Below are 57671 nucleotides of genomic sequence, written 5' to 3'. Positions count from 1 at the left end.
TTTTTGCATATTTGTTTATTATTTCTTTCGAGTCTGTTTCGATTTGATCTTTTATTATAAATATTTTTCCTGCATCGGGAATTTTCGAAATATCTATATTGCATCCTATCCATCCGGCTCGTCTTGCTGTATTTGATAGAGGCTTTCTTTTTAAAATAATAGATGGAGTAAAAAAATGATTTGGTATCAAAATAAAATTTGATACCTCGTAGTCCTTATAAGTCAGAAAAAGAAAGTTCGGATTTCTATAAGATGTAATTCTTTCAATCATTGTTTTATAGGCTCCGTCCGTGATGATATTCGGTAATTTTCCGGAAATGCTTTCTTTACTTTTTAACTCAAAATCCGATTTACAGTTTTTACAGAAGAAATCTCCTGCCGGATAGTTATTTGGATATGCCTCGATTTTAAGTTTACCGCAAATCGGGCAACTAAAATTTCTTAGTACCCAATCCTCTGTTAGCACCCTTACCATCTGAGATTTACTGTGGTATTTTTTAATTAAAGAAATATCAAATCGGTATATCATAATTATCCCAAATAATTTTCTACCAATCAACTAATCTTAAATTTAATCCTTATCAAAAATATCCTTTACGGTTTCTTTTTCTGTCTTTGCTTTTGCTTCTTTGTAGTCGCCGCTTTTAATAATAAATAAAATAGCACCTAAGTCAAAACCTATGTCGCAAAGGAAAAAGGGTTTATTGTCGGTGTATCTGAATCCTGTCCTTGCACTTAAAAGCTTTGATTTTAAAGGATATTTTCTTCCGGCAAAGGGATATATTTCTTTTGTGATTGCAAACTCCAAGCCTGCATTTATTTGAAACCTTGAGATTATGACAGGATCGACAGCATGAATATTCGTAAAAAGATTTAGTTCAAAGGTGTCGGATATAAAATTTAAGGTATTAAAGCTTAATTCTGCATTTATAAAAGACATAATAAAAAGTCCATGTTTAAAAAACGCCGATCTTTGGTCGGCAGCACCGTTGATGGTTTCTATTTCTTTATTGCCGCCTTTTATATTCATATAAAAAGGACTTAAAGATAAATTAAACCCCGAATCCAAGTCTTTAAAATAAAACTTAAAAGCAGAAATATTTATGTCCCATGCGGCCTTAGGTTTTTGTGCTTGGAAGATACCTCCAAGTTTTACATCTCCCAAGGACCAATAAGAATTAAGGTCAAATCCGTAAGCGGAGAGGGCTAGGCTTAAAAATAAAACAAAGCTTATTTTTTTTATATAATTTTTAAATAGAATCATTTTTCTTCCTTAAGACTAAATTATTTTAGATTGAAAAAAGTTAGTGCTAAACACAAGAAATAGTTAATAATATAAAGACAATACTCTAAAAACTGCAAGATGTCAAGACTGCTATAAAAATGTCGAAGTATAAGGTAGAAATATTAAAAATACCATGTTATACTCTTGACTTATACCTGTTAATCAGGTATAAAAAATTGTAGATTATCATTGATGGAGGTTGTTATGTCAAAGTTAATTCCTACACCTACAATAGGCGAAATTTTAAACGAAGAATTTTTAAAACCGCTCGATATAAGTGCTTATAGGCTTGCTAAGGATATAGCTGTTCCTGTATCACGTATTCAAGATATTTTAAAAAATAAACGAAAAATTACTGCCGACACCTCTTTACGGTTTGCAAAGTACTTTAATGTTTCAGATGATTTTTTTATTAACATACAAACGGAAATAGATATAAGGAATGAAAAGATTAAGCTGGAACAAACAATAAAAAATATTAAGCCTATCCCTATATTTGTCAATTAAAAAGGTTTATAGAGCTGCAATGAATGGGAAATGTCGTAGATAAATCCGTTGCTTTGACAATACGCCTTTATGTCTTTTTCAATTTTTTTACTTGGGCCGTATTCCAGTAAATAGACGGTAAATCCATAGGTTTTACATTGATCCAAATAGGCAAAAAAATACTCTCTGTCTTCTATAGGTTTTACTCCAAATGTGTTATCCTTAAAATTTATTTCGGTAAATACGCTTTCCTGATTGATTCCGTTTACGATTCCTTTAAGAGCATTTTGCTTTATTGCTTGACTTATAAAAGTATCTCCGCCGTTTATTATAATAGGTTTATTTTCTTTATGTATTTCATATAAAAGAGTCATAAGTCCCCGATATATTTCGGGTGTTTGATAATGATAATAAACATCGGCATTATCAAGAAAAAAACCGTCTATACCTTTTTGAGATAATAGCCGTGCTTTGTCCTTTATTCTTTTTTGCCATCTTTTGTCCGCAACATTTATCCATTTTTCTTCATCCCAATTTTCATAGTCGCTTAAAGCTATATATTTAAATGCTTCATAATCATCGCGGAATGTTTCGATAGAGCCGATGTTTAAATAAGAAAATATATTAACATTTCCGTTTTTGTGAAGCTGTGCTATATCTTCTTTAGAAAAAAATTCAGCATCAATTACCAGTGTTTTTATTCCTTTAAGATTTACCGCTTTGTCGGGGGCCATACCTATCAATACTTTGTACTCTTTGTTGTTTTCTGCCGCCATGCCTTTTATTACAATAATCGTAAAAAAAATCAAAACCATGTAAAGATATTTTATGTTTTTCATAAACTGCTTTTTATCAAAATGAGAATATGGGATTATATCTCTTATTTATTTGCTGTGTATACTACGGCATAATCTTCTGCACGGCTTTCCGTAAAGGTATAATCCGAATAGGCTGAAACGGATTTGAATCCTGCCTGCTTAAATAAGGCTAAAAGCATTTGCTTCTTCAGAGGATGTAATACCGTAAAATCCGAACCGACGGTACTGCGCTGCTTATCGGTAAATTCTATAGTAAACCTGATATCCCCATCAGGTAAAAAATCATAGTGCCTCTTAAAAATAAAATCTTTCGTTTCTTTATCTTTAAAGTCCATTTTTTTCTCGGCAAGGATGCGGTCATAATTGAGAACTTCAACAATAAAGATGCCGTGTTCCTCTAATGACCGATACACGGAACTAAAAAAACGGCGGAGAATATCTTCATCACGCAAATGCGGAAGCGTATTACCGAAACACAACACACCCTTAAATTTACTGAACTGCATAATATCGGCGATATCTGCATGATAGAACATAAGCTCACCTGTTTTGCGGATACACGAAGCTTTCTTTTCTGCAATTCCAATCATCTTTGCATTTAAGTCGAGTCCGCATATATTATATCCCTTTTGATATAAACCCATTGCAAGTTCACCGGTTGCACAGCCTGCATCGCACAATCTGCCCGGCAACGGACAAAGGTGTTGTATAAATTCAAGTTTTTCCGTTTCAAGCGGAAAAAGTTCGCTGTAATGTTCTGCAATTAAATCGTATACATTCATAGTTTTTCCTTATAAAGTAATCAGCATTGGTAATAGTTTTTTTGTAAAATATCTAGGCTTTAGTATATGGTTAAGTGCTATGGTTATCAAGGGGTAAAAATTTTTCCTATTGACAAAGTTTTTTCTTTAAATATACTGGTAACATAGTTATCAAGGCAGAAAATATGAATACCGGAACTTACGCACAAACACACGAAATGATTCTCAAAAATGGTAAAGAACTTTTTTTGAAAGAAGGCTTTGAAAGAGCCAATTTGCGGGAAATATGCAGGCTTTCAGGTGTTACTACAGGCGGATTTTACCGGCATTTTAAGGATAAGACCGACCTTTTTTCCGCGTTGGTGGAACCTGCAATTCAGGGATTGCAAGCACAGTATTCCGCCTCCGAAAAACTGTGCTTCAGCGTGCTTGAAGAAGGCGGCATAGATGAAATATGGAAAGTATCGGCTGAAGCACTTGAAGATTTTGTTTCTTATATTTTTGATAATCTTGAATCATTTAAGCTGATTCTCTGCTGTGCCTCAGGTACAAAATATGCCGAATTTACCGATTGGATGGTGGAGCGGGAAATGAAAGATATGTATAAAACCTACGAACTGCTTGAAAAAAAAAGCATTATCGTCCGACGCCTTCCGCCGAAAGAACTGCACATGCTGACCCATGCTTATTTTTCCTGCATTTTTGAAACCGTACTGCATAATTTCAAAAAAAAAGACGCTTTGAACTCAATGAAAACCCTTGCCGATTTTTTTTCTGCCGGCTGGAGGAAGGTTTTCGTATTGGGAGATGGGGAGAAATAGGGTTAGAAAGATTATTTATCATTATAATGATTTTTACACTGAATAATTTTTATTATTTCATCTTCAATTTTATAAACAAGACGATGCTTTTCATCTATTGCTCGCGACCAATAACCGCTCAGATTTCCTTTTAAGGGTTCAGGGTGACCAATTCCATCGTTGCCGTTTCGTTCAATATCTGAAAACAATTGATTTATTTTTTTGAGAATCTTTTTATCATGGATTACCCAATAAGTGTAATCTTCCCACGCATCATCGGAAAAATCTTTATGCAATGTTATACCTCAACAAGTTCACGAATTGAATGTTGCCCGGTTTCCATTTGAGTTTTAGAATGTTCCAAAGCTTTTATATTTTTTTCCGAATAAAAAGAATTATCTTGAACAATTTCAAATGGAATTTTACGCTGTATTAAAGTTTGTTTTAAAAATATACGTATCGCAGTTGTCGTATCCATTCCTATTGATTCAAAAAAAGCATCTGCATCCTGTTTTAGAGTTTTATCTACACGTGTCTGTAAAACTGCTGTTTTCATATTTACCTCTTATTATTAATATACTACAAAAGCAATAAAAAAGCAATACTTTTGCATAAATACTCTTTATCCCCTTGACTTTTTTCATATTTTAGATAACAATGTTAGCATATAGTGTTATCAATTCTTAATTAAGAATTATGAATTACAAATTAATTTTTAGGAGAATTACAATGAACCAAGATATGAAAACACAGTTATTGACAAAAAGTCCGAGGGAGCTGCTTTTTAAGCTGGCAATTCCCGGGATAATCGGAATGGTCGTTATCGGGCTGTATCCGTTTATGGACGGGGTGTTTGCAGGAAGAATTATCGGCGATTATGCAATGTCCGCAATCAGTATTTCTATGTCGCTGACGCTGATAAACGGAGCAGTGTCGGCCTTACTCGGTGTCGGAAGCGCTTCAATTCTGTCGCGGGCAATCGGCAAGGGTGATACGGAAACGGTAGATAAAATCTTCGGCAATGTTTGTTATTGGGTGCTGCTTTTCTCGCTAGTGATTACGGCAGCAGGTGTGCTTTCAGCTCCGTACTTTTTGGAAATGGTGGGAGCAAAAGGAGCGATTAAAGATTTAGGCGTGCGGTATTTGCGGATTGTATTTTTAGGTTCGGTGTTTGTAAACTTTGCTCAAGCCGGAAACATGACCATGCGAGGCGAGGGTGCTCTGAAACAATCCATGTTCATTATGGGAGCGGGGGCATTGCTCAATATCGTGCTGGATCCGGTTTTTATGCTCTTGATGGGAGAGTACGCAATTGAGGGAGCGGCGATTGCTACGGTGCTATCGCAAATGGTGCAGGCGGTTTTAACTCTGCGGTATTTTGCGAAAAAAAGTCCCTTTGTCAAAATACATAAAATTAAAAAGTATAAAGAAATTTACCGTGAAATGTTCGGCATCGGAAGCTCTGCTATGCTTATGCAGCTTTTGTTTGCAGTGCAGCAAACGGTTTTGTTCAAACAGGCGTTTACCTTCGGCGGCGATAACTGGGGGATTTTAATGTCCGCTACAATGCGGCTATACATGTTTTCGTTTATTCCGCTCTGGGGTATGAGTCAGGGCTTACAGCCGGTTATCGGTGCAAACTACGGAGCCAAGCAATACGGAAGAGTGCGGGAAACGATGAAGCTTTTTATGTACGGCGCAACGCTTCTTGCGGCTCTCTCGTGGGTTCCGGCAATGCTTTTTTCCGAAAGCCTTTTGTCAATCTTCAATGTACGCCCGGAAATAATTGCAGCAGGTCTTATCAATTTCAAACTGTTTTATTCTACATTTATTTTATACGGAATTATGATTATGACGCTTACCTTTTTCCAATCTATCGGAGACGCTAAAAAATCCGGAGCGATTGTCCTTTTGCGTCAGCTCATCCTCTTTGTTCCTGCCATGCTGATTTTGCCTCATCTGTTCGGAAGCCTCGCCGTATGGTGGGCGGAACCTGCCGTTGATTTTACAATGATACTTATCAGCTTTATCATGCAGCAGAGAGTGTTGAGGAGGTTGTGATTGGAAATTGGTAATAGGGGAATGTTTAATGAAGAATTTGGGTGGTCTCCGGTTCCGATCTTTTTCCACTTATCGTTAAAAAAAAGTCATTACAATAAGAGATTGCCTAGTTGGAAAAAAGTTAGTAAATGGGTATAATGTAATTCATAATGATAAACCAAAATAAAATGTATCGAAATATACAATACAAATTGTTATTATTTCATAATATGTAAACATAGAACATTAAGGAGGAGCATTAATGATTGCTTCATTTTATTATGATAGAGTCAGCCGAGTTGAAAAAGAAATTGCTGATTTACAAAAAAAGATTGCAGATGAAACAAAAAAAGAGCTAGATAAAAATAAAAATATATCAAATATTGAAAGATCAATAACTAAAAGTTCATCATTATCGACAATACAAAGTAAGCGACGACAAATACAAAATTATCAACATGATATATTAAACATAAAGTCAAAAATTGCCGATTTTCAAAAAAAAATTGCAGATAAGACAATTGAATTGAGAAAACGAAAATAAGAAGTACAAAAAGCTGAAGAGGCGGATATAAAGAAAAATCAAAGGGAGCAACTTGTATTTCAACAAAAATTAGAAAAAGACATTAAAGCTCAAAAAGATAAATTAGATATATTAATTAGTCAGAATTATTCTAATATGGATAAGCCGATCTTGCCTTCTTATGCTGAATCTAAAGAATATGACTTTTTTATATCACATGCCTCTGAAGATAAAGATGGCATTGTTAGAGAACTGGCACTCGCTTTACAGAGTGAAGGGCTAAAAGTCTGGTACGATGAATTTATATTAAAAATTGGTGATAGTCTAAGAAAAAGTATTGATAAAGGGCTCATAAATTCTCTGTATGGGATTGTAATAATTTCTCCTAATTTTATTAAGAAAAATTGGACTGAATATGAATTAAATGGAATGATAACAAAAGAAATGAATGGGCATAAAGTTATATTACCTATCTGGCACAAAGTAACAAAAAATGAAGTTATCAATTATAGTCCAGCACTAGCAGATAAACTTGCTCTAAATACATCAATCCATACTGTTGAAGAAATTGTTACATCTTTAAAAGACTTACTTAATGATACGGTAAAATATACATAGAGAGTTTATAGTATATAATAAGAAGTTCTCTCATACCCACAACCAACCTCACTCGTTTTAAAAAATATCTAGAATCCCTTATTGACAAAAAACTAAAAACCCTTATAATATAACTAAGCTATATTTGACAGGTGCTTTTAATGGGAAACGGAGATTTTGACCTTACGCATAAGAAAATTCTGGAATGCGGGAAAAAGATTTTCAAAGAGAAGGGCTTTGAAAAAGCCAATCTGCGGGAAATCTGTGCGCAGGCGGGTGTTACGACCGGAGCCTTTTACGGTCATTTTAAAGACAAAGAAGCTCTTTTTTCCGAATTGGTGCGGCCGGTTATTACCGATATAGAGTACCATTATAGCTTGCTCAAACAACAAAGTTTTACAATGTATAAAAAAGAAACGGCTATCACAAAACAAACAATCGAAGCAATCCTCGATTTAAAACTAAAGGGAGCCGTCGATATGGTGTCCTATTTTTTTGATAACAAAGATATTTTCGAGCTCTTGGCGTTTTGTTCATACGGAACAAAACATGAGCATATTTTAGATGAAATAATAGAAAAAGAAGATGAAAATCACCTGAAAATCTTGGAGATGATTCACGGGAAAAAGAAGGCTGCCCAAGTAATCACCAAAAAAGGCATTCACTTACTGAACCATGCCTACCTGTATGCACTATCGGAAGTTGCCGTTCATTGCGAAACAAAAGAAGAAGCCGAACACAATGCCTATTTAATTGCGGACTTCTTTAATGAAGGCTGGAAAAAAATGCGCACGGTTTAATTGTAATTATGAATGAGGAAAGTGAATCTATTTTTTTTAAATTCAAATATAACAATGTTATAATTGAAAATATTGGAGGTTTTTTATGAAGTTAAAAGACATTGTACGGATAGCCGTGTTGACGGTTATCGGGTTTGTAATCGGAATGGCAATTTCGATGCTGACGGGAACACTGGGAGCCATAGCCTTATACGCTTCTGCAGGATTTGCCGCTTTTGCAGTCGGCCCTGTTTTTGTGATAACGGCTAAAAAAGTAAAACACCGCTGGACGGCATTTTTATTTTGGCTTATCTACGGATTGTTATATACCCTTATGGGCTATTGGATAATGATACCGATTTGTTTGGTTTCGGCAGTGCTTGCCGAGCTCATCATCGGCGATTATTCAAGCAATGTAAAAGTTTCAATCGCTTTTTCGGCTGCAATGTTTGTCGTTGCAATGCACCCGATTATATTTGTCAAAGTATTAGGTGCGGAAGGAATTACGAAGTTCGCTCCGTCTATTTCAAGTGAACAAGCTCAGTGGATGATTCGGTTTTATACGGTAAAAGCCATCGCAATAGCGGTAGCCTGCAACATCGTCTTGGAATCTTTGGCAGGCTTATTCGGTACCTATATCAACAAAAAGTTCTTTGAAAAGAGCAGTAAAAAGAGCGTATTATAATGAAGCCGGCAAGAAACACTCAAGGATGGTCAATGAATCCGATAACGCTTTTTATACTCATACTGCTCACATCATTCTTGGTGTTTCTTGTCAATCAAACCATGTATTATGTGCTGCTCGGTATGAGCTTTCTTTTTTTGTTCTTATTTTCGTACACGGAAGGCGTAAAAAGGGCCTTGGCCTACATCGGCCTATTTTTGCTGATAAAGCTCTTGGCATATATCGATTTAGGAATGACAACCGGCGCATTGATAGGATTGATTGCTTTATTTTTAAGGCTCTATCCTATCTTTAACATCGGAAAGATATTGATTTTAACCAGTCCCTTAAAAATTATGAGCGCATTGCGTGCGGTAAAAGCGCCGCAATCTCTTTCGATAGGACTGGTTACCGCCTTACGCTTTTTGGACGAAATGACGGCACGGTTAAACGAAATAAAAAACGGTATGAAGGTGCGGGGTTTGCGTTTGAGCCTGTTACATCCTATCCGTTCGTTTGAACTCTATCTTATTCCCCTTATTTATAAATGTCTTCATGTAAGTGAAACGCTGACCTCTTCGATAATCGCAAAGGGGATTGAGTACGAAGGAAAAAAGACGAGTTATAGACCGGTGCACTTCGGCTGGTATGATACGGTGGGTTTATTAGCAGCTGTTTTTTTACTATGGATATCCGTATGGGCATAGTAGAAGCAAGAATAAAAAACTTCACCTATGAAAATGATGAAAGTCCCACGCTCCATGCCATTGATTTGAGCATTGAAGAAGGCGAGCTCGTTGTGCTTACGGGTTTTTCCGGCTGCGGGAAGACTACCTTAACGCGGATATTAAACGGCTTAATTCCCTATCATTACGGCGGAATACTCGACGGTGAGGTGCGCATTTTAGGGAAGAACATCTTGGATTATAAAAAGGGCGAATTGGCAAAGTACATCGGCAATGTGTTTCAAAATCCGAGTGATCAGTTTTTTGCTACCATTGCAGAGGAAGAGGTTGCCTTTGCCGGAGAAAATCTCGGTATGGATTTTCAAACCCTGTGCGAAAAAACCGATGCTGCTTTTCAAACGATGCAGATAGAATCGCTTAAAGGTGCAAAACTTTCAGAGCTTTCCGGCGGGCAAAAACAAAAGGTCGCCATCGCTTCCACACTCATCTATGACACAAAGCTGCTTTTTTTCGATGAGCCTTCTTCCAATCTCGACTATGAAGGTATTGTGCAATTTCAAGCGATCATACGGGATTTAAAGGCGATGGGAAAAACGATTATCATTGCCGAGCACCGTTTATTTTTCTTAAATGAATTGTACGATAAGCTCATCTACATGAAGGACGGCACTATCGAAAAAATTTTTTTGAAGGGTGAATTGACAACAGAGGATTGCAGGCGGTACGGACTGAGGGCAATACGGTATGACAGTCTTGTCTGCGAAAACCCTTCGGTGCCGAAACAAGCGGTTACGCATATCGAGGACTTGAGCATTTCTATCGGCAGGCGGGAACTTATCAAAAATCTTTCATTTGATGTACACGCAGGAGAGATTACCGCCGTTATCGGAAAAAAACGGTATAGGAAAGACTACGCTCGGTAAGGCCTTAGGCGGGCTTTTGTCTTGCAAGGGGCAGATCGGTTACGGGAAGCGGCGGCGGCAGCGCTTAAAGACAGCGTATTACATGATGCAGGATGTTGACTATCAGATTTTTTTCGATACGGTAGAAAACGAGCTTATCCCTTCTTCAAAACGGAAGAATGAATCCTATTTGCAACAAGCGGCTGAGTACCTGCACATAATTGACCTTTGGGAAAAGAGGCTTGACCATCCGCAGGAACTTTCAGGCGGACAAAAGCAGCGGCTCGCTCTTGCAACGGCTTTTTTTTAAGCGGCAGGCGTATCATCATCTTAGATGAACCGACCAGCGGTCTCGACTACAAGCGCATGGACGAAATCGCAAAGCTCATCTTACACTGCGCTCAAGAAGTTCCCGTGCTCATCATCACCCACGACTTGGAACTCTTATTCAAAGTCTGCAACACCGCCCTCCTGCTCGGTGAAAACGCATACAAGAAAATTCCGGTAAACGGAAATGAAAGAGAAATTATTGGGTTTATGGGGAAACTTTCAATATAACTCAAATTCGACTCTTCTCTAATTCAAGCGGAAAAAGTTCGCTGTAATGTTCTGCAATTAAATCATATACATTCATAGTTGTTCCTTATGATACCCCTGAAAAACTTAAGAATACTACAAAAGCAATAAAGAAGCAATACTTTTAATAAGAGATTGAGGCATATTTTGAATAATATACTTGAAATTGAATTACAAGATACCGAGTTGGAATTCACTTATATTGATCATGATAGAGAAATTGTAAAAGCTATTGTAATAACCTAAAAATATACATTTTAATAATAAAGATACTTGACTAAAATTTAAAAAAATGATAATTTAATTATTAAAGATAATTAGATTATCAAATTAAAAATATACGGAGAAGAAGACCGGTGTCATATTGTTCGGACATAACTAAAAACAGAATTTTGGAATGCGCTAAAGAAGAGTTTTTACGGAATGGTTTTGAAAAAGCACAGGTGGGGGAGATTGCGAAAACGGCGAATGTAACCACAGGTGCAATATACCGTCACTTTAAGAATAAGGAAGAACTGTTTTTTACACTTATTGAAGATGTATATGAGTACACATTAGATATCGTAACGGATGTTGAAATTAGAAGTACTGATAAAGCGTCTATGCCGCTATCGGAAGAAACTGACAATGTTGTTATTGAAGCATTATTTTCTGAAACCATGAGGTTTGTAGATTATATGTATGAGCATTTTGATGAGTTTAAGCTGCTTCTTGCCTGCAGTAAAGGTTCACGGGTAGAAAATTTTGCGGAAGAAATTGCAGATAGATATACGCATAAAAATATGAAGCTCATTCAAGCCACAGCCGGCAAAAAATCTTCTGCAACCAAAATTAAAGAACTTGAGGTACATATCATTACGAAAGGTTATATAACGTCATTATGTGAATGTATCATTCACGCTATTCCATACGATGATGTGAGCAGGTACATCAAGAGCATTGTTACTTTTCAATATTATGGTTGGGGCGGCTTATTAAATGAATTGAGGATATATCATGAATAATAAACAAAGCAATGTGGTTTCATCTCTATTGAGATATGCGGGAAATAAAAAAGCCGATTTATATAAATCAATTTTTTGGGCAATTATAGGAGAACTGTTCGGAATGGTTCCATTTATTGCTATAGCAAAACTGATAGAAAAAATCTATTTATATGAAGCAACGTTTAAGACCGTTATATACATAACGTTAATAGCCTTATTAGGACAAATATTGAAAGGTACTTTTACATTATATTCAACGGTTATTTCACATAAGGCAACCTATCATATTTTAAAAAACATAAGAAGTAACATTGCGGAAAAAATGTTATCGGTACCTATGGGAGTAATGATTGACACACCAATAGGCACATTTAAAAACATAATGGTCGATACAGTATCAAAACTTGAAGATTCTATGGCTCACTTTATGCCGGAAATAACATCTAGTGTGATATCCCCTGGTCTTGGATTATAGAATGGGCTTTGCTTCCTTGCTTACCATTCCCTTAGGTATGCTCGGATATATCGGCATGATGAAAGATTATCAGATAAGAAGTAAGACATATGCAAAAGCGCAAAATGATATGAATAGCACCTTGGTTGAATATGTAAACGGAATAGAAGTTATCAAAGCATTTAATCAAAGTACTGCTTCTTATGAAAAATTCAGTAATGCAATAGATTTTTTTCACAACAGTACCTTGAGTTGGTGGAAGCAAAGTTGGTTTTGGTCTGCGTTTATTCAGGCAGTTACGCCTTCAACCCTGCTCGGTACTTTACCGGTCGGAGCCTATTTATATATGAACGGGCAAATAACTTTGTCAAATTTTATCGTTTGCATTATTTTACCTACATTTTTTTTGATTTTGATTTTTTCAGTTTTATAGCGCATTTTATAAAAGTAGGAAAGTATTCCGAGCAATTCAATATGGTAAAGGCAAGTTTAGGCATGATAGAATTGTTTTTGTTAAAAGATGAGCTTATAAGACCGAAAGAAAAAGTAACATTTGATAATACGTTATACCGTTTTGAAAATGTTTCCTTTGCGTATGATACGGAATTGGTAGTAAAAAATATCAGCTTTGAACTAAAACCGAATACGGTAACGGCTCTGGTAGGCTGCTCCGGATCCGGTAAATCAACTATTGCTAAATTAATGGCCGGTTTTTGGGATCCTACAAAAGGGCATATCTTTTACGGCGGCAAAAAAATATCAGAAATACCATTTGAGCAGCTTACCGGTGAAATAAGCTATGTGGCCCAAGATACTTTTTTATTTAATACAAGCATAAAAGAAAACATCAAAATAGGAAAGCCCAATGCAAGCGATGAAGAAATTATTGAGGCGGCAAAAGCAGCCTCTTGCCATAATTTTATTATGGAATTGAAAGACGGCTATGATACAAAAGTCGGAGACGGAGGAGGAGAGCTTTCTGGCGGAGAGCGCCAGCGCATTACTATTGCACGCGCAATATTAAAACAATCTAAGGTCATCATTTTAGATGAAGCGACCGCTTTTGCCGATCCGGAAAATGAATATTTAATTCAAACCGCAATCAATAATCTTATAAAAGGTAAAACGCTTATTGTTGTGGCTCATCGACTTTCAACAATTACACATGCCGATACTATTTTAGTTATGAAAAACGGAGAGATTGTTGAAAGCGGTATTCATGATGAGCTTTTAAATCAACACGGTGTATATACCTCATTATGGAATAAATATGTCGGCGGAGTAGATGAAGATAAGGAAGAACAATAAATGTTTAACATTGTAAGAAGAATATTAGAAATATCAGGCGAATACCGTTCAAATGTAATTCGAGGTCTTATTTTCGGCGCATTTAAATCTTTTTTTGCTTCGTTTATGCTGTTTTCGGTTTTATTTATCCTGATAAACCTTGAAAAATTAAATATGCTCATTATTTTGCAGGCTGTTTTAATTGTAGGAATAAGTATATTGGGGAGGTTTATCTTTCAATATTTGTGTGATAGAAACCTAAGTGCATCAGGCTATGAGATTTTTAGAGACAAAAGAATTGAAATAGGAGAAAAATTAAAAAAAGCACCGATGGGGTATTTTTCGGAAAAAAATTTAGGAACAATTCAAACCATCTTAACGACGACTATTTCCGATCTAGAGGCAATGGCTATGCTTGCAGTGAACTTTATTGTAGGCGGATTTTTTCATGCGTTCAGTATGACAGTTATGCTCTTGATATTTTGTTATCCGGTAGGACTGATATCTTTGACGGCGATTATTTTAGGGATTGCAGTATTAGGGTTGATTGCAAAACAAGCAGAAACCCATTCATCGGTTATGCAGGAGGCACAAGAGCAGTTAGTTACTCATGCTATCGAATACATCAGAGGCATTTCTGTGCTTCGTTCGTTTAAAAAAGGAAAAGAAGGTAAAGATAAGATTGAAGAAGCTTTTTCTAAAAAGTGTAACGTTGATATAGCCGTTACGGAAGCTACCGCATTGGTTATGAAGCTGTATGAGATGATTTATAAAGTTGCAAGCTGCGTGTTAGTATTTGTTGCAGTGATCTTGTATTTACATCATAGTATTCCGCTTTCGTATACACTTATGTTTATTGTATCCGCATTTTTGATATTTATGGAATTGGAGTTAATAAACAACGGGGCATTTTTAAGCAAAATGTTAGCAACACAATTGGATCGATTGGAATATATTTCCGACATTCCTTCTTTAGATGAAAATGGAAAGGATATAACTATAAACTCCTATGATATAGAGTTTAAAAACGTTGACTTCGGCTATAGCGAAAGAACAATCTTAAAAGATGTCAATTTAAAAGTAAACTCAAAAAGCAGCTTAGCGATTGTAGGCGCTTCCGGTTCGGGTAAAACAACATTGTGTAATTTAATAGCGCGGTTTTGGGATGTACAAAAAGGCGAAGTGCTGATCGGCGGAAGGAATGTAAAAGACTTTACTTCCGACAGTTTATTAAAAAACATCAGTATGGTTTTCCAAAAAGTTTATTTGTTTAACGATACGATTGAAAACAATATAAAATTCGGAAATCCGAATGCTTCTCATGAAGAGGTTATAGCAGCGTGCAAAAGAGCCTGTTGTCATGATTTTATTATGAACTTTCCGGATGGATACCGCACCCTTATCGGCGAGGGCGGTTCTACCTTATCAGGAGGAGAAAAACAAAGAATATCCATTGCACGGGCAATTCTTAAAGATGCTCCGATTATTATTCTTGATGAAGCAACTTCGAGCGTTGATCCTGAAAATGAACATTTATTAATCAGTGCGATACGGGAGTTAACAAAAAATAAGACGCTTATAAGTATTGCTCATAGATTATTTACCGTTAGAGAAGCTGATCATATTATCGTTATAGATAAAGGCAGAGTTGTGCAGCAGGGAAGTCATAAAGAGTTGATTAAGCAAGAAGGAATTTACAAGCATTTTATCGAAATACGCGAAAAATCCATCGGCTGGCATATATAGGATAATTGAATGGCAGATAGTATTGTTGATTTTGATGATGTAAGTTTTAGCTATGGAACACAAACAGAAGGTTCTTTAAAGCATATCAATCTTAAAATAGAAGAAGGAGAATGTATTGTCCTTACAGGACAATCCGGCTGCGGAAAAACAACTATTATGAGGTTGATAAACGGTTTAATACCTCATTTTTTTGAAGGCAGTTTGACAGGATGTGTGAAAATTCTTGGTAAAGACACAAAAACTACTTCTGTAGGAGAGCTCGGCAGAAACATTGCTTCCATATTTCAAAATCCGAGGAGTCAATTTTTTACAACAAACACCACGGCAGAAGCGGCATTTGCTTGTGAAAATTACGGAATAGAGAGATCAGAAATGATAAAGGGCATCAACAATGCGTTTTATGATTTTGACGCTGAATGCCTTATGAATAGAGATATGTTTTCTTTGTCAAGCGGAGAAAAACAAAAGATTGCTATTATTGCTGCAAAAACTTTAAATCCTAACATATATGTTTTTGATGAGCCATCTGCCAACTTGGATATTCATGCAATTATGCAGTTACAAGAAATGATACGGAAGCTGAAAGAAGCAGGACATACGGTTATTGTTTCGGAACATCGCTTATTTTATTTGAAAAACTTATGTGATAGATGTTTTATCATGAGTAACGGAAATATCGTTAAAGAATTATGTAAAAGTGATATTGAAAATATCAATACAGCCGATTTGACAAACTATAAACTGAGAACATTTAATATAGAAGAAATCGAGTTGAATAGGGAAAATAAAACAGGATATGAGAGAAGCAGCAACATAAAATTTGAAATTAAAAAAGTATCTTTTTCATATAAACATTCTAAGAAGCTTTTAGACAATATCAATATAACAGCTTATGCAGGGGAGACCATTGCGATTATCGGACAAAACGGTGAAGGTAAAACTACTTTAGGGAAAATTATTGCGGGCTTATTAAAATCCGCTCATGGCCGATTTTTCCTTGACGGCAAACAGGTAAAACAAAAAGAATTATATAAAAGTGTTTATTTTGTCATGCAGGAATCTGATTATCAATTATATTCAGATTCTGTTTTATCCGAGCTATATGTAAGTTCCGGATTATCCAGCAAAAGGAATACGCAAAAAATCGAATGTATAATGAAATTATTACATATCTTTGCATATAAAGAAAAGCATCCATGGGCACTATCAGGGGGGCAGAAGCAACGGGTAACTATTGCGGCAGCGATGGCCTCAAATAAATCTATTCTTATTTTTGATGAGCCGACTTCCGGGCTTGATTACGAAAATATGAAAGCAGTTTCAAAAGCAATAAACATTCTGAGCCGACAAGGAACCATAAACTTTGTTATTTCCCATGATTTGGAATTTCTTAGCCGAGTTGCAACAAGAGCCGTTTTTATGGCAAACGGTACAATCGGCGGAAGTATCAGTTTAAAAAATAATCGAGACTTTAGAACCGTAAAAGATTTTTTGTTACGGAATGGAGTTGCAAAGTAATGTTTAAGCGATGTAAACGATATGCAATAAAATATGATCCAAGGATTAAATTATTGCAAGTTTTATTAGTAAGTATTTTTGTTTTTACATTACCGGGTAAAAAATATGAGATATTGCTTTTTTTATCGGTCTTTATATTCGCAATAATGAGCGGTATACATAAAACTGCTGTTAAATTTCTGTTTGTATACAGCGGGCTTTTTATAGCAGCCGAGATAAGTCCTTTATTTATCGCAACAACAATACATTATTTTCTTTTATGTTTTGTTACAATACTACTTGCTGCAACAAACTTGATGAGAACTGCTGAAATATCGGAAATATTGGCTACCTTACAAAACATGAAAATTCCATACTATATCAATATTCCTTTAGCGGTTATCCTGCGTTTTTTTCCTACGATAAAACAAGACATTGTTTGCATTAAACAAGGAATAAAGACTAGAGGAATAGATGTTTCTCTATTGGGTGTATTAAAGCATCCATGTAAAATGTACGAAATGATGTTGATACCGCTCTTAATGAGAATGTTATCTACTGCAACGGAATTAGCCGCTTCCGTTGAAACACGAGGATTAGGTGTTTCAGGTAAAAAAACAAGCTATAGAGAAGTTCGTTTCGGGATGCTTGATATATTGCTATTGATAATAATGCTCGTTTTTTATACAGCTGTTGTTGTTATGAAAATAAAAAATATTGAATTTTAAGGAGAACTTAACTTATGGAAGGAAAAAGAAATTTTCAAATTAAAGATTTGATTATTACGGCATTGATGGTTCTATGCTCACAGATTTTGTACAGAATACTGTCTTTTCTATTTATGTCGCCATACACAATGCTTTTAACAATGCCTATCTGGGCAATCATCGGAGCAATTGCTTATTTCTTAGTACCTGCTAAAACAAAAAATCCATGGATGATATTATTGTTTTGTATACTTACAAGTATTATAGGCTTTTATCCGCCATATATAATCAGCTGCATCATTGGCGGTGTTCTTGCAATGCTCATCGCAAGAATAAAAGGAATTGAAAATTATAAAGGCTTGACAATCGGATATATACTATTTTGTGTTCTTTCAAGTTTTGGAGGAATGTATGTGCCGTTTTTATTTTATGCAGAGCAAACACTTAATGCATATAAAGAAATGTTTGGAGCCGAGTATTTGGAAACGTTAACTAAACTTGTTTCACCTACAATAACCGTAATAATGCTTATTATAACGGCGCTATGCGGATGTATTGGAGCGCTTATCTCGAAAAAGCTTCTTAAAAAACATTTTGAAAAAGCAGGTATGATTTAAGAAAGGGTGTATATCCTCTTTCAAAAACCCATTTTTAATGCTATAATCTTATCCATAAAATGAAACTGGATTTATATATAGACAAAGACGGACAAAAGCTAAGATGCGGATATACGACGGGGAGCTGTGCGGCGGCGGCGGCTAAGGCAGCGGCCTTGATTTTAGGCGGTGAAACTATGACCTCGGTTAAAATCGATACGCCTGCAGGACTTGTCCTTGACCTTCCGGTAGAGCATTGCCGCTCCTATAAAGACAAAGACGGGACAGCTATTGGAGAGGCCGCCGTTCAAAAAGATGCGGGGGACGACCCGGACAGCACCGACGGCATCTATATCCATGCTCGGGTATCTTATAGAAACGATGGGAAGGTTCTCATTGACGGTGGAGAGGGTATAGGAAGAATTACCAAAAAAGGTCTTTTCGGAGAAGTAGGGGAGGCTGCCATTAATCCCGTACCCCGTCAAATGATAGAAAAAGAAGTTTTAAAGGTTTCAAAAAGAGGCTTCAATGTAGAAATTTTCAGTCCTCAAGGAGCCGAAATCGGCAAAAAAACCTTTAATAAAAATATCGGTGTTGAAGGCGGCATCTCTATTATAGGCACAAAGGGCATAGTCTATCCTATGAGCGAGGATGCCATCAAAAAAACCATCTATCTTGAAATAGACGGAATATTACAAAATTCAGGAAAAAAAGAAATACTTTTGGTGCCGGGAAACTATGGGGAAGGCCTTAAAGAAAAACTAAAAACTATAATAGACCTTCCCACTGTAAAAATTTCAAACTATATAGGAGATAGTTTAAGCTATGCCTATTCTAAAGGCTTTAAAACTATGACCTTACTAGGACACATAGGTAAATTCGCTAAACTTTCCATAGGTATTTTTAATACTCACAACCGCACCGCCGATACGCGCATGGAAGCCTTTGTCTACTACCTTGCCATGCATGGGGCAGACAAAAAAACAATCGAAACGGTCAATGCTTTTTTAACGGCTGAAGAAGCCTTCAACTATCTTGTTGAAAACAAGATGGAAATGATTCTCAAAGCCATGGAAAGAGGAGCCGAAGAAAGAATCAAAAAATACCTCAAGGATGACAGCCTTTCTATAAGGGTTTTAATCTATTCGATGAAGCATGGCCTTATCAGCTGAATTTAAATCTGCATCTTTTTGGTATTGCCGTATAGTTCTTCACGCAGCTTTTTGACGTATTCGTCTTTTATATAATCGTCAAAATTCATCATCCTGTCGATTACGCCGTTGGGAGTAATTTCGATAATTCTATTTGCAATTGAAGAAATAAATTCATGGTCGTGAGAGTTAAAAAGAATAACACCGGGGAATTCCACAAGGGCATCGTTTAAACTTGTAATAGCTTCAAGGTCGAGGTGGTTTGTCGGCTCATCCAATATTAAAACATTTGCTCCCGAAAGCATGAGCTTACTCAATATACAGCGTACCTTTTCGCCTCCGGATAGAACGTTTACGGGCTTTAAGGATTCATCACCCGAAAAAAGCATTCGGCCTAAAAAGCCTCTTACATAGGCATCATCTTGGTCGGGGGAATATTGTTTAAGCCATTCGGTAATATTTAAATCGTTATTAAAGTACTCGGCATTGTCCTTATTAAGATAGGCATGGGATACGGTCTGTCCCCAGTAAACATCTCCCGAATCGGGGTTTAATTTTCCGGTTAAAATATCGAAGAGGGCGGTTTTTGAATTATGCTCTTGACCTACAAAGGCTATTTTATCGGTTCTGTTTACCGTAAACGAAAAATCGCTTAAAAGCTGAATGCCCTTTTCTTCCGCTGAGTCGGGTGTCTTATAAGAAATTTTTTCGGTGCGGACAACATTGTTTCCGATTTCCCTATTGGGCTTAAAATGAACATAAGGGAATTTACGGCTTGTAACTTCAATTTCTTCTAAGGCTAGTTTATCATAAACTTTTTTTCGGCTGGTTGCCTGACGGCTCTTTGCAGCATTTGAAGCAAAGCGTAGGATAAACTCCCTCAAATCTTTCATCTTTTCTTCTCTCTTCTTTTGTTGGTCCTTAGCCTGCCTTTGCATAATCCTGCTCATCTGGTACCAGAAATCGTAGTTGCCGGAATACATGCGGATTTTTCCGTAGTCAATGTCGCAGACATGGGTACAAACTGTATTTAAAAAATGTCTGTCGTGAGAAACAACAATTATAATATTGGGAAAGTCGATTAAAAATTCTTCAAGCCATGCTATGGATTCAAGGTCTAAACCGTTTGTAGGTTCGTCTAAAAGAAGAATATCAGGGGTGCCGAAGATGGCTTGAGCAAGCAAGACCCGTACCTTCTGTCCCTCATCCAGTTCACTCATCATCCTGTCATGGTAGTTTTCATCAAGCCCCAAACCTGAAAGAATTTGTTCTATTTGATTTTCAGCCTCCCAGCCGTTTAAATCTGCAAATTCGGCCTCCAACTCCGAAGCTCTTATTCCGTCTTCTTCGCTAAAATTTTCTTTTGCATAAATGGCTTCCCTTTCATTTCTAACATTGTAGAGCTTAGGATAGCCCATAAAAACCGTGTCTTTTACACTGTATTCGTCAAAGGCAAAGTGATCCTGCCTTAAAACAGCCATTCGCTCTCCGGGGGTAATGCTGAACTCACCTGAGTCATGCTCCAATTCTCCCGAAAGCACTTTTAAAAAAGTAGACTTTCCGGCTCCGTTTGCGCCGATAATTCCGTAGCAGTTGCCTTTTGTAAATTTTAAATTAACATCCTTAAAAAGCGGCCTGTCGCCGAACTTTAAACTTAAATCGCTTACTGTAATCATAAGCTACGATAATACAATAAAGGGGATAAAATGTCAATCAATTCAATTTTTGCTGTCAATTTTTACATCAATTCAGTTTGGGCGATGAAGAACCCGACCAGCCGAGTTTTGAGCGCAGGGCCTTGTAAAAATTATCGGGAGAACAGCCTGCCATTTTTACCTTATTGGGAGACTCGCTTATTATAATCTCATCATCTTCTTGTAAAGAAACCATCTCCTGTCCGTCAATTGAAACTATAATATCTTTTGCTCTTGCAGGAAGAATTTTTATCTTCATTTGACCCGACGATGGAAGAACCAAGGGGCGGTTCGATAAGGAAAAAGGAGAAATAGGGGTTAAAACAAAGGCCGATACATCGGGATCTAAGATTGGTCCTCCTGAAGCTGCCGAGTAGGCAGTCGAACCTGTAGGAGTCGAAACGATCACCCCATCAGCCCTAAAAACACCGAAAGAAATTCCGTTAAAGGAAATATCCAAGTTTATCAGTTTTGCTATGCCCGAACCTGAAACAACGGCATCATTTAAGGCTTCATATTTTACAATTTCTTTATTTTTCCGTTTTATAGAAGCTGAAAGAAGCATCCTTTTATGTAAGGCTTGTTTTCCGTTTAAGAGGTGTAAAAGTTCTCCTTCCCATTCCTTAGGTTCGATATTTGCTATAAAACCGAACCGTCCTAAATTTATCGGAAAAACGGGGATGTGCCGCGGAGCACTGTAACGGGCAGTAAATAAAACCGTACCGTCTCCGCCAAGGCTTATTGCAAGGTCATAGTCTTCATTTAATTCGGGAGAATGGGAGATGCCGTCATATTTATATACAAAAGAATCGATTCCCTTTGCCGATAAAAAAGCTTCGATTTCTTTACAAATCTTTTTTGCATTAGGTTTTTCGATACTTAAAACTATAAGGGCTTTTTTCAAAATTTCTATTTCCTTCAAAAGGCCCGGCCTAATTTTATAAAAGAAATTAGGGCAGGGTAGCTAAAACTCTTGCAATCTCGGACGACTTTTTTGCACCCAATCGCGGATAAAGAGGAAAAAGAACACATCTTAATAAAAGAGAAGATGCATTTATAAAACTTTCTTGACTTTCTTTTAAGTATTCGACGGTAGAATTTTTAAAAGCAAGCTCTATATCTATATCCTTTTTTGCCGCATATTTTTGTACATCAGAAACTCCCGAATTTAAAATAACCGGAAAAGAATAAACCGGATTTACCGTGTCTTCTTTTTGAGCTATCGTTTTATGTTTTCCCTGCATCAAAGAACGGACATAGGACTCGTGCATTTCCTTGCGCTGCTCCATGTTTTTTGCCATCTGTTTTAACTGAACAAAGGCTAAGGACGCATTTATGTCGGGCAATTGGTCTGTAAGAGGGGATTCGTCATAAAGCTTTTTTAAGACTATTGCATTCCGCCTTTCGGGAGCAAGTAATACGGCTCCTCCTCCGCCTGTTAGAATATCCTTTTCTTCCAGTCCCAAAATCGAAAAAACTCCCATACTGCCGGCATATTTTTCCTTGTAGGCAGCTCCTGCACTTTGAGAAATATCCTCTATTATGGGAATGTTTAAGCTTAATATCTTTTCGATATCAGGTAAAAAGCCCAAGGTTTCATGTAGGACAAGAACTCTTCCACTGGCTTGAACCGCATTTTCAATGCTTTCAAAGGAAGGAAAAACGGAATCGGCTTCTACATCAAGCACAATCGGTTTATACCCTTGGCGGTTTAATTCTACATATTGCCAAGAGGGTGCAAGGCTTGAGATAATAACCGATGAACCGTTTTCAAGATTTAAGGCCTTTAAAGCATAGTTTAAAGCTATGGACGGGCTTCTAAATGCAGCGGCTCCGGCTGTTTGAAATGTTTCGCAAACCTGCTTGATAAGTTTTTGATTCATTTCGCCGGGGCCTATTTTTTCCTCGACCATACATGTAAGAACAGCATCCATTTCGGAGCGTCTTATAGTGGAACTGTAAACAGGTACTTTCATAATTTTTATAAATTCGTAATTTTCTGTAATTCTTTCGGATTAAAGAGCCTGTGAATATCCAAGATTATTAGGTAACCGGGATCTCGGCGGACAACGCCGTTAATGTATTCGGCTCCGATACCTGCTATCATTTGAGGCGGAGGCTGTACTTCATCTTTTTTTACATCAACAACACGGGCTACTCTATCGATTATAATACCGATTTTGTTATTCTCAACCTTTATGATTATAAAGCCGCCCAAAAACTCATCGCCTTCATCTAAAGAAGCCTTTTTTATGTGAAATCTCTTGTGAAGACTTATTACCGGAATAATTTCGCTTCGTAGGTTAAAAATTCCTTCAACATAATACGGAGCATTCGGAATAGGCCTTACATCTTGAACCCTGACTATTTGGTCAACATCCATAATTTCTACACCGTAAAGTTCTTCTCCGAGTTGGAATGTAACTAATTTTAAAAGGTCATCATTTTCGACCTTGGCCTTTTTATTAAGGCCTCCTGCATTTGCCATATAGTTTCCTTCCTCCAATATTTAAGATATTATCATACAAACACATAAAATTCAAGGGGAAAATGGAGATGTTTTAGTTTTATTTAATTTTAATAAGGTCTTGACATAGGTTTCTTAAATTGTTAACCTGTTTTATTATTATAGTTATCAATTTGATTTGGAGAAAATATGAGCTCAAATTTTAAACTATCGATTATGCTAATTTTTGTTCCGCTTTTTGCTGCCTTTATTGCCGTAAGCGGTTTTATAGCATTTCCTCTTCCCGGAACTCCCGTTCCCATAGTGCTTCAAAATATGATGCCTATTTTGGCATCGGGGCTTTAAGGGGGGCTTTACGGGACGGCTTCAACAGCTCTTTTTTTGATTGCCGGTTTACTCGGCCTTCCCGTTTTTTCGGGCGGAAGAGGGGGGCTTGCCCATCTTTTGGGGCCGACGGGAGGCTTTTTAATCGGCTATCTTGCGGCAGCAGCTTTTTTAATTATTTTTTTTAGAAAGCCCGGAGAAAAAGACCTTGCCTTAGTTTCTTCAGGTAAAAATAAGAGCATTAAGTTAATAAACTATTTAAAAATAATTGCAGCCTCTTTTTCGGGTTTTGCTCTTATTTATGTTTTTGGGATAGCAAGATTTATGCAGCTTACAAACAGGGGCCTTTTTGAATCATTGAGCCTTGCCTGTATTCCTTATTTGCCGGGAGATTTTATCAAGATGATATTGGTTTCCGCTTTAATTTATAAGCTGCGTCCCGTTACGGCAAAATATTTTTTAGAGGCTTCTTCTTAAACTATGAAAGAAGAAATTATAAGCTTAAAAAATATAAGCAAGACCTTTGTTCAAAGCTCTTTTGACGGAACTGTTAATTTTAAAGCCTTGGACGAAATTTCTTTGAGCGTTTTTAAGGGAGAGTGTATTCTTATTTCGGGTGCAAACGGTTCGGGAAAGACTCTTCTTATGTCGATTATTGCAGGGCTTATAAGGCCCTCATCGGGGCTTGTAGATGTAAAAGAAAGATGCGGCATAGTTTTTCAGGATTCCGGCTTGCAGATATTGGGAGAAACACCTGAGGAAGATATTTTGTTTGGTCTAAAAAATATAAAACTTCCGCCGGAAGAAAGAAAAAAAAGATTGGAGGAAGCCTTGGAAAAAACAGGCTTAAAGGATAAGCGGTATTATTCTTCCCGTTCCTTATCGGGAGGAGAAAAGAGGCGGCTTTGCGTTGCAGGAATTTTGGCGATGAAGTTTCCGGTAATCATCTTTGATGAGCCCTATGCAAATTTGGATTATGAGGGGGTAGTGCAGGTTAATTCCCTTATTAAAGAATTAAAGGCCGAAAACTATACCCTTCTTATTTTAAGCCATGAGCTTGAAAAATGCTATGCCCTTGCCGATAGGTTTTTAGTTCTCCATAGGGTTAAAAAAGTTTTTGACGGGACCGCTGAAGAGGGCTTAAGACAAAACCTAAAAGAATGGAGTATAAGGCCTCCGCTTACTTCATACACAAAGAGGGAGGATTTAATTTGGATATAAGGCCCTTATTTTCTTACCGGAGGGGAACGAGCTTTTTACATAGGACGTCCCCCCTTTTAAAATTGTTCTTTCTTTTCGGGTTTACAGCCCTGATTTTTTTCTTTCCTAATTATGTTTTCTTTTATTCGGTCTTTTTTGTTTTTTTTGCCCGTTTTATAGGTTTTTCGTTTTTAGAGCAATTACTGGATTTAAAACCGATCCTGCCTTATTGCCTGCTTCTTGTAAGCCTCCATGTTTTTTCGGTTTTTATAAAAACGGAAACCGATATAAAAGATTTGGCCTTTCTTATTTTAAAACTTGTCTGCCTTATGCAGATAAGCTCCCTTTTTTTTAATACCACAAGCTCTCGCCAATTAAAAGAGGCTCTGGAAAAAATCTTACCCTTTAAGCTTGCCGTTTTGTTTTCCCTTTTTTTGTTTTTTATTCCTCTTTTGTTTTCTATTTGGACAAAGCTGGATCACTCTTGGAAGGCAAGGGGAGGAAAAAAAAGTCTTTTAAAAATTTTTAAACTTTTTCCGATTTTTATTTCCGAAGCCCTTTATAAGGGGCAGAAACTGATGTATGCACTGAAAAATAGGCAGCTCTGTTTGGTTTTGTAAAAGGAAATTGCAAAGATGAAATTAAGCTCAATAATTTGGCTAACTTAACGTTAAAATTCGCTTTTAGCAATAAATTTACTGCATAGCGTCTTGAAAACTTAGCCTTTTCATATTATAATCTCCTTTCATATTTTAAAACGAGTGGAGAAAACAATGAGCGAAAAATTGCAGGCGATTGAATTGGAAAAATCTTATAATCCTAAAGAATTTGAAGAGCGTATTTATTCCTTTTGGGAAGCCAATAAGTGCTTTAGCCCGATAAAAAGGAAAAACACAAAAAATACATTTACTGTCGTCATTCCTCCGCCCAATGTTACGGGCGTTCTCCATGTAGGCCATGCCCTCGATGAAACTTTGCAGGATGTAATTGTCCGCTATCACCGCATGAAAGGGGACGAAACCCTCTGGATTCCCGGAACCGATCATGCAGGTATTGCCACTCAATCCGTTGTAGAAAAAAAACTGAAGGCCGAAGGCAAAAACCGCCGTGACCTCGGACGGGACGCTTTTATCGAAAAGGTATGGGAAGTTAAAAATGAACATCACTCGATTATAACAAAGCAGCTCCGCAAAATGGGAGTTTCGGTCGATTGGGATAGGGAACGCTTTACCTTGGATGAGGGGCTTTCTCAGGCTGTAAGGGAGGTCTTTGTTTCTTTATATGAACAGGGGCTAATCTATCAGGGAAATTACCTTGTAAACTGGTGCCCTTCATGCGGTACGGCAATTTCGGATGATGAGGTTGAGTATGAAGACAGAAAGGGCGGCATGTACCATATTTATTATAAATTGGCAGACGGGGCAGTTTTACAAAATGAAGCCGGCGAAAAAATACAAAAAATAGGAATTGCAACCACCCGCCCCGAGACCCTTTTGGGCGATACCGCCATAGCCGTTCATCCCGAAGACCCACGCTATGCGTCCATCATAGGAAAAGAAGTAATTCTCCCTCTCGCAAATAGGAAGATTCCTGTAATTGCCGATTCCTATGTCGATAAAGAATTCGGAACGGGTGTTGTAAAGATAACTCCTGCCCATGACCCCAATGACTGGGAGGTAGGTAAAAGGCATAATCTTCCGGTTCTAAATATCTTAAACCCTGACGGAACATTAAACGATGCAGTTCCCGAAAAATACCGAGGCCTTTCAACGGAAAAAGCACGCAAGGCCGTTATCGAAGATTTGGAAGCTCTGGGACTTTTTAAAAATGAAGAAAAAATAAAGCACGCAGTAGGTTGCTGTTACCGCTGTCATACAAGTATAGAGCCCTATGTTTCAAAACAATGGTTTGTAAAAATGCAGCCCTTGGCTCAAAAAGCCTTAGATGCATGGAAAAAAGGCGATGTTGTTTTTTATCCTCAAAAATGGGAGAACACCTATGCTCACTGGATGAACAATATCCGCGACTGGTGTATTTCCCGTCAGCTTTGGTGGGGACACCGAATTCCTGTTTGGTATTGCACCGATTGCGGAAAAACTATCGTAAGCCGCACGGATATTACGGAATGTCCTCACTGTAAGTCAAAAAACATAAAGCAGGATGAGGACGTTTTGGACACTTGGTTTTCAAGCTGGCTTTGGCCTTTTTCAACCCTCGGCTGGCCCGAAAAGACCGAAGACCTCGCACGGTTTTTCCCGACATCGGCCCTTGTTACGGGACACGATATAATTTTCTTTTGGGTAGCAAGAATGATAATGGCATCCTTGCAGTTTACGGGCAAGGCTCCTTTTAAAGATATTTTTATTCACGGTTTGGTTCGGGATAAACAAGGCCGCAAGATGAGTAAGAGCTTGGGAAACGGTATTGACCCCCTTGTAGCTATCGAAGAGTTTGGGGCTGACGCCATGAAGTTCACCCTTACCTTTATGTGCGGTTCTCAAAGTCAGGACTTTTTAATCGACATGGAAAGTTTTAAGCTTGGCTCAAAATTTGCAAACAAGGTTTGGAACGCATCCCGATATATTTTAGGAAACCTTGCGGGCAGAACAATTGTGCCTGTCGTACGGGACGGCAGTCTAAACAACTTAAAAGAACTTGACCGCTGGATTTATCATGAACTAAACGAGGCGGCTCAAACGGTTCGCTCAAGCCTTGATTCTTACCGTTATAATGAGGCCGCTCAAAAGGTTTACGAATTCTTTTGGAATAATTTTTGTGATTGGTATGTTGAAGGTACTAAACTTTCTTTTAAGTATGGGGACGAAAAAGAGAAGGATAGGGCGGCTTCGGTGCTCCTTGCCGTCTTGGAAGAATCCTTACGTCTGCTTCATCCGTTTTTAGCCTTTGTTACCGAAGAGATTTATTCAAAGCTGCCCGGCAATTGTGCTGAAGGCGCCTTGCCTCGTGCTAAGATTTTAATGACTTCCGATTACCCCGAAGAAAAAAAAGAACGCATAGATGAGGCTGCTTCTATCCGTTTTAGAACATTGCAGGAAATTGTCCGCAATATTAGAGCCTTACGGGCCGAATGCGGCATAGACCCTCAGTTAAAGCTTAAGGTTTCTCTTTATATCGAGAAAAACTCTCCTGCGGAAGCTGCCCGTGAAAATTCCGAAATAATAGAAATGCTTTCAGGCCTTTCCGGTTTAAACTTTATCGATTCTCTTAAAGAAAAACCTGCCTCTTCAATCGGTGTAGTAGGAGCGGGCTTTGAGGCTTTTTTGATAACGGGAGATTCAATAGATATCGATCAATTAAAAAAGCGTTTTGAAAAAGAGCTTGAAAAAAATGAGCAAAATGCTTTAAAGATAGACTCTAAGCTCAAAAACGAAAACTTTGTTAAAAACGCTCCTCCCGAAGTCATCGAAGGCGAAAAAGAAAAACACGCCGAGTTTTTAAGGCGTATCGAAAAATTAAAAGGTTATTTGGAAGGAATGAGGTAGGGGACACTTATATCCAGTTTAGTATTACCCATTCAAAGGTCATACTATATTATACATACTAAAAGTATGCGTAATATAGTATGTTGAAGTTTATTTTACAACCTTTCCATCATCATCATAGTAAACAATGGGACAAACAAAACCTTTTACATTTGTTTTCGCTTCTTCTCCTTTTCCGCTATAAAGCAACTCATCTTTGACTAAATTTATAACATACGCTTTAGACGTGTCTGATTGTGTCGATGTCCAAAAATATGCTGTTTTCCCAGAGAATGAGCCTCCTATATTTGTTGTTTGTGAAAAAGTTGGAAGTCCCGTTATCTTTTTATTACGTATTGCATGAAATATAAGAAATGCTTCAGCTTCTGACGGCAAATACCCGTTTGGGCTTATGCTTTGACAGTATTTTGCAGCATTATTTGCTACAGTATCAGTTGCATATCCTGCTAGTATTTTTTCCGTATTTTCTTTACCGCCTCCGATGCCGTTTGACGTAATTATATTTTTTGCTGATGAACTCCATTGCTTTTTCTCGGAATTCTTTCCGGCATCAACATCCGCCGCTATATACCTCCAATTTGTACCTACTACATTATATTCGGTATATTCACCATTTCCTAAAAATTTAGTTTGTATTTTATCCTTTATCCCATTTCTAACATAGATAATTGTTTTACCGTCAATAACATCTCCTATCCCATATTTTGATACGGCAGGATACAGTGTCATATCACCGGTCGGTTTTATTTTTTGACCAAAGTCATAGTCTTTTGTATTGCCGGCTTTATTCTTACTCCATCCTTTAATATATTTTCCGTCTTTGTGTTTTACATATTCCAGTTTCCATTCACCCCCTGAACTGCTTTCACTGCCGTCTTGGGCGAGTGTTATTTCCGCTCCTGCTTTTATAGTTTGTTTTTTTAATTGCCAATTGTTATAACTTTCCGAACCGTTGTATGTGCAGTCTGTTAAATCGTATGTAATATCAAAAAAAGCTTTTTCACCAGGTTTCCATTGCTCTTCTTGCTCATTTTTCGGTTCTTGTCCGGTTGGGCAACCTGTAATTAAAACCACTGCACTAATTATTACAACTAATGCACCAATCATTGAAACTAATCTTTTTTGTTTCATCTTTCGACCTTCCTTCTTGCAATCTTTATTGCAATTTAATTTTTTATCTAAAATGCCGATTGGTTCCGTTACCTGTATATTTTCAGACAGATCAATCAAACATGTTTTAGCCGACTTAGCATTTATTAGTGAGGAAAAACTTTGATCCTTAAGATATTTGTTGAAAGATATATAAATTCCATTCAGAAAAAAGAATTCTTTAATGTGAGAGCAAAAATAAGATAAAAATCTATCGATTAGAGATATTGGAACTAATAGAGAAAATGGGGGGGGGGTAAACTCAGGCTAACATTTTTCGCTACTTTCTTCAAAATTAAATTTGGTTTTTTAGAAAAATTAAACTGCAAGCCGTTTGAAATTCGATTTACCATAAGTGTAATTCTAGTATATTAAGTCTAATTTGTCAAGGTTCCGCATTTGATATTTGATAATTTTGAGAGAAAATTCCCTATAAAACAAAATTGCAGATTAGGATGGCGTTTGTTTTTCCGGCTTAGTTAAACTACAAGACTGAAAATGCCGACTATTAAAAAAATGAAACTTGAACGGATTCTCGAAATAATTATATACTTATTGAACCATGAAAAGGTTTCCGCAAAATATTTGGCAGAGTATTTTGATGTGTCGGTCAGGACTATTCAGCGTGATATGGTAAGCATAGCCGAAGCCGGTATACCCGTATATACCTTGGGCGGAAGGTACGGCGGCTATGCCGTTTTGGAAAATTATAAAATAAAGAACATCAACATCAAAAACAGCGAACAGCAAATTATTATAAGCGCTTTGGAAAGTCTTGCAACTTCATATACAAATGACAAGCTCAATTCCTTAATCGAAAAATATAATGCCATTATCGAAAAAGAGGGCGGGCAAAAAGTCTTTTGGGATTTTAGCGTTACAAAAGAAAATAAAAAGGTGCAAGATTCCAATATGCTTTTGGAAAAAGCTATCGGCGGTAAGAACTATATGGTTTTCGATTACCGCAATTCCGAAGGAAAAAGTTCGCATGTTTGTGCGGAGCCCCTTGCAATTCATTATAAATGGTATGCATGGTATTTGTTTGCATACCTTAAAAAAACAAAAGAGTATCGAACCTTTAAGGTTGCTCGGATGCAAAACCTAGTCCTCTCAAAAGAAAGATCATTTATAAGACACGGCGATATACAACAAAAGATGAAAGAAGCCGAGTTAGCATATTATAAAACTTGCATCAATATAGAAATCATTTTTTCCGAAAAAGAAATTCCGCTCATCGAAGAGTATTTTCCTGACTCCGTTATCGAAAAACTTTCTTCTCACAAATGTAAAACCCATATTCATGTTCCTGCAAAAGAGCGGCTATGGAAGGCCTTACTCCTTAGCTTCGGAGATGCTGTAACCGTCGTTTCTCCTAAAGATTATAAAGAAGAGCTTATAAAAACAGCTAAAATTTTTTTTACTAATTACGACATATAGCTGTCGCCGTCCTGTGATAATGTATTTGGTATAGATTATTTTTGGACGGATACAGTGCGATGAAAAAATATCTTTTAATATTAAAAGCCTATTTTAAAGGTTCTCTTATGAACTTAATGGAATATAAGTTCAATTTTATAAGCGGCGGAACCTTTGAACTCGTATGGCTCTTTATGTATCTCATTTTTATCGATACGATTTTTATTCATACCGAAACGGTAAACGGCTGGGATAAGTACCGAATGTTGATGCTGACCTTTCAAGGGGGACTTATGGATTCCGTTTTTACTTTTTTGATAGTGCCTGGATTAAAAAGATTGCCAGAAATGATCAATACCGGCACCTTGGATTTTATATTATTAAAACCATTGAATCAGCGTTTTAACATTTCATTTAATGAGTTCGACATTCCGCAGATAAAAAATATTATCATAAATATTACCGGTTTGATGTATTGTCTTATAAAACTGAATATACGGATGACTCCTTTAAAATTATTACTGTATATTTTACTTTCGTTGAACGGCTTTTTTTTGATTTATTCGATTATGTTTATATTGATGAGTTTGGCTTTTTGGTTTATGCGGATGGATATTGTTATGGGCATAGGTTCCGAGCTGATTACCATCGGAAATAAACCTATGCAGATATATCCGCGGCTGCTTCAAAAAATTCTTATCTTTGTCATTCCGCTGTTTGTATGTTTTAATTTTCCTATTTTGTTTGCCGTTAAAGACTTATCCATTGGTTATATTCTATATTCTTTTGCGGCAAGTTTTATATTTTTTTTATTATCGAATTTTATTTTTAAAAAAGGAGTAAGGCGTTATGTCGGATCGGGCAGTTAATAACGAAAAAATTATTGTTGCAGAAAATATCTGCAAAAGCTATGCATATTATCAAAAAGATGCGGGACTTAAAGGCAGTATTAAAAATTTGTTTAAACGTAAAAAACTATATAAACCTGCGGTTAAAAATCTTTCCTTTGAAATTGCTCAAGGTTCGATAACGGGCTTAATCGGTTTAAACGGTGCAGGCAAAACGACAACACTTAAAATGTTATCCGGGTTGATATTGCCGACAGAAGGAAGCCTTACCGTCTTACAGTACAATCCTTTTGAAAAGAAAAAAGAATACCTCAGGCAAATTTCGATGGTGATGGGAAACAAGAGTCAGCTCTGGTGGGACTTGCCTGCCGTTGATTCCTTTGAGCTTAATAAAACCATTTACGAGGTTGAAGATGCCGATTACAAAAAAACGCTGCACACAATGATTGAAATACTCGGCGTACAAAAACAGGTGAATGTTCAGGTGAGAAGACTGTCTTTAGGAGAGAGAATGAAAATGGAATTGATAGCGGCTTTAATTCACAAACCGAAACTTATTTTTCTTGATGAACCGACTATAGGCCTTGATATAATTACGCAATATAACATAAGGGATTTTCTAAAACATTATTGCAATAAATATCATGCAAGCCTCATACTGACAAGTCATAATTTTAACGATATTGTTTCCCTTTGTACGGAGTTGATTTTAATAAATAAGGGAGAAAAAATATATTCAGATTCTTTTATTAACTTTAAAAATAAATTTTTAAATAAAAAATATTTTATATTAAAATTAAAATTATTGAAAGCGGATAAAATTATAAAAACCTTGCAAGAAAAAGGTAGTTTTTTTGCAGAAAAAACTGCAGAAGATACGGTTAAAATTTCTGCGGACTCAACTGCGAGTTTGGATATATTAAAAAATATTTCCAATGATTTTATTGAAGAGTTAAGTGATATTACCATTGAAAATATTTCGATGGAAGATGTTATCAGAAGATTGTATACATCGACTGAGGACATACTATGAGCTCCTATTACAAAGTTTTTAAAATAAGTTTGGCGAATCAATTGGAATATCGAGTTAATTTTATTTCCGGATTTTTATTTTCACTGTTTCCTTTTACAGTTAATGTATTGTTATGGCTTGCCGTCAGTTATCAAAGTAAAGATATACCTTTTAAAGCAGACGGTATAGTATCGTATTACTTTTTGACTTTGATAACCTACAATATTACTTCAACGGTTTCCGTATTTAAAATTTCCGATGATATAAGGCTCGGCACACTCAATCAGTATCTTATAAAACCGTATAATTATGCGCTGTATCAACTTGCTTCCGATTTGCCTCATCGTTTTATTTTCATTGTTATGAATGCAGTTCCGATTACGGTTTTATATTTTTTGCTGCAAAGATATTTTGTGTTTACACTATCATTATGGAAGGCTTTATTTTTTGTGCTCTTTTTGATTGCAGGTTATCTCATCAATTTTTTAATCGATTTTTTGATAGCACTCTATAGTTTTAATTTTTCGCGTGTTTCTTCACTCTATACATCGATACGGGTACTTAAAAATATTTCCGCCGGTATTATTTTTCCGCTTGTCCTTTTACCCGAATCGGTGTTTAGTCTTTTAAAGAACTTACCCTTTGCCTTTATTTCTCATATTCCGGTAAGCCTTTTACTCGATGATGTTCCGCTATGCACCGCTTTTATTTCCTTATGTAAAAGTTTAGGCTGGATAACGCTGCTTGCTGTTTTTTGTGCACTAGTATGGAAAAGAGGAATGAAAATCTATTCCGCCTATGGAGGATAGTATGTATAAAAATCAAATTACAAATCCCTCCGCATCCGGCTTGGAGTAATGCCGTAGGTTTCCTTAAAGGCTTTTTGAAAATAACCGTCTCCGTAATAGCCGACCGCTTGTGCTATTTCTATAATGGATAAGGTATCATCATAAAGGAGTTCGAGGGCCTTTGTCATTCTTATTTTTTGAGTGTATCCGTTTATCGTTGTGTTAAAACAATCTTTAAAACCGGTTACCAGTTTTTGTTGATTGATGGCAAACTTTTTGGCAAGTTCGGCAATCGTAACATGATCTGCAAAGTGTTCTTCTATAAAAGTTTTTACTTCTTTAAGGACGGCCTTGTCTTTTTGAGAAAGGTGCACATTTATTGCCGGTTTTGCTTTATAAATATAATCGTACAGAGGAGAAAAAACTTCCAAACATTTACCTTGAATATAGAGCTTTAACGCGCCTCCTTCCAATGTACATTCTTTAAGGCTGTTGCAAATTGCGGTTATTTTCGGAATGACAATCGGCTCAGGATTAAGTACGCATGCAGCTCTTTCAAAAAAATCCTCTTCCAATGTGATAGGTAAAGAAGAAAAAAACTTTTCCCGAAAGCCGAAACCTATATTGATAAACCGTACATGAGGTTCAATCCTCTTATATCCGTAAAAACTAAAAGTATTGACATAGGCATTAAGCCCGTATTCAAATTCGCAAGACTTTTCTTTTTTTTCATAATAAGAGGCGAGCCCTGTGTAATATTGCCCAAGTTCGATAATTCTTTCATTTACATTATCCGCCTTGATAACAAGAGGCCGGTACAGTGTACAATCGGAAATAGTCGCCACAGCCGTTTCGGTATCTCCCAAGATGGAAAAACCGCCCGAGCCTTTTTCTTCATCCAATATATAATCCCTTCTTCCATCTTTTAAATGCTTGATAAAGCCGAAATGTTCAAAGTCCTCCCAATAATCTTCAACCGTACGCATGTTTACCTCTTCTCTTTTTAAAGTTTTTCTGTTCTATTTGAAGATTATAATAGTATATTTGACTTAAAAAGTCAAGTATTTTTATATTTTCTTTCTTATTTGAAGAAATTCTTATTGACAAAAATTCTTATAACAGCTAGAATAAGGTAGTAAAATAAGTTAGCGATGACTAACCGAGTTTTTTGAAATGGAGCATTTTGTGAATAAAAAATCAAAAGGAATATTCGACAGTGTTTTTTATTATTCAAATAAAGGAAAACCGTTTCTTATTGCAAGCATTTTTTTATCTACGGTAGGAATGTTATGCAATGCCGTTCCATATATATCGGTATATTTTATAGGCAAAATATTTTTAACCGGCGGAGAAAGGGACGGTGTTTTCTTTTGGATAATGGTTGCAGGTGCTGCCGTTTTATGTAATTTAATTTTTTCATTTTTAGGCAGTTTGGGCTGCCATAGGGTGGCGTTTAAAATTTTATATAGGTATCGAATTAAGCTGATGGAACATTTAGGAAAATTACCGCTCGGTTTTTTTTCCAAAAACACAAGCGGCTCCATTCAAAAAATAATGGATGAAAATATCGAAAAATTAGAAGGGGTTATCGCTCACATGCTGCCTGATTTGACGGGCTCCTTTGTTGTGCTGGCGTTACTCTTATTAGGAATTGCCTATCTTAATTGGCTTATGGCAATTACGGTGCTCATTTCGGTGGTGCTTGCCTTTTTCTTTCAGGCTTTGATTTTTGGCGGAGAAAAAGCAAAAGAAAGATATGCAAACTATATGAAACTTTCGGCAGATATTACCGGTCATTTTTCAGAGTATGTAAAAGGAATGGCGGAAGTAAAACTGTTTGGACGGGCAGGCGGCATATCAAAAAATTTGGAGCACAGCCTTGACGGATGTCTTGACTGGGAAATAACCAATTATAAAAGATCCGCTTTTTTTATGAGCATGTATAAAAGTATTATCCTATCTCTTCTTAGCTTTGTCGTTCCGGTCGGCGGTTTTTTGATTTTTAAAAATCCTTTAGGAGATACGGTTTTATCGGTTATTATGGCATTGATTATCGTGCCTGCACTGTACGACCCGCTTTTAACCTGTATAGATTATGCAAATCAAATCAATTTTGCAAAAGCAGGTCTTGCGCAGATAGACGGTATTTTAAATGAGCCCGTTTTTAAAGCAAAAAATAATGAGGAAAAAGAAAAGGGGGCATCAGTGTATTTTGATTCGGTTTCATTTTCGTATCAAAGTGAGGCAGACCCCTTACGGAAGCAAGCTCTTGATACCGTTTCATTTACTTGTAATGAAAATGAGATGACTGCTTTGGTCGGAGAATCGGGAAGCGGAAAATCCACCATAGGGCAGTTGCTTTTGCGCTTTTGGGATGTGCATGAAGGAAGTATAAAGATCGGAGGAAAGGATATAAAGAGCTTTGATACGGAAGACTTAATGGAAAAAATCGCCTTTGTTTTCCAGGACACTCATATCTTTTCTGATACGGTACGAAACAATATTTCGATGAATAAAAAATGCTCCGATGAAACAATAATCGAAGCGGCTAAAAAAGCGAGATGCCACGATTTTATCATGAACCTTCCCGATAAATATGACACCCTGATCGGTTCGGGGAATATAAAGCTGTCAGGCGGAGAAGCTCAACGAATTTCGATAGCACGGGCTTTTTTAAAAGATTCTAAAATAGTTATTTTGGACGAAGCCTTGGCCTATACCGATGCGGAAAATGAAAACTTGATACAGGAAGCAATTAGAAATCTTATCAAAGATAAAACGGTCATTGTCATTGCGCACCGGCTGAAAAGCATTATGGATGCGGATAAGATTATCGTTTTAAGAGAAGGAAAAATCATAGAAGAAGGCACGCACAAAAGCCTTATGGAAAAAGACGGAGCATATAAAACGCTGTGGAATTTACAGTTTGAAGCGGAAACATGGGAAATAGCAAGCAAGGGAGGTGAACTGTAATGAAAGAACTTATAAGAAAATTTACAATGGGGCATCCCAAACAAATGACGGAACCGGTGATATGGTATTTTTTGGAAGGCTTTACCGTCGGTTTTCCGGCAGTAGCGGTTTATTTTGCAATTAATCTTTTTATTACATATTTTAACAATCCTGCAATCATCTTTGATAAGGGATATTGGAATATAGCCCTCTGGCTTGCAGGTTTTTTCCTTTTGCAGTTGACGGTCAGTACGGTTACCTTTTTAAAAACCTTTCTTCCCGGTGCCCGCAACTCTGCACAGAACAAAAAAGACTTTATTCAAAAATTAAAAAGATTACCGCTCGGTTTTTTTTCTAAAACCCGTTCCGGAGAACTTATCAATACATTTACCGGAGATTTTTTAGCTATTGAGCAGGGTATGGTCGGCACTTTTACGGGATTGTTCGGTGTTGTTTTTTCCTGCATCTTAACATCGGTTTTTATGTTTTGGTTTAATTGGAAAATGGCGCTTGTCTTTTATATTGCACTCCCGATTTCCGCAATTATTATTTTAATTTCTTTTAAGGTATTGGGAAACTTAATTGTAAGCTCAAGAACGGCAAAAGATAATACTGCAGAAGCGCTCAATGAATATCTTTCCGGTATGAAAATTCTTAGGAGCTACAATCAAATAGGAAAGGGTTTTTCCAAGCTTGAAGATGCCTACAAAAACCTAAAAGATATCAGCATAAGGGGAGAAACATTGGGCGGCTCCTTTTTAGGTTTTGCCTTAACATTTGCACGGGCAGGTCTTCCGCTTATGTGTTTTGCCGGAACCTATCTTATTGTCGGCGGCGAAATAGGCTTAACCGAATTTTTAAGTATCATTATTATCGGCACCAAAATTATAAGTCCGCTTCTTACATGGATTCGATATACCGCCGTTCTTAGAATGCAGTATGTCAGTGCAACAAGAATCGACAATGTTATGAAGAAAAAAGAATTAGGCGGCGAAAAGTCAATACAAGTAAAAGATTTGGGCGATATTGAGTTTGCGCATACGGGTTTTTCATATTTACCAGAAAAAAATGTTATTGATGATATATCCTGCACTTTTAAGAAAAACTCGCTTACCGCCATTGTGGGACCGAGCGGCGGAGGAAAATCCACCATATTAAAACTTATCGCACGGTTTTGGGATGTAAAGTCGGGAAGTATAAAAATCGGCGGTGTTTCACTCAACGAAATAAGTCCCGATCAGTGGCTTAAACATATTTCAATGGTACTGCAAGAGGTCTATCTTTTCCATGACACCATAAGAGAAAACATTATGTTCGGAAACAAAAACGCAACGGAAGAAGATATGATTCGCGCTTCCAAACTAGCAGGCTGTCATGAGTTTATAGAAAAACTGCCTGAAGGATATAACACCATTGTAGGTGAAGGCGGTTCTACCTTATCGGGCGGTGAAAAGCAAAGGATTTCAATTGCCAGAGCAATTCTTAAAAACGCACCGATTTTATTACTTGATGAGCCTACTTCGAGCTTAGACTCAAAAAATGAAGTACTGGTTCAAAAAGCTATATCAAACCTGGTTAAAGATAAAACCGTCATCATGATTGCCCATCGCTTAAAAACCATAAAGAACGCTGACAAGATTATCGTCTTGGATAAGGGCTGCATTGTGGAAGAAGGCAGGCACTCCGAACTGTTGGAAAAGCAAGGCCTGTACGCACGGCTGTGGTATCTACAAAATAAATCAAAAGAATGGAAAATTTCATTATAGAGCTTCTGGAGGAATACAAATGAATAAGAAAATCGGATTAAAGGATATTGTCCTTATTACATTGCTTACCGCCATTATGATCGGCATACAAACGGTAGTATTAATGCCGTTTATAACAAATCTAAAATTTGTTATTTGGTTTGTAGGCGGAATCGATGGGGTATTATGCGGCATCATTTATTGTTTGATGATAGCAAAGGCTCCTAAATTGGGAACGGCTTTTATATTCTCGTTTATTTTTGCCGTGTACTATTTTTTTGTAAACAGTATGATTATCATCAGTGCAATGATAGCCGGTGCAGGCTTGGTTATGGAACTTATCCTGTGGAACAACGGCTATAAGAATAAAATAAAAGCAACTATTGCGTATACACTGTTCGGTTTGATAATAATGCTGGCTCCCAATGTGCTTATTTTTTTGCAAAAAGATGCGATGATTGCAGGATTACAGGCAAATGGATTGACACAAGAATATATTGATTCGATATTCGCAGTTTATAGTGCTGAAAATATAGGCATCGGTATGCTTCTTACTGCTATCGGCTCCATTGCGGGTACGCAAATCGGGTATCGAGTATTGAATAGATATTTTATTTCCGGCGGAATGGTAGAAAAATAAGGTATGCCGGCAGAAAACAAAAAATATATTCCCGATATAAGAGTAAACCTCTTTCTTGCCGTTGCCGGCAGTATAGCCTTTTTGACCTATAAAAATGAAATTACTTTTATAGCAGCGTTTGCTGTTTCCATAGTTTTTATTTTAGTTCAAAGAGAATACAAAAAGGCATTCACCTTTGTTTTAATTTTTTTGCTGCTCTTTTTGTTTTCTCACCTTACGGTCGGAATAACAAAACTTCAAACCTTATGGCTATTCGCAGCCGTTACAAGGCATCTTTTAATCCCGCTTTCTCTTGTGTCGGGAATTTCGGATAGACCTCCGGGAATGCTTCTCGAAGTTTTTCATCGGCTGCATTTACCGAAAGGGTTCGGTATTTCAGTTATTGTGTTATTACGATTTTTACCCACGATTAAGTATGAATTAAAAGCGATACGAGGTGCCTTAAAGTTTAGGGGAATAGGAATATCGCTATTAAACACGGTTTTTCACTTACCAAAAAATTTTTATTTAACATTGATACCGCTGCTTATCAGAACCGTGCGTATTTCGGATGAAATAACAGCGGCAGCACTTACTCGCGGAATTGAGGTGAACAATGCTATTGTCAGTTTTTCGGAAGTTCGGTGGACAAAAAAGGATAGCGTTGCATTGGTAATGTTATTAGCCGGTTTTATCTGCCTAAAAATTATAGAAATAAAATGGGGTTGGAAATGGCGGTAGAACTGCAAAATTATTCTTTTTCCTATGACGGTAGAACACAGATTTTGAATAATATAAATATAAAAGTCAATCAAGGTGAGTTTGTTGTCATTACCGGTCTTTCAGGCTGCGGAAAAACGACCCTTATACGTGTATTAAACGGACTGTGCCCGCATTTTTATTCCGGTACGGTACAGGGAAGATATGAGTTATATGGTAAAGATGCCAAGAATATGAGCATTGGTGAGCTTTCAAAATATTGGGGCTCTGTGTTTCAAGATCCGCGAAGTCAATTTTTAGCAAGAAAAGTGAAAGATGAATTAGTCATTGCTATGGAAAATGCTTGTGAAGATAGGGTTTTGATGAAGAATAAGCTTGAAGAAGCCGCAAGGGAGCTCGAAATAGAAAAGATTTTAGATACTGATATGATGTATCTTTCAAGCGGAGAAAAGCAAAAAGTTGCAATAGGCTCCGTATTTTGTACACAACCTAAAGGCTTCGTGTTAGATGAACCCTCTGCGAATTTAGATAGTGCGGCGACAAGTGGATTAGCCGAATTTTTAAAAAGAGTCAAAGAAAAAGGCTGTACGGTTGTTATTTCCGAACACCGTTTACATTATTTAAAAAAATTAATAGATCGCTTAATTATAATGAAAGACGGACAAATTATAAAAGACATGTCAAAGCATGAAATACATTCTTTAAATAATTTTGATTTGAGAAACCTTGGACTGAGGCAATTTAATTTACCTAAAATAAATGTAGATAAAAAGGTTAATGGGGATAATTCTTTCGCTGCTTGCAAAGGGATTGTTTATATAAAAAATTGTTATCGCATATTAGAAACTGTTGACCTCAATTTAGAAAGCGGAAAGGTTCATGTTATTGTAGGAGAAAACGGGGCGGGGAAAAGCAGTCTTTGCAAAATCATTACCGGTTTATACAAGCAAACGGAAGGTGGTATGTATATCGATACGGCACCGGTAAAGAAAAAAGAGCGATTACAAAGAACCTTTTTTGTAGGACAGGACATAGATTATCAGCTATACGGTTACTCCATAAGAAACGAATTTCAAATCGGAAATAAAAGGCTTACCGATGAAAAAATAAAAGCCTGCCTTGATGAACTACATTTAAAAATTTCCCTTGATACAAATCCTCAGGTTCTTTCAGGAGGGCAAAAACAAAGATTGCTTATTGGAATAGCTTATCTGAGCGGACGGGATATTATTGTCTTTGATGAGCCTACCAGCGGGCTTGATGGGTTCCACATGAAAATCATTGCTGATTTGTTCCGGTATCTTGCAGAAAAAGGAAAAACTATTATTGTCATCACACATGACATCGAGTTTACCGCAGAAGTCGCTGATACCATTATATACATGAGTAAGGGGAAAATACAGTATCATAAATATATTACGAATGAAAATCGATGATGTAAGTATGTTCAACTTGCGAAGTGCTTTAAGTTTTCATGCGGACGATAAAACCTTGTCTTGACAAATACGTGTTTTGAATATATAGTAAGATTCGATGATTAACTTAAGAACAATTGATGAGAATAATTTTCAAGCATGTATAAATTATAATAGTTTTATCGCAGTTCCTATTTTCATTTCAAGTCTCCATTGCGGAGGCTTGCCGTCATCTCCCCAATATTCATCCATTGAAACAATCTTATCATCTTCAATTTTTATAAAGGATGTTGCGTGAACCGATGTATCGTTGTTGAATACTTTTACGGCAGTAATGATTAGATTATCTATTTTTTCGATCCTCTCAACTTCTGCCTCCCATTTGCCGGGATATTCACAATTAGCTTTGATAAATTCTTCTAAAGTAAATTGTTCATTTGTATTATGCCATCTGATAGTTGCAGTTTTATTAAAATAAGAACGTATTTTTTCAGCATCTTGTTCCGCAATTGCTTTCCAAAATTTTTTTATATCCAAATGTGTTTTCTCCTTAATAGTTACTGTATCTTTTCATTTGCTTTTTTGAAATTTTTCATTGTTGACAATAAAGCGTTCATGAGTTCCTTCTACGATTAAGCCTATTTTGTCATAAACCTTTACCGAAAAGATACGGTTTTTTCCATTCTATGTCGTCTGTAAGTTCACTTTTACAATATACCTTAACATTGCCTATATCTTTAATATCGGATTTAATAATAATTCATCAAACATCGGATGATAAAGTACTGTATCATCAATCTTCAAAATACTTGTAATTTTATTACCTGCATCTTTTGAAGAACCTCCGCAATGATATATTGCTTCATTTTTTGTGTTATAATCTATTGCAATATATCTATCATGATATTTACCCTTTGTCTTTTGAAAGGAAAGAGAAATATTAGGATACTCAATTTTAAAATCCTTTAAAATTGAAGTAGTCAACATAGTACGATGTTTAATATTATCAGTAAAAATTTTTATAGTGATACTTTCCTTTGCTTCTCTTAATAATTCTAAAGTTTTTAATCCTATGTAGTTATCCACTACGTAAACAGTATGCTTAGCCGATTTATATATTTTTTGATAGGCTATATCAGCTTCTATTTTCTTTCCGTCCATAATCAAAAAGTGTTTATAGGTATCGGGATCGATAAAATTATCCATGACCTTTTTTAGCTCTTCTTTCGTAGCCATTTGTGATTTTATTTCAGATATATTTTTAGTGTTTTGATTTGTTTGTATTGCTATTTGTGCCAGTTCCTTAGAGCTTATAAAATCTTGGTTTTCAATTAGATAGTCTTTCATTTGCTTAAACATTCTTATTAAAGCCTTGCTTTGTTTTATTGCAAGGTCTCCTTTTAATACTGTCATAAGCATATAAATACCTTGTTCCGTAAAGGCATAAGGATTATATTTGATATTGCTTCCTCTTCCCGTTATTTTGTTCAAGGTCGCAAAATGCGACCTTGAAAGTATCTGTACTTCTTCATTGGTTAATTGAAACATAAAATCATCTTCGAATTTCTCGATATTTCTTTTGACTTGCTCATTAAACCTTTTTGTTTCATATCCATATATTTCAGCAAGGTGGAAGTCAAGCATCACCTTTTGTCCTCGTATAGTGTAAATTTTTTCTTTAATTATTTTTTGATTTACTACAATCGGTTCTTTTTGTAATTTTGCCATATTAACATCCTATAAATTATAGATAAATAGTGAGGTCGAATTTATGTCAAACTGTTTATAATATCCTCTTCATTTGGTATTTTATATTATAAGTTTTAATTTTTCAAGCAGTTGAGAGTTCCCAATCCTTTATAAATTCCATTTATAATCCAAAGCATGATTATTCCTGTCAGTTTAATATTAATGATACTGAGCCAAATAATCATCGCTGCCGGTATAATTAGATTTGCCGTCATTTCCGGTAATAAATGTGCTGGAGTTTTTATCAAAATATCCCATGGGTACTCTAATAAATTTATCGCAAACTGCACATCTTATATCTTTTAGTGTTAAATATGCCGTCTTGTGTGATATGAGCGTAGAAAAATTTAAAAAAATCACATTTGCTGTTTTGCATATTATTACTAAGACTAAAGCAATCAATGTATTTTTATCGCTTGCTCCTCTAAAGATATGGCTGCTATTATGCCTATAAAAGAATAAGATAATAATTCACATAACACGGAAAATGAACTTAATAAAACGGATAAAAAATATTTTTTCTTATATGGTTTTATAAATTCTTTCATCTCTTTAAAAAAGCTGTAATTTTTTTCAGATTTCATTTTTTCACTCTTTACTAATCAATGGATTTTTCTAAAATATGTTTTTTTACTATTTTTTGTCCTATATAAGCTCCGATTATTGCAGAAAAAATTACTAAAATTAATAAAATCAGTGCTCCCCATGAAGAAATTAATTTTCCTGCTTTTGTAATATTTCCTATCAGTTCTTGTTCGCTCATCTTATCCAGAGTTTTATTTAATGCAATTGTATAAGGATAAATTACACTCCCTATAGATGCAAGTGCTTGTTGAATTACATAGCTTATTCCGATATACTTTAAATTTCCATATCCTTTTTTATAGAGTAATAATTCGGCTATTAAACCGGAGAGGATAAACATTAAAATATAAGGCGGATAAAATGAAATAATGCCTTGAATAAAAGAATAGATTATAAATGCTCCTCTTTTTTTTACCTTTACTCCAATAACATAAAAAACTACTCCTTGTAATAGGGAGTATAGTACGGGCGTTAAAAGAATGGTGATTGGTGTCGCATACATAAATGTACCCAATGAAAATATCAAAATATTGCATAATGATAATAATGTAACTGTGATAACGTCCTTTACTTTTAATTTGCCGTTGTTCATCTTGAATCTCCTTTTTATTTTAAAAATATACTTATAACTGAAACTGAAGCTAAGACTATCATCACAAAATAATCTTGTACTCCGAATTTCAATCCAATATATGAAGTTTTTTTATTTTTCATACTTATGCCCCTTGTTTCTGCAGAAGCGGATAATGTTTCTGCTATTCTTATTACTCTAAATATAATTGAGGTAATAAGAGCTTCGCAATGCAGAAAAACTTTTTTTAATATGTTTTTTTCTTCGTAATTTTTTCTGTTCTTTATTGATTGTTTTAGTAATTTAAAATCATTGTTGAGTACCGGAAAAAATCGAAATGAAACGGAAAGAATCAGTATCAGCCTTTCCGGTACTCTGATTTTTCTTAAACCTGCCAGCATATTGGTTGCTCCTCTTCCTCCAAGAAGAACAGGGAAGATCATAAATATTAAAATATACCTCGGCAATAGATTTGCCATAAATATGGTGGCTGTATTGGGAAATAGTATTTCAAGTCCGTAAATAAGACATAAAACAATTAAATATATAAAAAAAGTTTTATATCTTTTGTTGATAAGCGAAAATATTAATAAAAATAAGCTGTATGTTTGAATTAGGACCTTATTATCTATTCCGATTGAAAACATACAAAGACCTAAAAAGAACAGGCTGACTCGCGGATCTAATGGTTTGTCTTTTTTTAATTTGATTTCACTGTGTTGGGAAGAGCCGTTGTCTAATATTGTTATAAGAGTTTTTATATCTTTTAGCTTGCATGTTTGTTGTATTTTGCCGTCTTCTATTTTAAAATATTGTTCGGCAACGGCTGCAATGAATTCCAAATCATGACTTATCAATAAAACAATTTTTCCTTTTTTCATTTTATCGATGAGCTTTACACATAAATCCATACTCCATTTATCAAGTCCTGAGGTGGGTTCATCTAAAATAATCAGTTTTTTGCTTGATAAATATGCTGTCATCAATGTAAGTTTTTGCATTTGTCCTCCTGAAAGCGAAAAAGGGTGTCTATTTCTAAGATTCCACATGTCAAATTCTTTTAATAAGGGTTCTATCTCATCGTATTTGGAACTGTCTATACCGTATTTAAGTTCTCCGATTACCGAATTTGTAAAAAATTGGAATTCAGATTCCTGCATTATAAAAAGACTGTTTCGATATAAATCATCATATTTCATAGCCTTTCCATTAAGATATATTTTTCCTTGTGTAGGTTTTAATAAACCGCACAAGCATTTTCCTAATGTTGTTTTTCCTGCACCGTTTTGTCCTATAATACAGGTAATTTCATTAGAATTAAGTTTAAAAGATATATCATTAAGGATTCTTTTTTTGCCGTATTTAAAAGAAATGTTTTTAACTTCCAATACATTTTCTTGATTATAAAATTCCTCTTTTTTGGGCGGCAGTTCTATTTGATTTATGTCATTAACTCTTAAACCGATATTTTTTAAATCGTTTTGTGAGAGTTTTAAAAATATATCTTTATCATATTTTTCAAAAATATAACCGTTTTTTATAAGCCAGTATTCATCAGCTAAATCATGCAGATAATATAGCCTGTGTTCACTTATAATAAGAGTCTTGCCTTCATTCTTTAAGAGTAATAAAAGTTCCGTTAATTTTTTTATTGCCGTATAGTCCAAATTTGCAGTGGGTTCGTCCAGTAAAATAATATCGGAGTTCATAGCCCATGCTGCCATTATTGCAATAAGTTGGCGTTCTCCGCTTGAGAGTTTAAACACCTCTCTATTTCTTAAATATTCTAATCCGAATTTTAAAAAAGCATTATCGACTCTTTTTTTTATCTCGTTTGAATTTATGCCCTTGTTTTCTAAGCCGAAAGCAATTTCAATATCACTTTCTAAAGAAAAAAACTGACTTCTGGGGTCTTGAAAAACCGATGAAATTTTATTTCCTACTTCTCCGATTGTTTTGTTTACAGTGTCTTCCCCATCTATTTTAATAAACCCTTCAAATATTCCTTCATAAAATTCCGGGATTAAATGATTTAAACATCTTAAAATTGTTGATTTACCGCAGCCGCTTTCTCCGCAAAGTACAATACACTTTCCCTTTGGTATTATTCCACGTATATCCTTTATTGCTTTTTCGTTTTTTGCATTATAAGAAAAACTGATTTTAAAATCTAAAATAGGTTTAAGTTCCTCATTTATATCGTCCATACCTATGATTCCTTATTTTAAAAGATTTTTGAAAATCTTTTTCCAACCTGCAGCAATAAATTCTCCCATTGTTTTTATATACTCAATAGTTTCTTCTTTACCATATCCTTTTTTTATGATCATCGAGTATGCATTGAGTTGCTGCTGCATCACTAATTCTACAAAATCTAATTGTACATCACTGATATTTGAAGATGTATTTTTTTTGATAAATTGTTTTGTTTCAGTTATTTTATTGTTTATTATCTTATGAAGCTTTTTTTCTATAGAACTGCCGTTACTGCAGCATAATAATAGTTTACATTCGTCATAATAATTAAACAAAATATCTATATAGTCGGCTGTTTCTTTTAATATACTCTTAATAAAATTATTAAAATTTTTATCCGTATAATAGTTCATATATGATGATTTGTTTTTTAATCTTGTGTCATTTATCGATTTAAAAAAATCTTCCATAAGGCTGCAAAAAAGTTCATCTTTGCCTTTATAACGAGTATATATTGCTCCTGTTGTAACTCCCGCTTTTTGGGCAATTATATTGATAGAGGTTTCTTGAAATCCGTTCTTTAAGAATTCTTGTTTTGCCGCTTCAATTATCGGCTTATCCAATTCATGATTTTTATTAGCCATATATCTCCGGATACTATAATAAATAATTCTGTTATCGATTATAGCATTATTGATTGTCTTTGACAAGCCCCTAATCGTGTTTTATATTATAAGTTTTAGATTTTATTTCTCCTTAACTTCCTATCCGCCTTACTTCTTCTATTTTGTCTCTTATGACTGCTGCTTCTTCAAACATGAGCATGTCGGCATATTCGGCCATCTGGGCTTCAAGTTTTTTGATAAGTTTTTTTCTGTCTGCAGGATTTAAAATGTTTAGGCTGTTGATGAGGGGGCCGGCTTCTGCAAGGGCTGCTTCTTTTTTAATTTCATTTTCCCGCGTTAAAATATCTTCAATCGCTTTTTTGATTGTCTTGGGCGTTATACCGTGTTCCTTGTTATAGGCTTCCTGAATAGCACGGCGGCGGTTTGTTTCTTCGATAGTTTCTTTCATGGCATCGCTTATCCTGTCGGCATACATAACTACCTTACCATTTTCGTTTCTGGCTGCCCGTCCTACAATCTGAATAAGACTTGTAGTAGAACGCAAAAAGCCTATCTTATCTGCATCGAGAATTCCGATAAAAGAAACTTCGGGTAAGTCGATGCCCTCTCTTAAAAGGTTGATTCCTATAAGTACATCAAATTCCCCTGCTCGCAAGCCCTTTAGAATTTCGACACGCTCAATTGTTTCAACTTCGCTGTGGATATATTTTACTTTGAGACCGAGCCCTGTAAGATAATCGGTTAAGTCTTCCGCCATTTTTTTTGTAAGAGTTAAAATTAGGCTGCGTTCGTTTAAGGCAATGCGTTTTTTTACTTCTCCGTAGATATGTTCCATCTGGCCTTCGCTTTTATGAATCTCGATTATCGGATCCAAAAGGCCTGTAGGGCGTATTACTTGTTCGACAATGCGGGTAGAGTATTTTATTTCTTTAGGGCCGGGGGTTGCGGAAACAAAAACAGCCTGATTAAGCATCTTTTCAAACTCGTCGATTTTTAAAGGGCGGTTATCTAAGGCACAAGGAAGACGGAAACCGAAGTCTACAAGATTTTGTTTGCGGCTGCGGTCTCCTTCATACATGGCTCCCACTTGAGGAAATGTTACATGGCTTTCATCCATGAACAATAAAAAGTCATCGGGAAAATAATGAAAGAGGGTAGCGGGAGGCTCTCCGGGTTTCCGGTTTGCGATTGGAGCCGAGTAATTTTCGATGCCGGGGCAATAACCCATTTCGGAAAGCATTTCGATATCGTATTCGGTGCGGGTTTTTAGCCTTTCTGCTTCAAGGAGCTTTCCTTCCTTATTTAAAACATTCAGCCTTTCTTCCAATTCTTTTTTTATTCTTTCAAGAGCATTGGGAATTGCATCTTCGGGCATTACAAAGTGTTTTGCAGGATAAATTGAAAGCTCTTCGTATTCCTGTATTACCTCACCCGAAATCGGATTGAATTTTCTGATGCGCACAATTTCTTCCCAATCGAATTCAAGGCGGTAGGCATCTTCCATGTAGGCCGGGAAAATTTCCATAACATCACCTTTGACGCGGAAGCGGCCTCTTTCAAGGACTGCATCGTTTCTTTCATATTGCAAACTTATCAACTGCTTTTTTAATTTTTCGATTTCGATGCTTTCGCCTTTTTCTATGGTTATGCGCAAGTCTCGCCACGATTCGGGAAGCCCCAAACCGTAAATACAGGAAACGGTGGAAACGACGATTACGTCTCGGCGTTCCATAAGGCTGAAGGTTGCCGATAGGCGGAGGCGGTCGATTTCGTCATTGATTGAAGCGTCCTTTTCTATATAAAGGTCGCGTGCGGGAACATAGGCTTCAGGCTGATAGTAGTCGTAATATGAAACAAAGTATTCGACGGCATTTTCAGGGAAAAAGGTTTTAAATTCCCTGTAAAGCTGGGCGGCAAGGGTTTTATTGTGGCTTATGATTAGGGTCGGTTTTTGTACGGCTTGAATAATATTTGCCATTGTAAAAGTTTTTCCCGATCCCGTAACTCCTTTGAGCGTTTGAAATTTGTCGCCTGCAATTATTCCGTCTGAAAGAGCCTTGATAGCTTCTCCCTGATCTCCTGAAGGTTTATAATCCGAAATAAGTTTAAACTGCTTCATATTATTTTACCTGCCGTGCCGCTTCCAGTTTTTCCAAATTTTTAATGAGCTTGCTTGCCGTTAAGCTATAGCTTGCTCCTGCATTTTGAGAAGCAAGGCTGTGGGCGAGGCTCCCCGTAATTGCAGCATCAAGAGGTTTATAGCCTTGGGCCAAGAGGGAGCATATAAGACCTGTCAGCACATCGCCTGAACCCGCCTTTGAAAGAGAGGAAGATCCTAAAGTATTGATAAATATTTTTCCGTCATGAGCTATTAAGGTATTAGCTCCCTTTAGTACGAGCACAAGCTTAGGAAATTTTTTTGAAAAACTTAAGGCCGATATAAAGCGTTTTTTTTGTATTTCTTCAATGCTCAAATTATCCAAACCGGTGATATTTAAAAGTGAAGAAAATTCTTTTGGGTGAGGAGTTAAAACGGCGGCACTTAATTTGGGTAAGATTTTTTTTAGTTCGGCATAATAAAAGATATCCGCATCTATGACTATGGGTATTGATTGTGTTTCTTTTATTTTTAGGATAGAAAAAAGTTCATCGTTTTTTCTTCCAAGTCCTTGACCTATTGCGATGCTTGTAAATTTTTTAACATTCAATTTGCCGGCCTCAAATTTGCCGTCATACATAAAATCGGCTTTTAGGTTTTTAGGCCTTTCCCGATTTTCTCCTATCAATGTTACAAGGCCTGCACCGAATTCCAAGGCGGCAGAAGCTGCCAAAAGTGCTGCCCGGTTTTTTTCTCCTACAATTATTCCTGCATGACCGAAGCTTCCCTTATGGGTGTTTTGTTTTTTTCTTGAAGGGAGAAGCATATCTTCTTTTTCGAGTAAAAAAACATTTGGCTTTTCGTTTTGCTCGTAGGATGAGCGGGGGAGGCCTAGGTCTATGACCTCGATTTTTCCCGTAATATCCTTTGCCTCATCCGAATAAAAGGCCTGCTTTAAGGCTCCCATCGAAAAGGTCATGTTACATAGAACTGCATTGGGGCTTGCTTCTCCATCAAGGTTTAAGCCGCTCGGTATATCGCAGGCTATCTTAAAGGCCTTGACCTTATTTATCTTCTCTATTGTTTTTTTATCCTCGGCTTTTAAAAGCCCTTTTAAGCCGGTGCCCAAAAATGCATCAAAAAGAATATCCGATTCGGGCAAGATGTTTTTAGCAGTCCTTATATTTAAGGCTTTTAATCTTTCGTATTGTAGTTTACATAATTCAGACTTCGGCTCCTTTAAAATTATAACATGAATATTAAAATCATCGGCTAAGATTCTTACAAGGGCGAGCCCGTCTCCGCCGTTGTCGCCCGAACCGCAGACAATCTGTAGAGTTTTTTTTTCATCGCCTTTTTTAAAAGGAAAAAGATTTTTAATTTTTTCTGCTGAACCGCGGGCTGCGTTTTCCATTAAGATTCCGTTTTTTAAATTAAAATCTTCTTCGGCTCTTTTATCCAATTCCCTTAAAGAATAAAAAACATTTTGCATAAGTTCTTTCCCTTTACACCTGCACAAATCTTACAGTCAGATTCGGAATATCTATATCCTCGGCTTTTATGTTTATGCGTTCGTTAATCGATAATTCTTTTTTTAATCTCATTTCGGTTTCATAGCCGATAGACGGAATGGAAATGCGAGCCGTGTTTTTTATTGTTTCCAAAATTACGGCTTCTCCTTGCCAGTCAGGGTTTTGTAATAGATAGATCAGAGTCCAATGTTGACGCGAGGCTCTTTCAGCATAGGAACAATTTTTGCCTGCAATGTCTCCCGCCGCTATTCTCATAAGAAGGTCATCGGTTTTCATTACCTCGTTTCCGTCGATAAATTTTAAAAGCTGTTGATGGGCAACCAAGTCTCCATAGCGGCGGAGGGGGCTTGTAATTTGACTGTACATTGCAATTCCTAGGGCTGAATGCATTGCAGGAATTGTACCCACATTTCTCGGCCTCATAGCTTTTCTTTTTCGGTATTCGCCCGCAAGGCCTTCGGGAAGTTTTTTCGGTAATTCGGGAGCTTCCTGACTTACATACTGAAACGGAATATTATTTTTAAAAGCAAAGCGGGCGGCGGCCTCTCCTGCAAGGAGCATCATTTCCTTTATCATCAAAAAAGATTCCGTAAAATTATACGGGCTTATAAAACCTTTTTGGTTGTCATTTTCGGTTTCTACCTTGATTTGAACTTCCGGCATGTCTATCGAAACAGCTCCTGCAGCTTCCCGTTTCTTTCTGTTTTTTTCGGCTATTTCAAAAAGAGGTTTTAGGTTTGTATTCATCTTTTCTTCATCGGCCGTTTCAAAACTTATACAGCTTACTTTTATTTTGGTACGCAAAATATCTACATCGAGAATTTCAGCCGAGTCATTTAGCTTAAGTTTAAACGACAGGGCATAAGAGTCATCATGTAGGCCGAGGGCAAAGGCATCGACTGCCGATTCTCCCAACATTCGGGATACGCCTTCAGGAATGTAAAGGGTCGCACCCCGTTTCCTTGCGTCCATATCGCTTTTGGAATCGGGGGTAATTATGTCGGCAGGGTTTGCAATGTGAATCCATAAGTTTTCTCCGTCAAAGCATACGGCATCGTCCGGATCGGTGCTGCCCTCGTTGTCGATTGCATAGGAGGTAAGATGAGTCAGGTCTTCGTATTTTTTGTTGTGTTCGATAGGAGGCAATTCCAGCTTAGGCGAATTTAACGGATGCTTAAAGCGGGTGGGGTAGGGATTTTTTTCTATCTTCCAATAGCCCGTACTAATTAAAATCTTATGGGCCGATTCAGGAGTTTCTTTTAAGTGAGTTTCATTTAAGAGTTTTGATTTGTCGGTTTTTTCCAAAGCAAGGGCTTCTATTTCCTGTAAAAAATGAGAGTATTTTTTTAAGTCGAAATTTTCTTCCTTTTTTTCTTTTATAAATTTTGATAGGCTGCTTATAAATTCTTTCCGCTCTTGCTCTTCCGCTTGTTTTTCGGTTTCTTTTTTTAGTGCAGCAGCGGCTATGGCCTCAGCTTCTTCTTTTGTTCTTATCTTAATAGGAATGTCCGGGCTTTCTGCAATAAAAAGAGGGGAAGCCGATACTAAAAGCCAAGCTGCCCACATTTGTTCCGGATTTAAATTTTCCCAAACCAATTCGCTTATTTCAGAGAAGAGGGCTGTTCCTTCTTCAAAAAAGTCGGCGGCTTCATTAAAGTCAGGTTCGGGACAAGCAGCGGTCAAAATGTTTTTTAGCGATGAGGAGTTACTTGGAGCCAAAACGGAAAAATCTTTTTCGCGCACCTTTTTGATGCCCGTTTCCGTTTCTATTTCAAATTTTCCGTCAGCCTGTCCTTTTATAAGAGCCGGACGGTTTTTATATAAGACGATTGCATTTGTATTCATTTTTATTCCTCAAAATAAGCCGCTTATAATAAGCATGTTTAAAATAAGCTGCTTACAATAATTTTAGAATTCAAGTTTTGTTATGGATATTTGCCTTATAAATCCGTTTAAATATAAAACCTGAATTTTGTTCGATTTATAAAAATAGTTTTCACAATCTCCTGCCGTATAAATCGGTTTGCCGAAAAAACTTTCAAAAGACTTTTTTGTTTCTCCTACCCGTAAATCATTGGGCAATGATAAATTGGAATCTGCAAAAATCGAAATCTTTTCTATGTTATTGTTTGTTGCAGTTGAAATTGAAACCTCGGCATTTAAAAAATCGTAATACCACTTTTCAGAAAAATAATTATATTTTATTCTTGAAGGTTTACCCCAATATTCGATTAAATCATCTGTGGTATCTTCAAGCTTAATCTTTTTTAAAATTATAGGATTATATTTTTCCATAGAGAAAATTAAACTGCGTAATTGTTCGCGAGCCTTTAAGGCCTTTTCCGATTCACCTAAACCAAAAAGCATTCTTGCATAATTAAAGATAATAATTCTTGTATCAATTATAGTTCCTGAAATTAAAAAGAGCGGATCGTTTTTTGTGATTGAATTATCTTTTATTAAGGATTCTAAAATGAGTTTTGCTTTTGTAAAATCTTTTTGCGAAAGGTAGAGGAGGGAAGCATAGTTCGATGCGGCAATTAGGCTTCCTGTTCCGTTTTCACTTAAGTAGGCTTTTTCGGCAAGAGAAAGAGCCTGCGTTTTATCGTTTATGTTGGGAGAATAAAAAAGAAGCATTGAATATGAAGATTTCATTCCTGATTCTTCAATTGAATTTAGGTAGCTTTTATAAGCTCTTACGGCTTCATCATAATCGTTTATATTTCCCGGAATTGATTCCGTTTCTTCGTTTTTTTTTGATCTATCAAAAGACTTTTAGGATCGAAATTTAAAATCTCATAATTTTGTTTCGCCGTTTTTGAATCTTGTGCAGCTGCAGGATAGGCGGTTAAAAGTCCTTTATTTGAAATACCTGATGCCCATTTTTTATGTGCTGTTACGGCTGCCAATCTTTTAAAATACATATTGTTAGGAAAGGCTGTCCGCAGGGCCGAAACTCTTTGCTTTGCATCTTCAATAGCATTTTCATCATCACTTCTGACTGCATCAAGCACATAGAAAATTTCATCGGCAACGGCTTCTGCCTCATCCTTGTGTTTAAGTAAATTGCTTATACGCTGTTGCGGTGAAAAGTTATCGGTAAAAAAACTTTCAAATTTTTTTGCGTAATTAGGATCGGCTTGGATTCTTTTTAGGTCTTCAAGATGACTGTAAAAAAGGTTTGAATCGTAACCTGCAAGTTTTTAAAAGAATCAAGGTAAAGCTGTCGGCAGTCAAATTGTATGATTTTAAAAGTTCGCTGTTTTTTTCTCCGCTTCTCCTTGGGTCCGAAAAATAGACCAGCTTATTGTCAAGGGCAAACGATGCTGCTGCATGGGCTAAAAAAGCTGAAAGCATTTTTTCTCTTTCAATGTTTAAGTTTTTTATTCTTCGCGGAGAAGCTGTTAAATTTTCGGCAATTCGAGCTTCTATGTAATCGAAAAGTCCTGTACTTATCAAGATAGTCCCATCAGGATAAATTCCGCATTTGATTATTTGATTTTCTTCAATTATAAGGCGCATTCTGCCTCGGTAAAGCTCGTTATTTCTTATGAGCATAAAAAGGGAGGCATTAAGCACATCCTGCCAAACTCCTAAATTTTCGCCGGATATTTCGTTTATTGAGGCCGCCGAGATTTCGTTTCGATAAAAATCCATGGCTTCGGTTCGTATTTCTTTAATTGACTTGTCATTTTCTTGGGGAAAAACTTGAGTATAGCCCTGAAAAAGCGTTAAAATGAGAGTAAAACAACAAAGTTTCCGTATAAATTTTCTTTTCATCATTTGCATATAATAGCACAATATCGGATTTTTAGCAAGATTTTCGCATTGGGTTTTGTATCAATGGCAATTCATATCTTTAAAATTATTGTTATGCAGAGTTTCATAAATCCTATACACATCAAATCTGTCAATATTATCCGCATCTCCTACCGTCAGAGCAAATGGGGTGCGCTCTCCCTCAAAATCGGCTTTGTCGTCTACATGAATCGCTATTCCGTAACATATATCGTTAATCCTATCTTCAGGCAATCCCAATTCTTTAAGAAAAGGATAGGAGATTTTTGCCGCATTTCGTCCATGGTTAAGCCAATCCTCCTTGCCGCAGAATTCTTCGCAGTAAGAAACATCATGGAGAAGACAGGCAATTATCATTTCCGTTCATGTAAGTGTTAGATTAATAATCTCCTGTAGTAATAGCTTTCCTTAAAATACTGTTTATTCTTGTCTGATAGCCTTTACCTAAAGACTGAAGTACTGCAAGAATATCGGCATCTATTTTTATCGAAATTGTTTTTTTAATTGGCGTTACATTCCAATATTCTTCATGAGCCGGCCTTAGTCTTGCAATTTGTTCCTTTGTCAGTTTTGGACTATCCTCATCATACGATATAGGATAATTTTTTATTTCTTCCAATCTTTCAGCTGTTAATTTTTTTGAAGTAATCATAATATTCCTCACTCAAGTCTTTATCTGCTTGCCGTGCAGATATTAACCGTATTCTGTTTTTTTTCTCGGTAAAAAAGACCAACACTATCAATATTCCGTTCAAATTTCCAATTCCGTAATATCTATCTTCTTTTTCGGAATTTTCAAAATCATATCCTGTTAAAAAGGCTGGATCATCAAATACTTCCAATATTTCTTCAAAGTCTATTCCATGCTTTTCAATATTAGCAAGATTTTTCTCTTCATCCCATTCAAAACGATTATCATTACTTATAATTGTTTTCCCCATAAGCCAAATATATATTAATGAGGATATATTGTCAAGTATATTGTATCTTTGTGTCTTTGACAGCTTTCGGCAGTTATTCTGCATTTTAAAAAAAATATAAAAAAAATTGTCAATAGGGTTGACAAAAAATTGGGGGGGTATAATGAAAAATGTGTGAAAATATGTTGGGTTGACATACCTTAAAGTATTCAGGTAACAAACAATTTGACATTCTTTCGATAAAAAATACGAACTTGCAATGAAAAAGAACATTGCAAAAAGGAAGGTAGAAGTGAAACAGAAAAAGAGAGTTTCGATAATCGGAACATTAATTTTAATAATTAGTGCGGTTGCATTAATTACCGGTTGTCTGCAGCCGAATGGCGGAACAATAACAAAAAATATAGTAGAATTTGATTCTGCGCGTGTAACATGCAAAAAAACAAATTCATACCCTTATACGAATATAAATACCGGGGATCCGATAAAAGAAAATGATGAATTGAAGTTTCAAGCGATTTTACCTGCCGGTAAAATTGTTAAAAATTGGTATATCAATGATGTTAAACAGGAAGATAAAACCGATTCATTGATGAGCTACACGGTAAAGGCATCCGACATTGCAGGCGGAAGGCTTAAAGTCCGGTTTGACACTAAAGACCCTGTACAAAAAACTATAGAATTTGATTCAAGTGTAACATGTCAAAACACAAATTCATACCCTTATACGAATATAAATACCGGAGCTCCGATACAGGAAAATGATAAATTAAGGTTTGAAGCGATTTTACCTCCGGGTAAAATTGTTAAAAATTGGTATATCAATGATGTTAAAAAGAAATATGAAACATATTCATGGATGAGCTACACGGTAAAGGCTTCCGACTTTGTAAGCGGAAAACTTAAAGTCAGATTTGACACTAAAGACCCTGAACAAGGAACTATCGAATTTGATGCAAGTGTAACATGCCAAAACACAAATACAGATCCTTATACGAATATAAATACCGGAGCTCAGATACAGGAAAATGATAAATTGCAGTTTGAAGCGATTTTGCCTGCCGGTAAAATTGTTGAAAATTGGTATATCAATGATGTTAAAAAGAAATATGAAACAGATTCATGGATGAGATACACGGTAAAGGCTTCCGACTTTGCAGACGGAAAAATTAAAGTCCGATTTGACACTAAAGACCCTGAACAAGGAACTATCGAATTTGATTCTACGCGTGTAAAATGCCAAAACATAAATTCATCCCCTTATACGGATATAAATAACGGAGCTCCGATACAGGAAAATGATAAATTGCAGTTTGAAGCGATTTTACCTCCGGGTAAAATTGTTGAAAATTGGTATATCAATGATGTTAAAAAGGAATATGAAACCGATTCATGGATGAGATACACGGTAAAGGCTTCCGACTTTAAAAGTGGGAAAATTAAAATCAGCGTTGTTTTTAAATAAATAGGGGGAGATAGTATGAGCAAAAATAAACCGATAAAACCGGCTGATAATCAAGCGAATATGCAAAATCCCAATAAGGGTACAGCCGGTACAAATATCCAGTATGATCAAAATCAAGGCAATCGCGGTGAACAACTGAATCCGAACAAGAAAGGGAAGTAATTTATTATAATGATAAGTTTAGCCCCGATGCAGAGCATTGGGGCATTAAATACTATGAACAAATCAGGGCAAACGCATCACAAAAGTTGAAGAACAGAGAATAAGAACTCATCGTTGATCATACAAAGACCTAGTTTTTGTTTCATTGAGGCTTTTTTCTTTGTTGGCCGTTGACGTACCGGTTCCGGAGCTAGTTTGATTAAATTCATAGTTATTTTTCTCAAAATAGCCGTATTTTGTGCTGCATGATCTTTTCTGATTCTCAGAAATAATCCTCATCAAATAAAATACCTTGTATCTTTTCTGTTATTTTCTTTTGACAGCCCATAGCATCAATCGTTACTATCATGTCTTTTAAATCCATCTGAGCCGAAACAATATGAATGCCCTTTTTTCCGTGTTCTCTTCTAAAGCCGCTTATTTGTGATAAGGCTGCTTTTATTTCCATATATATACCACCCAACCAGTAATATCGGGTTTATTTATTCTTATTCATTATTTTTTATTTATAGTGCGGTTGCCCTGTAAATAGCCCTTTTCAAAATTGTGTCATTGTGATACACTTACATTTATGAAATGTGTTGTTTTTACAGGAGGCGGAACGGGGGGGCATATTTTTCCCGGACTTGCCGTTGCAGAGGCTTTGAGCTCTTCTTTGGAATGCAGAATAGTCTGGATCGGCTCTGCTAAGGGAGTTGACCGCAAAATAGTTGAATCTTCCGAGCTTTACTCGGCTTCTCCTTCAGTTCTTGAATTCATAGGTATTCCTGCCGGAA

General features: G+C 36.2%; 58 protein-coding genes and 4 pseudogenes (2 of these 62 cut by a window edge). 34 read left to right on the top strand and 28 right to left on the bottom strand.

The genetic code is table 11. The features are described 5' to 3' along the window. Positions 1 to 529 carry the 5' portion of a DpnI domain-containing protein gene (locus E4N78_RS08770; RefSeq protein WP_255810180.1) on the bottom strand. 242 nt of this gene lie to the left of the window's left edge, so the window shows 529 of its 771 coding nt (coding positions 1-529); its start codon is at positions 527 to 529; its stop codon lies off the left edge, out of view. A gap of 42 nt (positions 530 to 571) precedes the next feature. Then, positions 572 to 1264 (bottom strand): hypothetical protein, encoded by a 693-nt coding sequence (locus E4N78_RS08765; protein WP_255810178.1) that lies wholly within the window; start codon positions 1262 to 1264, stop codon positions 572 to 574. A gap of 225 nt (positions 1265 to 1489) precedes the next feature. Between E4N78_RS08765 and E4N78_RS08760 the strand changes: the two genes are divergently transcribed. After that, entirely contained in the window at positions 1490 to 1792 is a 303-nt protein-coding gene (locus E4N78_RS08760; protein ID WP_255810176.1) for a HigA family addiction module antitoxin, read from the top strand. Here E4N78_RS08760 and E4N78_RS08755 read toward each other — a convergent pair. Both E4N78_RS08755 and E4N78_RS08750 read right to left on the bottom strand, forming a co-directional pair. Beyond that, complete coding sequence (locus tag E4N78_RS08755) at positions 1789 to 2610, bottom strand: endo alpha-1,4 polygalactosaminidase (protein ID WP_255810175.1); 822 nt, start codon at positions 2608 to 2610, stop codon at positions 1789 to 1791. The two genes, E4N78_RS08760 and E4N78_RS08755, sit on opposite strands and share 4 nt — an antisense overlap. A 41-nt stretch (positions 2611 to 2651) precedes the next feature. Beyond that, positions 2652 to 3371, bottom strand: coding sequence for a class I SAM-dependent methyltransferase (locus E4N78_RS08750; RefSeq protein ID WP_255810174.1), 720 nt, complete (start codon positions 3369 to 3371; stop codon positions 2652 to 2654). Between the two features lie 164 nt (positions 3372 to 3535). Here E4N78_RS08750 and E4N78_RS08745 point away from each other — a divergent pair, with 164 nt between their 5' ends. Further along, positions 3536 to 4171: a TetR/AcrR family transcriptional regulator gene (locus E4N78_RS08745; RefSeq protein ID WP_255810173.1), complete on the top strand. Its 636-nt coding sequence runs from the start codon at positions 3536 to 3538 to the stop codon at positions 4169 to 4171. Between the two features lie 11 nt (positions 4172 to 4182). Here the strand turns inward: E4N78_RS08745 and E4N78_RS08740 are convergent, their stop codons facing one another. Beyond that, positions 4183 to 4446 carry a Txe/YoeB family addiction module toxin gene (locus E4N78_RS08740; protein WP_255810172.1) on the bottom strand — a complete coding sequence of 88 codons (264 nt, stop codon included), beginning with the start codon at positions 4444 to 4446 and terminating at the stop codon, positions 4183 to 4185. A 2-nt stretch (positions 4447 to 4448) separates the two neighbouring features. Continuing rightward, on the bottom strand, positions 4449 to 4706 hold the full coding sequence (locus E4N78_RS08735) for a type II toxin-antitoxin system RelB/DinJ family antitoxin (protein WP_002669190.1): 258 nt from the start codon (positions 4704 to 4706) through the stop codon (positions 4449 to 4451). A 173-nt stretch (positions 4707 to 4879) separates the two neighbouring features. On the opposite strand from E4N78_RS08735, the gene E4N78_RS08730 reads away from it, so the two are divergent. From E4N78_RS08730 to cbiD, 16 genes and pseudogenes are all read left to right on the top strand, one after another. Next, entirely contained in the window at positions 4880 to 6211 is a 1332-nt protein-coding gene (locus E4N78_RS08730) for an MATE family efflux transporter (protein ID WP_255810171.1), read from the top strand. A 241-nt stretch (positions 6212 to 6452) separates the two neighbouring features. Beyond that, on the top strand, positions 6453 to 6734 hold the full coding sequence (locus E4N78_RS08725) for a hypothetical protein (protein ID WP_255810170.1): 282 nt from the start codon (positions 6453 to 6455) through the stop codon (positions 6732 to 6734). A gap of 135 nt (positions 6735 to 6869) precedes the next feature. Further along, complete coding sequence (locus E4N78_RS08720; RefSeq protein ID WP_255810169.1) at positions 6870 to 7331, top strand: toll/interleukin-1 receptor domain-containing protein; 462 nt, start codon at positions 6870 to 6872, stop codon at positions 7329 to 7331. Between the two features lie 140 nt (positions 7332 to 7471). Next, the gene (locus tag E4N78_RS08715) at positions 7472 to 8110 is read left to right on the top strand and encodes a TetR/AcrR family transcriptional regulator (RefSeq protein WP_255810168.1); all 639 of its coding nucleotides are present in this window, start codon (positions 7472 to 7474) and stop codon (positions 8108 to 8110) included. 85 nt (positions 8111 to 8195) lie between these two features. Continuing rightward, positions 8196 to 8774 (top strand): MptD family putative ECF transporter S component, encoded by a 579-nt coding sequence (locus E4N78_RS08710; protein WP_255810167.1) that lies wholly within the window; start codon positions 8196 to 8198, stop codon positions 8772 to 8774. Then, complete coding sequence (locus tag E4N78_RS08705; RefSeq protein WP_255810166.1) at positions 8774 to 9460, top strand: energy-coupling factor transporter transmembrane component T family protein; 687 nt, start codon at positions 8774 to 8776, stop codon at positions 9458 to 9460. The genes E4N78_RS08710 and E4N78_RS08705 overlap by 1 nt, the downstream gene beginning before the upstream one ends. Then, positions 9451 to 10899, top strand: a pseudogene (locus tag E4N78_RS13845) (ABC transporter ATP-binding protein). The gene E4N78_RS08705 and the pseudogene E4N78_RS13845 overlap by 10 nt, the downstream one beginning before the upstream one ends. A gap of 410 nt (positions 10900 to 11309) precedes the next feature. Next, the gene (locus tag E4N78_RS08685; protein WP_255810164.1) at positions 11310 to 11921 is read left to right on the top strand and encodes a TetR/AcrR family transcriptional regulator; all 612 of its coding nucleotides are present in this window, start codon (positions 11310 to 11312) and stop codon (positions 11919 to 11921) included. Next, the gene (locus E4N78_RS13935; protein ID WP_255810163.1) at positions 11914 to 12378 is read left to right on the top strand and encodes an ABC transporter transmembrane domain-containing protein; all 465 of its coding nucleotides are present in this window, start codon (positions 11914 to 11916) and stop codon (positions 12376 to 12378) included. The genes E4N78_RS08685 and E4N78_RS13935 overlap by 8 nt, the downstream gene beginning before the upstream one ends. A gap of 1 nt (position 12379) precedes the next feature. After that, positions 12380 to 12790: an ABC transporter transmembrane domain-containing protein gene (locus tag E4N78_RS13930; RefSeq protein WP_255810162.1), complete on the top strand. Its 411-nt coding sequence runs from the start codon at positions 12380 to 12382 to the stop codon at positions 12788 to 12790. A gap of 41 nt (positions 12791 to 12831) precedes the next feature. Continuing rightward, on the top strand, positions 12832 to 13665 hold the full coding sequence (locus E4N78_RS13925) for an ABC transporter ATP-binding protein (RefSeq protein ID WP_255810161.1): 834 nt from the start codon (positions 12832 to 12834) through the stop codon (positions 13663 to 13665). Then, positions 13666 to 15390 carry an ABC transporter ATP-binding protein gene (locus tag E4N78_RS08665; protein WP_255810160.1) on the top strand — a complete coding sequence of 575 codons (1725 nt, stop codon included), beginning with the start codon at positions 13666 to 13668 and terminating at the stop codon, positions 15388 to 15390. It abuts the gene before it with no gap. Between the two features lie 9 nt (positions 15391 to 15399). Continuing rightward, positions 15400 to 16908 (top strand): ABC transporter ATP-binding protein, encoded by a 1509-nt coding sequence (locus tag E4N78_RS08660; protein WP_255810159.1) that lies wholly within the window; start codon positions 15400 to 15402, stop codon positions 16906 to 16908. Positions 16909 to 17054: 146 nt separating this feature from the next. Continuing rightward, positions 17055 to 17615 (top strand): energy-coupling factor transporter transmembrane component T family protein, encoded by a 561-nt coding sequence (locus E4N78_RS08655; RefSeq protein ID WP_442267880.1) that lies wholly within the window; start codon positions 17055 to 17057, stop codon positions 17613 to 17615. 14 nt (positions 17616 to 17629) lie between these two features. Beyond that, positions 17630 to 18211, top strand: coding sequence for an MptD family putative ECF transporter S component (locus tag E4N78_RS08650; protein WP_255810157.1), 582 nt, complete (start codon positions 17630 to 17632; stop codon positions 18209 to 18211). A 59-nt stretch (positions 18212 to 18270) separates the two neighbouring features. After that, positions 18271 to 19362: a cobalt-precorrin-5B (C(1))-methyltransferase CbiD gene (gene cbiD / locus E4N78_RS08645; protein ID WP_255810156.1), complete on the top strand. Its 1092-nt coding sequence runs from the start codon at positions 18271 to 18273 to the stop codon at positions 19360 to 19362. A gap of 2 nt (positions 19363 to 19364) precedes the next feature. Here the strand turns inward: cbiD and E4N78_RS08640 are convergent, their stop codons facing one another. The 4 genes from E4N78_RS08640 to E4N78_RS08625 all read right to left on the bottom strand — a co-directional run bounded on the left by E4N78_RS08640 (position 19365) and on the right by E4N78_RS08625 (position 23523). Continuing rightward, a complete protein-coding gene (locus E4N78_RS08640) occupies positions 19365 to 21017 on the bottom strand; it encodes an ABC-F family ATP-binding cassette domain-containing protein (protein ID WP_255810155.1) in 1653 nt (550 codons plus the stop codon). 67 nt (positions 21018 to 21084) lie between these two features. Further along, on the bottom strand, positions 21085 to 21939 hold the full coding sequence (locus tag E4N78_RS08635; RefSeq protein ID WP_255812338.1) for an NAD(+)/NADH kinase: 855 nt from the start codon (positions 21937 to 21939) through the stop codon (positions 21085 to 21087). A 46-nt stretch (positions 21940 to 21985) separates the two neighbouring features. Beyond that, a complete protein-coding gene (locus E4N78_RS08630; protein ID WP_255810154.1) occupies positions 21986 to 23011 on the bottom strand; it encodes a DegT/DnrJ/EryC1/StrS family aminotransferase in 1026 nt (341 codons plus the stop codon). Between the two features lie 5 nt (positions 23012 to 23016). Beyond that, on the bottom strand, positions 23017 to 23523 hold the full coding sequence (locus E4N78_RS08625; RefSeq protein ID WP_253684409.1) for a chemotaxis protein CheW: 507 nt from the start codon (positions 23521 to 23523) through the stop codon (positions 23017 to 23019). A gap of 168 nt (positions 23524 to 23691) precedes the next feature. Here E4N78_RS08625 and E4N78_RS08615 point away from each other — a divergent pair. The 4 genes and pseudogenes from E4N78_RS08615 (at position 23692) to E4N78_RS08600 (ending at position 28529) form a co-directional block, all read left to right on the top strand. After that, positions 23692 to 24303 (top strand): annotated as a pseudogene (locus E4N78_RS08615) (biotin transporter BioY). Between the two features lie 3 nt (positions 24304 to 24306). Continuing rightward, positions 24307 to 25047: an ABC transporter ATP-binding protein gene (locus tag E4N78_RS08610; RefSeq protein WP_255810152.1), complete on the top strand. Its 741-nt coding sequence runs from the start codon at positions 24307 to 24309 to the stop codon at positions 25045 to 25047. Beyond that, positions 25038 to 25646 (top strand): CbiQ family ECF transporter T component, encoded by a 609-nt coding sequence (locus E4N78_RS08605; RefSeq protein ID WP_255810151.1) that lies wholly within the window; start codon positions 25038 to 25040, stop codon positions 25644 to 25646. Before E4N78_RS08610 ends, E4N78_RS08605 begins: the two co-directional genes overlap by 10 nt. Before the next feature lie 153 nt (positions 25647 to 25799). Then, on the top strand, positions 25800 to 28529 hold the full coding sequence (locus E4N78_RS08600) for a valine--tRNA ligase (protein WP_255810150.1): 2730 nt from the start codon (positions 25800 to 25802) through the stop codon (positions 28527 to 28529). Between the two features lie 90 nt (positions 28530 to 28619). On the opposite strand, the gene E4N78_RS08595 is transcribed toward E4N78_RS08600, so the two are convergent. Continuing rightward, complete coding sequence (locus E4N78_RS08595) at positions 28620 to 29660, bottom strand: hypothetical protein (RefSeq protein WP_255810149.1); 1041 nt, start codon at positions 29658 to 29660, stop codon at positions 28620 to 28622. 534 nt (positions 29661 to 30194) lie between these two features. On the opposite strand from E4N78_RS08595, the gene E4N78_RS08590 reads away from it, so the two are divergent. Genes E4N78_RS08590 through E4N78_RS08575 form a run of 4 tightly spaced genes read left to right on the top strand, consistent with a single transcriptional unit; the run spans position 30195 to position 33763 of the window. After that, positions 30195 to 31115, top strand: coding sequence for a helix-turn-helix transcriptional regulator (locus E4N78_RS08590; RefSeq protein WP_370645035.1), 921 nt, complete (start codon positions 30195 to 30197; stop codon positions 31113 to 31115). A gap of 59 nt (positions 31116 to 31174) precedes the next feature. Next, positions 31175 to 31963 (top strand): ABC transporter permease, encoded by a 789-nt coding sequence (locus tag E4N78_RS08585; RefSeq protein ID WP_255810147.1) that lies wholly within the window; start codon positions 31175 to 31177, stop codon positions 31961 to 31963. Next, positions 31944 to 32975 (top strand): ABC transporter ATP-binding protein, encoded by a 1032-nt coding sequence (locus tag E4N78_RS08580; protein ID WP_255810146.1) that lies wholly within the window; start codon positions 31944 to 31946, stop codon positions 32973 to 32975. Before E4N78_RS08585 ends, E4N78_RS08580 begins: the two co-directional genes overlap by 20 nt. Continuing rightward, positions 32972 to 33763: an ABC transporter permease gene (locus E4N78_RS08575; protein ID WP_370644893.1), complete on the top strand. Its 792-nt coding sequence runs from the start codon at positions 32972 to 32974 to the stop codon at positions 33761 to 33763. Before E4N78_RS08580 ends, E4N78_RS08575 begins: the two co-directional genes overlap by 4 nt. Positions 33764 to 33780: 17 nt before the next feature. Here E4N78_RS08575 and E4N78_RS08570 read toward each other — a convergent pair whose 3' ends face one another. After that, positions 33781 to 34728: a helix-turn-helix domain-containing protein gene (locus tag E4N78_RS08570; RefSeq protein WP_255810144.1), complete on the bottom strand. Its 948-nt coding sequence runs from the start codon at positions 34726 to 34728 to the stop codon at positions 33781 to 33783. 199 nt (positions 34729 to 34927) lie between these two features. Here E4N78_RS08570 and E4N78_RS08565 point away from each other — a divergent pair, with 199 nt between their 5' ends. The 5 genes from E4N78_RS08565 to E4N78_RS08545 are packed head-to-tail and all read left to right on the top strand — an operon-like array spanning position 34928 to position 41214. Continuing rightward, on the top strand, positions 34928 to 36715 hold the full coding sequence (locus tag E4N78_RS08565; RefSeq protein ID WP_255810143.1) for an ABC transporter ATP-binding protein: 1788 nt from the start codon (positions 34928 to 34930) through the stop codon (positions 36713 to 36715). Beyond that, a complete protein-coding gene (locus E4N78_RS08560; protein WP_255810142.1) occupies positions 36715 to 38460 on the top strand; it encodes an ABC transporter ATP-binding protein in 1746 nt (581 codons plus the stop codon). The genes E4N78_RS08565 and E4N78_RS08560 overlap by 1 nt, the downstream gene beginning before the upstream one ends. Positions 38461 to 38479: 19 nt before the next feature. Further along, a complete protein-coding gene (locus E4N78_RS08555) occupies positions 38480 to 39079 on the top strand; it encodes an MptD family putative ECF transporter S component (protein ID WP_255810140.1) in 600 nt (199 codons plus the stop codon). 3 nt (positions 39080 to 39082) lie between these two features. After that, a complete protein-coding gene (locus E4N78_RS08550) occupies positions 39083 to 39799 on the top strand; it encodes an energy-coupling factor transporter transmembrane component T family protein (RefSeq protein WP_255810138.1) in 717 nt (238 codons plus the stop codon). Beyond that, positions 39790 to 41214: an ABC transporter ATP-binding protein gene (locus tag E4N78_RS08545; protein WP_002677302.1), complete on the top strand. Its 1425-nt coding sequence runs from the start codon at positions 39790 to 39792 to the stop codon at positions 41212 to 41214. The genes E4N78_RS08550 and E4N78_RS08545 overlap by 10 nt, the downstream gene beginning before the upstream one ends. Positions 41215 to 41361: 147 nt before the next feature. Here the strand turns inward: E4N78_RS08545 and E4N78_RS08540 are convergent, their stop codons facing one another. The 15 genes and pseudogenes from E4N78_RS08540 to E4N78_RS08465 all read right to left on the bottom strand — a co-directional run bounded on the left by E4N78_RS08540 (position 41362) and on the right by E4N78_RS08465 (position 55289). Beyond that, positions 41362 to 41730, bottom strand: coding sequence for a nuclear transport factor 2 family protein (locus E4N78_RS08540; protein ID WP_255810135.1), 369 nt, complete (start codon positions 41728 to 41730; stop codon positions 41362 to 41364). A 33-nt stretch (positions 41731 to 41763) separates the two neighbouring features. Continuing rightward, a complete protein-coding gene (locus E4N78_RS13920; RefSeq protein ID WP_436411318.1) occupies positions 41764 to 41862 on the bottom strand; it encodes a thioesterase, FlK family in 99 nt (32 codons plus the stop codon). Between the two features lie 60 nt (positions 41863 to 41922). Beyond that, the gene (locus tag E4N78_RS08535; RefSeq protein ID WP_255810133.1) at positions 41923 to 42921 is read right to left on the bottom strand and encodes an ORF6N domain-containing protein; all 999 of its coding nucleotides are present in this window, start codon (positions 42919 to 42921) and stop codon (positions 41923 to 41925) included. 180 nt (positions 42922 to 43101) lie between these two features. Then, entirely contained in the window at positions 43102 to 43302 is a 201-nt protein-coding gene (locus E4N78_RS08530; RefSeq protein ID WP_255810132.1) for a hypothetical protein, read from the bottom strand. Positions 43303 to 43340: 38 nt separating this feature from the next. After that, a complete protein-coding gene (locus E4N78_RS08525; protein ID WP_255810131.1) occupies positions 43341 to 43526 on the bottom strand; it encodes a hypothetical protein in 186 nt (61 codons plus the stop codon). A 14-nt stretch (positions 43527 to 43540) separates the two neighbouring features. Continuing rightward, on the bottom strand, positions 43541 to 44119 hold the full coding sequence (locus E4N78_RS08520) for an MptD family putative ECF transporter S component (protein ID WP_010697107.1): 579 nt from the start codon (positions 44117 to 44119) through the stop codon (positions 43541 to 43543). Positions 44120 to 44133: 14 nt separating this feature from the next. Continuing rightward, a complete protein-coding gene (locus E4N78_RS08515) occupies positions 44134 to 46305 on the bottom strand; it encodes an ATP-binding cassette domain-containing protein (protein ID WP_255810130.1) in 2172 nt (723 codons plus the stop codon). Between the two features lie 12 nt (positions 46306 to 46317). After that, complete coding sequence (locus tag E4N78_RS08510) at positions 46318 to 46938, bottom strand: TetR/AcrR family transcriptional regulator (protein WP_255810129.1); 621 nt, start codon at positions 46936 to 46938, stop codon at positions 46318 to 46320. A 112-nt stretch (positions 46939 to 47050) separates the two neighbouring features. Next, positions 47051 to 49039 (bottom strand): excinuclease ABC subunit UvrB, encoded by a 1989-nt coding sequence (gene uvrB / locus E4N78_RS08505; protein WP_255810128.1) that lies wholly within the window; start codon positions 49037 to 49039, stop codon positions 47051 to 47053. 1 nt (position 49040) lies between these two features. Then, the gene (locus E4N78_RS08500; protein ID WP_255810127.1) at positions 49041 to 50510 is read right to left on the bottom strand and encodes an NAD(P)H-hydrate dehydratase; all 1470 of its coding nucleotides are present in this window, start codon (positions 50508 to 50510) and stop codon (positions 49041 to 49043) included. A gap of 13 nt (positions 50511 to 50523) precedes the next feature. After that, the gene (locus tag E4N78_RS08495) at positions 50524 to 52395 is read right to left on the bottom strand and encodes a ribonuclease catalytic domain-containing protein (RefSeq protein ID WP_255810126.1); all 1872 of its coding nucleotides are present in this window, start codon (positions 52393 to 52395) and stop codon (positions 50524 to 50526) included. A gap of 63 nt (positions 52396 to 52458) precedes the next feature. Continuing rightward, positions 52459 to 54333 (bottom strand): annotated as a pseudogene (locus E4N78_RS13835) (hypothetical protein). 66 nt (positions 54334 to 54399) lie between these two features. Further along, positions 54400 to 54711: pseudogene (locus E4N78_RS08475) on the bottom strand (HD domain-containing protein); the annotation flags it as partial. 16 nt (positions 54712 to 54727) lie between these two features. Beyond that, positions 54728 to 55000: a BrnA antitoxin family protein gene (locus E4N78_RS08470; RefSeq protein ID WP_255810121.1), complete on the bottom strand. Its 273-nt coding sequence runs from the start codon at positions 54998 to 55000 to the stop codon at positions 54728 to 54730. Further along, positions 54972 to 55289 (bottom strand): BrnT family toxin, encoded by a 318-nt coding sequence (locus E4N78_RS08465; RefSeq protein WP_255810120.1) that lies wholly within the window; start codon positions 55287 to 55289, stop codon positions 54972 to 54974. Before E4N78_RS08465 ends, E4N78_RS08470 begins: the two co-directional genes overlap by 29 nt. 271 nt (positions 55290 to 55560) lie before the next feature. Here E4N78_RS08465 and E4N78_RS08460 point away from each other — a divergent pair, with 271 nt between their 5' ends. Beyond that, entirely contained in the window at positions 55561 to 56733 is a 1173-nt protein-coding gene (locus E4N78_RS08460; RefSeq protein ID WP_255810119.1) for a hypothetical protein, read from the top strand. A 15-nt stretch (positions 56734 to 56748) separates the two neighbouring features. Next, entirely contained in the window at positions 56749 to 56895 is a 147-nt protein-coding gene (locus E4N78_RS08455; RefSeq protein ID WP_253689728.1) for a hypothetical protein, read from the top strand. Positions 56896 to 57157: 262 nt separating this feature from the next. On the opposite strand, the gene E4N78_RS08450 is transcribed toward E4N78_RS08455, so the two are convergent. Next, on the bottom strand, positions 57158 to 57343 hold the full coding sequence (locus tag E4N78_RS08450; RefSeq protein WP_255810117.1) for a hypothetical protein: 186 nt from the start codon (positions 57341 to 57343) through the stop codon (positions 57158 to 57160). A 123-nt stretch (positions 57344 to 57466) separates the two neighbouring features. On the opposite strand from E4N78_RS08450, the gene murG reads away from it, so the two are divergent. Beyond that, on the top strand, positions 57467 to 57671 hold the beginning of the coding sequence (gene murG / locus E4N78_RS08445; RefSeq protein ID WP_255810116.1) for an undecaprenyldiphospho-muramoylpentapeptide beta-N-acetylglucosaminyltransferase. It continues 971 nt past the right edge of the window; the window shows 205 of its 1176 coding nt (coding positions 1-205); the start codon lies at positions 57467 to 57469; its stop codon lies off the right edge, out of view.

This window comes from Treponema denticola (genome assembly GCF_024400535.1).
Classification (GTDB): domain Bacteria; phylum Spirochaetota; class Spirochaetia; order Treponematales; family Treponemataceae; genus Treponema_B; species Treponema_B denticola_C.
Note: the sequence above shows the minus strand (reverse complement) of the source record. Positions and strands in the feature narration are given on the sequence as shown.

What these genes read in the sequence shown, in the direction of transcription:
- E4N78_RS08765 (WP_255810178.1), bottom strand. Translation starts at nt 1,264, where the DNA reads ATGATTCTATTTAAAAATTATATAAAAAAAATAAGCTTTGTTTTATTT.
- E4N78_RS08760 (WP_255810176.1), top strand. Translation starts at nt 1,490, where the DNA reads ATGTCAAAGTTAATTCCTACACCTACAATAGGCGAAATTTTAAACGAA.
- E4N78_RS08755 (WP_255810175.1), bottom strand. Translation starts at nt 2,610, where the DNA reads ATGAAAAACATAAAATATCTTTACATGGTTTTGATTTTTTTTACGATT.
- E4N78_RS08750 (WP_255810174.1), bottom strand. Translation starts at nt 3,371, where the DNA reads ATGAATGTATACGATTTAATTGCAGAACATTACAGCGAACTTTTTCCG.
- E4N78_RS08745 (WP_255810173.1), top strand. Translation starts at nt 3,536, where the DNA reads ATGAATACCGGAACTTACGCACAAACACACGAAATGATTCTCAAAAAT.
- E4N78_RS08735 (WP_002669190.1), bottom strand. Translation starts at nt 4,706, where the DNA reads ATGAAAACAGCAGTTTTACAGACACGTGTAGATAAAACTCTAAAACAG.
- E4N78_RS08730 (WP_255810171.1), top strand. Translation starts at nt 4,880, where the DNA reads ATGAACCAAGATATGAAAACACAGTTATTGACAAAAAGTCCGAGGGAG.
- E4N78_RS08725 (WP_255810170.1), top strand. Translation starts at nt 6,453, where the DNA reads ATGATTGCTTCATTTTATTATGATAGAGTCAGCCGAGTTGAAAAAGAA.
- E4N78_RS08720 (WP_255810169.1), top strand. Translation starts at nt 6,870, where the DNA reads ATGGATAAGCCGATCTTGCCTTCTTATGCTGAATCTAAAGAATATGAC.
- E4N78_RS08715 (WP_255810168.1), top strand. Translation starts at nt 7,472, where the DNA reads ATGGGAAACGGAGATTTTGACCTTACGCATAAGAAAATTCTGGAATGC.
- E4N78_RS08710 (WP_255810167.1), top strand. Translation starts at nt 8,196, where the DNA reads ATGAAGTTAAAAGACATTGTACGGATAGCCGTGTTGACGGTTATCGGG.
- E4N78_RS08705 (WP_255810166.1), top strand. Translation starts at nt 8,774, where the DNA reads ATGAAGCCGGCAAGAAACACTCAAGGATGGTCAATGAATCCGATAACG.
- E4N78_RS13935 (WP_255810163.1), top strand. Translation starts at nt 11,914, where the DNA reads ATGAATAATAAACAAAGCAATGTGGTTTCATCTCTATTGAGATATGCG.
- E4N78_RS13930 (WP_255810162.1), top strand. Translation starts at nt 12,380, where the DNA reads ATGGGCTTTGCTTCCTTGCTTACCATTCCCTTAGGTATGCTCGGATAT.
- E4N78_RS13925 (WP_255810161.1), top strand. Translation starts at nt 12,832, where the DNA reads ATGGTAAAGGCAAGTTTAGGCATGATAGAATTGTTTTTGTTAAAAGAT.
- E4N78_RS08665 (WP_255810160.1), top strand. Translation starts at nt 13,666, where the DNA reads ATGTTTAACATTGTAAGAAGAATATTAGAAATATCAGGCGAATACCGT.
- E4N78_RS08660 (WP_255810159.1), top strand. Translation starts at nt 15,400, where the DNA reads ATGGCAGATAGTATTGTTGATTTTGATGATGTAAGTTTTAGCTATGGA.
- E4N78_RS08655 (WP_442267880.1), top strand. Translation starts at nt 17,055, where the DNA reads ATGAGCGGTATACATAAAACTGCTGTTAAATTTCTGTTTGTATACAGC.
- E4N78_RS08650 (WP_255810157.1), top strand. Translation starts at nt 17,630, where the DNA reads ATGGAAGGAAAAAGAAATTTTCAAATTAAAGATTTGATTATTACGGCA.
- cbiD (WP_255810156.1), top strand. Translation starts at nt 18,271, where the DNA reads ATGAAACTGGATTTATATATAGACAAAGACGGACAAAAGCTAAGATGC.
- E4N78_RS08640 (WP_255810155.1), bottom strand. Translation starts at nt 21,017, where the DNA reads ATGATTACAGTAAGCGATTTAAGTTTAAAGTTCGGCGACAGGCCGCTT.
- E4N78_RS08630 (WP_255810154.1), bottom strand. Translation starts at nt 23,011, where the DNA reads ATGAAAGTACCTGTTTACAGTTCCACTATAAGACGCTCCGAAATGGAT.
- E4N78_RS08625 (WP_253684409.1), bottom strand. Translation starts at nt 23,523, where the DNA reads ATGGCAAATGCAGGAGGCCTTAATAAAAAGGCCAAGGTCGAAAATGAT.
- E4N78_RS08610 (WP_255810152.1), top strand. Translation starts at nt 24,307, where the DNA reads ATGAAAGAAGAAATTATAAGCTTAAAAAATATAAGCAAGACCTTTGTT.
- E4N78_RS08600 (WP_255810150.1), top strand. Translation starts at nt 25,800, where the DNA reads ATGAGCGAAAAATTGCAGGCGATTGAATTGGAAAAATCTTATAATCCT.
- E4N78_RS08595 (WP_255810149.1), bottom strand. Translation starts at nt 29,660, where the DNA reads ATGAAACAAAAAAGATTAGTTTCAATGATTGGTGCATTAGTTGTAATA.
- E4N78_RS08590 (WP_370645035.1), top strand. Translation starts at nt 30,195, where the DNA reads ATGAAACTTGAACGGATTCTCGAAATAATTATATACTTATTGAACCAT.
- E4N78_RS08585 (WP_255810147.1), top strand. Translation starts at nt 31,175, where the DNA reads ATGAAAAAATATCTTTTAATATTAAAAGCCTATTTTAAAGGTTCTCTT.
- E4N78_RS08580 (WP_255810146.1), top strand. Translation starts at nt 31,944, where the DNA reads ATGTCGGATCGGGCAGTTAATAACGAAAAAATTATTGTTGCAGAAAAT.
- E4N78_RS08575 (WP_370644893.1), top strand. Translation starts at nt 32,972, where the DNA reads ATGAGCTCCTATTACAAAGTTTTTAAAATAAGTTTGGCGAATCAATTG.
- E4N78_RS08570 (WP_255810144.1), bottom strand. Translation starts at nt 34,728, where the DNA reads ATGCGTACGGTTGAAGATTATTGGGAGGACTTTGAACATTTCGGCTTT.
- E4N78_RS08560 (WP_255810142.1), top strand. Translation starts at nt 36,715, where the DNA reads ATGAAAGAACTTATAAGAAAATTTACAATGGGGCATCCCAAACAAATG.
- E4N78_RS08555 (WP_255810140.1), top strand. Translation starts at nt 38,480, where the DNA reads ATGAATAAGAAAATCGGATTAAAGGATATTGTCCTTATTACATTGCTT.
- E4N78_RS08550 (WP_255810138.1), top strand. Translation starts at nt 39,083, where the DNA reads ATGCCGGCAGAAAACAAAAAATATATTCCCGATATAAGAGTAAACCTC.
- E4N78_RS08545 (WP_002677302.1), top strand. Translation starts at nt 39,790, where the DNA reads ATGGCGGTAGAACTGCAAAATTATTCTTTTTCCTATGACGGTAGAACA.
- E4N78_RS08535 (WP_255810133.1), bottom strand. Translation starts at nt 42,921, where the DNA reads ATGGCAAAATTACAAAAAGAACCGATTGTAGTAAATCAAAAAATAATT.
- E4N78_RS08525 (WP_255810131.1), bottom strand. Translation starts at nt 43,526, where the DNA reads ATGAAATCTGAAAAAAATTACAGCTTTTTTAAAGAGATGAAAGAATTT.
- E4N78_RS08520 (WP_010697107.1), bottom strand. Translation starts at nt 44,119, where the DNA reads ATGAACAACGGCAAATTAAAAGTAAAGGACGTTATCACAGTTACATTA.
- E4N78_RS08515 (WP_255810130.1), bottom strand. Translation starts at nt 46,305, where the DNA reads ATGGACGATATAAATGAGGAACTTAAACCTATTTTAGATTTTAAAATC.
- E4N78_RS08510 (WP_255810129.1), bottom strand. Translation starts at nt 46,938, where the DNA reads ATGGCTAATAAAAATCATGAATTGGATAAGCCGATAATTGAAGCGGCA.
- uvrB (WP_255810128.1), bottom strand. Translation starts at nt 49,039, where the DNA reads ATGAAGCAGTTTAAACTTATTTCGGATTATAAACCTTCAGGAGATCAG.
- E4N78_RS08500 (WP_255810127.1), bottom strand. Translation starts at nt 50,510, where the DNA reads ATGCAAAATGTTTTTTATTCTTTAAGGGAATTGGATAAAAGAGCCGAA.
- E4N78_RS08495 (WP_255810126.1), bottom strand. Translation starts at nt 52,395, where the DNA reads ATGAATACAAATGCAATCGTCTTATATAAAAACCGTCCGGCTCTTATA.
- E4N78_RS08470 (WP_255810121.1), bottom strand. Translation starts at nt 55,000, where the DNA reads ATGATTACTTCAAAAAAATTAACAGCTGAAAGATTGGAAGAAATAAAA.
- E4N78_RS08465 (WP_255810120.1), bottom strand. Translation starts at nt 55,289, where the DNA reads ATGGGGAAAACAATTATAAGTAATGATAATCGTTTTGAATGGGATGAA.
- E4N78_RS08455 (WP_253689728.1), top strand. Translation starts at nt 56,749, where the DNA reads ATGAGCAAAAATAAACCGATAAAACCGGCTGATAATCAAGCGAATATG.
- E4N78_RS08450 (WP_255810117.1), bottom strand. Translation starts at nt 57,343, where the DNA reads ATGGAAATAAAAGCAGCCTTATCACAAATAAGCGGCTTTAGAAGAGAA.